The organism is Haloferax gibbonsii (assembly GCF_001190965.1).
Taxonomy (GTDB): domain Archaea; phylum Halobacteriota; class Halobacteria; order Halobacteriales; family Haloferacaceae; genus Haloferax; species Haloferax gibbonsii.
On sequence record NZ_CP011947.1, the window covers coordinates 1,528,859 to 1,584,115 of the forward strand.

General features: G+C 67.5%; 57 protein-coding genes and 2 tRNA genes (2 of these 59 only partly in view). 25 read left to right on the forward strand and 34 right to left on the reverse strand.

The genetic code is table 11. From position 1 onward, the window contains the following. Positions 1-2,405, reverse strand: the 5' portion of a protein-coding gene (gene ppk1, locus ABY42_RS08035; RefSeq protein WP_050459139.1) for a polyphosphate kinase 1. 160 nt of this gene lie to the left of the window's left edge; the window shows 2,405 of its 2,565 coding nt (coding positions 1-2,405); it begins with the start codon at positions 2,403-2,405; the stop codon falls past the left edge of the window. A 253-nt stretch (positions 2,406-2,658) separates the two neighbouring features. On the opposite strand from ppk1, the gene thiI reads away from it, so the two are divergent. The 3 genes from thiI to ABY42_RS08050 all read left to right on the forward strand — a co-directional run bounded on the left by thiI (position 2,659) and on the right by ABY42_RS08050 (position 4,784). Beyond that, the gene (gene thiI, locus ABY42_RS08040) at positions 2,659-3,834 is read left to right on the forward strand and encodes a tRNA uracil 4-sulfurtransferase ThiI (RefSeq protein WP_050459140.1); all 1,176 of its coding nucleotides are present in this window, start codon (positions 2,659-2,661) and stop codon (positions 3,832-3,834) included. Between the two features lie 200 nt (positions 3,835-4,034). Beyond that, the gene (locus tag ABY42_RS08045) at positions 4,035-4,289 is read left to right on the forward strand and encodes a hypothetical protein (protein WP_004976672.1); all 255 of its coding nucleotides are present in this window, start codon (positions 4,035-4,037) and stop codon (positions 4,287-4,289) included. 42 nt (positions 4,290-4,331) lie between these two features. After that, complete coding sequence (locus tag ABY42_RS08050; protein WP_004976670.1) at positions 4,332-4,784, forward strand: DUF5804 family protein; 453 nt, start codon at positions 4,332-4,334, stop codon at positions 4,782-4,784. Positions 4,785-4,805: 21 nt separating this feature from the next. Here the strand turns inward: ABY42_RS08050 and ABY42_RS08055 are convergent, their stop codons facing one another. After that, on the reverse strand, positions 4,806-5,726 hold the full coding sequence (locus ABY42_RS08055) for a PLP-dependent cysteine synthase family protein (protein WP_050459141.1): 921 nt from the start codon (positions 5,724-5,726) through the stop codon (positions 4,806-4,808). Positions 5,727-5,885: 159 nt separating this feature from the next. Between ABY42_RS08055 and ABY42_RS08060 the strand changes: the two genes are divergently transcribed. After that, positions 5,886-6,266: a thioredoxin family protein gene (locus ABY42_RS08060; protein ID WP_050459142.1), complete on the forward strand. Its 381-nt coding sequence runs from the start codon at positions 5,886-5,888 to the stop codon at positions 6,264-6,266. A gap of 106 nt (positions 6,267-6,372) precedes the next feature. Then, positions 6,373-7,143, forward strand: a complete 771-nt coding sequence (locus ABY42_RS08065) for a hypothetical protein (RefSeq protein WP_050459143.1) — start codon at positions 6,373-6,375, stop codon at positions 7,141-7,143. A 14-nt stretch (positions 7,144-7,157) separates the two neighbouring features. Here the strand turns inward: ABY42_RS08065 and ABY42_RS08070 are convergent, their stop codons facing one another. Next, positions 7,158-9,287, reverse strand: coding sequence for a thioredoxin domain-containing protein (locus tag ABY42_RS08070; RefSeq protein ID WP_050459144.1), 2,130 nt, complete (start codon positions 9,285-9,287; stop codon positions 7,158-7,160). A 177-nt stretch (positions 9,288-9,464) separates the two neighbouring features. On the opposite strand from ABY42_RS08070, the gene purD reads away from it, so the two are divergent. Both purD and ABY42_RS08080 read left to right on the forward strand, forming a co-directional pair. Then, on the forward strand, positions 9,465-10,751 hold the full coding sequence (gene purD, locus ABY42_RS08075) for a phosphoribosylamine--glycine ligase (protein WP_004976657.1): 1,287 nt from the start codon (positions 9,465-9,467) through the stop codon (positions 10,749-10,751). Between the two features lie 89 nt (positions 10,752-10,840). Next, positions 10,841-11,383: an acyltransferase gene (locus tag ABY42_RS08080; protein WP_004976655.1), complete on the forward strand. Its 543-nt coding sequence runs from the start codon at positions 10,841-10,843 to the stop codon at positions 11,381-11,383. A gap of 36 nt (positions 11,384-11,419) precedes the next feature. Here the strand turns inward: ABY42_RS08080 and ABY42_RS08085 are convergent, their stop codons facing one another. From ABY42_RS08085 to ABY42_RS08105, 5 genes are all read right to left on the reverse strand, one after another. Continuing rightward, positions 11,420-12,451, reverse strand: a complete 1,032-nt coding sequence (locus ABY42_RS08085) for a sensor histidine kinase (protein ID WP_050459145.1) — start codon at positions 12,449-12,451, stop codon at positions 11,420-11,422. A 119-nt stretch (positions 12,452-12,570) separates the two neighbouring features. Continuing rightward, positions 12,571-13,188, reverse strand: a complete 618-nt coding sequence (locus tag ABY42_RS08090) for a hypothetical protein (protein WP_050459146.1) — start codon at positions 13,186-13,188, stop codon at positions 12,571-12,573. A gap of 202 nt (positions 13,189-13,390) precedes the next feature. Then, on the reverse strand, positions 13,391-14,269 hold the full coding sequence (locus ABY42_RS08095; RefSeq protein ID WP_050459147.1) for a mechanosensitive ion channel family protein: 879 nt from the start codon (positions 14,267-14,269) through the stop codon (positions 13,391-13,393). Between the two features lies 1 nt (position 14,270). Beyond that, the gene (gene dacZ / locus ABY42_RS08100; RefSeq protein WP_004976646.1) at positions 14,271-15,080 is read right to left on the reverse strand and encodes a diadenylate cyclase; all 810 of its coding nucleotides are present in this window, start codon (positions 15,078-15,080) and stop codon (positions 14,271-14,273) included. Positions 15,081-15,196: 116 nt separating this feature from the next. After that, positions 15,197-15,559: a group I truncated hemoglobin gene (locus tag ABY42_RS08105; RefSeq protein WP_004976644.1), complete on the reverse strand. Its 363-nt coding sequence runs from the start codon at positions 15,557-15,559 to the stop codon at positions 15,197-15,199. A gap of 171 nt (positions 15,560-15,730) precedes the next feature. On the opposite strand from ABY42_RS08105, the gene ABY42_RS08110 reads away from it, so the two are divergent. Then, a complete protein-coding gene (locus ABY42_RS08110) occupies positions 15,731-16,186 on the forward strand; it encodes a hypothetical protein (RefSeq protein WP_082220647.1) in 456 nt (151 codons plus the stop codon). Positions 16,187-16,466: 280 nt separating this feature from the next. Here ABY42_RS08110 and ABY42_RS08115 read toward each other — a convergent pair. Next, positions 16,467-16,549: transfer RNA gene (locus ABY42_RS08115), tRNA-Leu, on the reverse strand. A 106-nt stretch (positions 16,550-16,655) separates the two neighbouring features. Between ABY42_RS08115 and ABY42_RS08120 the strand changes: the two genes are divergently transcribed. After that, positions 16,656-16,964, forward strand: a complete 309-nt coding sequence (locus tag ABY42_RS08120; RefSeq protein ID WP_004976640.1) for a cyclin family protein — start codon at positions 16,656-16,658, stop codon at positions 16,962-16,964. Positions 16,965-16,968: 4 nt separating this feature from the next. On the opposite strand, the gene ABY42_RS08125 is transcribed toward ABY42_RS08120, so the two are convergent. The 6 genes from ABY42_RS08125 to ABY42_RS08150 form a co-directional block, all read right to left on the reverse strand. Continuing rightward, positions 16,969-17,175 carry a hypothetical protein gene (locus ABY42_RS08125; RefSeq protein WP_004976638.1) on the reverse strand — a complete coding sequence of 69 codons (207 nt, stop codon included), beginning with the start codon at positions 17,173-17,175 and terminating at the stop codon, positions 16,969-16,971. Positions 17,176-17,204: 29 nt separating this feature from the next. Then, complete coding sequence (locus ABY42_RS08130) at positions 17,205-17,705, reverse strand: phosphopantetheine adenylyltransferase (protein ID WP_050459148.1); 501 nt, start codon at positions 17,703-17,705, stop codon at positions 17,205-17,207. Positions 17,706-17,827: 122 nt separating this feature from the next. After that, a complete protein-coding gene (locus tag ABY42_RS08135) occupies positions 17,828-18,292 on the reverse strand; it encodes a winged helix-turn-helix domain-containing protein (protein WP_004976627.1) in 465 nt (154 codons plus the stop codon). Positions 18,293-18,359: 67 nt separating this feature from the next. Then, positions 18,360-19,436: a glutamate--cysteine ligase gene (locus ABY42_RS08140; protein WP_050459149.1), complete on the reverse strand. Its 1,077-nt coding sequence runs from the start codon at positions 19,434-19,436 to the stop codon at positions 18,360-18,362. 157 nt (positions 19,437-19,593) lie between these two features. Next, a complete protein-coding gene (locus tag ABY42_RS08145) occupies positions 19,594-20,262 on the reverse strand; it encodes a fibrillarin-like rRNA/tRNA 2'-O-methyltransferase (protein WP_050459150.1) in 669 nt (222 codons plus the stop codon). Further along, a complete protein-coding gene (locus ABY42_RS08150) occupies positions 20,259-21,101 on the reverse strand; it encodes an NOP5/NOP56 family protein (RefSeq protein ID WP_004976622.1) in 843 nt (280 codons plus the stop codon). The genes ABY42_RS08145 and ABY42_RS08150 overlap by 4 nt, the downstream gene beginning before the upstream one ends. Before the next feature lie 112 nt (positions 21,102-21,213). On the opposite strand from ABY42_RS08150, the gene ABY42_RS20135 reads away from it, so the two are divergent. From ABY42_RS20135 to ABY42_RS08180, 8 genes are all read left to right on the forward strand, one after another. Next, a complete protein-coding gene (locus ABY42_RS20135) occupies positions 21,214-21,348 on the forward strand; it encodes a rubrerythrin-like domain-containing protein (protein ID WP_115804898.1) in 135 nt (44 codons plus the stop codon). Beyond that, positions 21,345-21,767, forward strand: coding sequence for a hypothetical protein (locus ABY42_RS08155; protein ID WP_050459151.1), 423 nt, complete (start codon positions 21,345-21,347; stop codon positions 21,765-21,767). Before ABY42_RS20135 ends, ABY42_RS08155 begins: the two co-directional genes overlap by 4 nt. 38 nt (positions 21,768-21,805) lie before the next feature. Continuing rightward, positions 21,806-22,177: a hypothetical protein gene (locus ABY42_RS08160; RefSeq protein ID WP_004976619.1), complete on the forward strand. Its 372-nt coding sequence runs from the start codon at positions 21,806-21,808 to the stop codon at positions 22,175-22,177. Between the two features lie 117 nt (positions 22,178-22,294). Then, the gene (locus ABY42_RS08165; protein WP_004976617.1) at positions 22,295-22,921 is read left to right on the forward strand and encodes a DUF6517 family protein; all 627 of its coding nucleotides are present in this window, start codon (positions 22,295-22,297) and stop codon (positions 22,919-22,921) included. Between the two features lie 47 nt (positions 22,922-22,968). Next, entirely contained in the window at positions 22,969-23,124 is a 156-nt protein-coding gene (locus ABY42_RS19790) for a hypothetical protein (protein ID WP_004976613.1), read from the forward strand. Continuing rightward, entirely contained in the window at positions 23,121-24,104 is a 984-nt protein-coding gene (gene corA, locus ABY42_RS08170) for a magnesium/cobalt transporter CorA (protein ID WP_050459152.1), read from the forward strand. The genes ABY42_RS19790 and corA overlap by 4 nt, the downstream gene beginning before the upstream one ends. Before the next feature lie 222 nt (positions 24,105-24,326). Then, complete coding sequence (locus tag ABY42_RS08175) at positions 24,327-25,325, forward strand: transcription initiation factor IIB (RefSeq protein WP_004976608.1); 999 nt, start codon at positions 24,327-24,329, stop codon at positions 25,323-25,325. Between the two features lie 89 nt (positions 25,326-25,414). Continuing rightward, a complete protein-coding gene (locus ABY42_RS08180; RefSeq protein WP_004976607.1) occupies positions 25,415-25,594 on the forward strand; it encodes a DUF7836 family putative zinc-binding protein in 180 nt (59 codons plus the stop codon). A 58-nt stretch (positions 25,595-25,652) separates the two neighbouring features. Here the strand turns inward: ABY42_RS08180 and ABY42_RS08185 are convergent, their stop codons facing one another. Next, positions 25,653-26,060: a translation initiation factor IF-2 subunit beta gene (locus tag ABY42_RS08185; RefSeq protein WP_050459153.1), complete on the reverse strand. Its 408-nt coding sequence runs from the start codon at positions 26,058-26,060 to the stop codon at positions 25,653-25,655. A gap of 267 nt (positions 26,061-26,327) precedes the next feature. On the opposite strand from ABY42_RS08185, the gene ABY42_RS08190 reads away from it, so the two are divergent. After that, the gene (locus ABY42_RS08190; protein ID WP_004041569.1) at positions 26,328-26,564 is read left to right on the forward strand and encodes a UPF0058 family protein; all 237 of its coding nucleotides are present in this window, start codon (positions 26,328-26,330) and stop codon (positions 26,562-26,564) included. 186 nt (positions 26,565-26,750) lie between these two features. Here the strand turns inward: ABY42_RS08190 and ABY42_RS08195 are convergent, their stop codons facing one another. The 4 genes from ABY42_RS08195 to malQ form a co-directional block, all read right to left on the reverse strand. Beyond that, a complete protein-coding gene (locus ABY42_RS08195) occupies positions 26,751-27,188 on the reverse strand; it encodes a DUF555 domain-containing protein (RefSeq protein WP_004976603.1) in 438 nt (145 codons plus the stop codon). 62 nt (positions 27,189-27,250) lie between these two features. Next, positions 27,251-28,165: a DNA-3-methyladenine glycosylase family protein gene (locus tag ABY42_RS08200; protein WP_004976600.1), complete on the reverse strand. Its 915-nt coding sequence runs from the start codon at positions 28,163-28,165 to the stop codon at positions 27,251-27,253. A gap of 79 nt (positions 28,166-28,244) precedes the next feature. Further along, positions 28,245-29,189: a mechanosensitive ion channel family protein gene (locus ABY42_RS08205; RefSeq protein ID WP_008093663.1), complete on the reverse strand. Its 945-nt coding sequence runs from the start codon at positions 29,187-29,189 to the stop codon at positions 28,245-28,247. A gap of 65 nt (positions 29,190-29,254) precedes the next feature. Further along, positions 29,255-30,745, reverse strand: coding sequence for a 4-alpha-glucanotransferase (gene malQ / locus ABY42_RS08210; RefSeq protein WP_050459155.1), 1,491 nt, complete (start codon positions 30,743-30,745; stop codon positions 29,255-29,257). A 206-nt stretch (positions 30,746-30,951) separates the two neighbouring features. On the opposite strand from malQ, the gene thrS reads away from it, so the two are divergent. Further along, positions 30,952-32,883, forward strand: coding sequence for a threonine--tRNA ligase (thrS, locus tag ABY42_RS08215; protein WP_050459156.1), 1,932 nt, complete (start codon positions 30,952-30,954; stop codon positions 32,881-32,883). Between the two features lie 14 nt (positions 32,884-32,897). On the opposite strand, the gene ABY42_RS08220 is transcribed toward thrS, so the two are convergent. The 3 genes from ABY42_RS08220 to ABY42_RS08230 form a co-directional block, all read right to left on the reverse strand. Then, positions 32,898-34,337 (reverse strand): alpha/beta hydrolase family protein, encoded by a 1,440-nt coding sequence (locus tag ABY42_RS08220; RefSeq protein WP_050459158.1) that lies wholly within the window; start codon positions 34,335-34,337, stop codon positions 32,898-32,900. A gap of 169 nt (positions 34,338-34,506) precedes the next feature. Next, the gene (locus tag ABY42_RS08225; RefSeq protein WP_050459160.1) at positions 34,507-35,004 is read right to left on the reverse strand and encodes a pyridoxamine 5'-phosphate oxidase family protein; all 498 of its coding nucleotides are present in this window, start codon (positions 35,002-35,004) and stop codon (positions 34,507-34,509) included. Between the two features lie 38 nt (positions 35,005-35,042). Next, positions 35,043-36,350, reverse strand: coding sequence for an MFS transporter (locus ABY42_RS08230; protein WP_004976586.1), 1,308 nt, complete (start codon positions 36,348-36,350; stop codon positions 35,043-35,045). A 118-nt stretch (positions 36,351-36,468) separates the two neighbouring features. On the opposite strand from ABY42_RS08230, the gene ABY42_RS08235 reads away from it, so the two are divergent. Then, on the forward strand, positions 36,469-36,720 hold the full coding sequence (locus tag ABY42_RS08235) for a hypothetical protein (protein ID WP_049905188.1): 252 nt from the start codon (positions 36,469-36,471) through the stop codon (positions 36,718-36,720). 1 nt (position 36,721) lies between these two features. On the opposite strand, the gene ABY42_RS08240 is transcribed toward ABY42_RS08235, so the two are convergent. Continuing rightward, entirely contained in the window at positions 36,722-36,952 is a 231-nt protein-coding gene (locus tag ABY42_RS08240; RefSeq protein WP_004976582.1) for a hypothetical protein, read from the reverse strand. 263 nt (positions 36,953-37,215) lie between these two features. Beyond that, positions 37,216-37,289 (reverse strand) — tRNA-Lys (locus tag ABY42_RS08245). Between the two features lie 132 nt (positions 37,290-37,421). Between ABY42_RS08245 and ABY42_RS08250 the strand changes: the two genes are divergently transcribed. After that, positions 37,422-38,879 (forward strand): DHH family phosphoesterase, encoded by a 1,458-nt coding sequence (locus ABY42_RS08250; RefSeq protein ID WP_004976579.1) that lies wholly within the window; start codon positions 37,422-37,424, stop codon positions 38,877-38,879. Between the two features lie 4 nt (positions 38,880-38,883). Here the strand turns inward: ABY42_RS08250 and ABY42_RS08255 are convergent, their stop codons facing one another. From ABY42_RS08255 to ABY42_RS08275, 5 genes are all read right to left on the reverse strand, one after another. Further along, the gene (locus ABY42_RS08255; RefSeq protein ID WP_007274456.1) at positions 38,884-39,177 is read right to left on the reverse strand and encodes a PRC-barrel domain-containing protein; all 294 of its coding nucleotides are present in this window, start codon (positions 39,175-39,177) and stop codon (positions 38,884-38,886) included. Positions 39,178-39,348: 171 nt separating this feature from the next. Further along, on the reverse strand, positions 39,349-41,550 hold the full coding sequence (locus ABY42_RS08260; protein WP_050459162.1) for an LUD domain-containing protein: 2,202 nt from the start codon (positions 41,548-41,550) through the stop codon (positions 39,349-39,351). Beyond that, positions 41,543-42,046: a LutC/YkgG family protein gene (locus ABY42_RS08265; protein ID WP_004976576.1), complete on the reverse strand. Its 504-nt coding sequence runs from the start codon at positions 42,044-42,046 to the stop codon at positions 41,543-41,545. The genes ABY42_RS08260 and ABY42_RS08265 overlap by 8 nt, the downstream gene beginning before the upstream one ends. A gap of 78 nt (positions 42,047-42,124) precedes the next feature. Continuing rightward, positions 42,125-43,960, reverse strand: a complete 1,836-nt coding sequence (locus ABY42_RS08270; protein ID WP_050459911.1) for an Nramp family divalent metal transporter — start codon at positions 43,958-43,960, stop codon at positions 42,125-42,127. Positions 43,961-44,082: 122 nt separating this feature from the next. Next, positions 44,083-44,724: an HTH domain-containing protein gene (locus tag ABY42_RS08275; RefSeq protein WP_050459163.1), complete on the reverse strand. Its 642-nt coding sequence runs from the start codon at positions 44,722-44,724 to the stop codon at positions 44,083-44,085. A gap of 372 nt (positions 44,725-45,096) precedes the next feature. Between ABY42_RS08275 and ABY42_RS08280 the strand changes: the two genes are divergently transcribed. From ABY42_RS08280 to ABY42_RS08290, 3 genes are all read left to right on the forward strand, one after another. Then, entirely contained in the window at positions 45,097-46,809 is a 1,713-nt protein-coding gene (locus tag ABY42_RS08280) for an L-lactate permease (protein WP_050459164.1), read from the forward strand. A gap of 179 nt (positions 46,810-46,988) precedes the next feature. Continuing rightward, the gene (locus tag ABY42_RS08285) at positions 46,989-50,069 is read left to right on the forward strand and encodes an FAD-binding and (Fe-S)-binding domain-containing protein (protein WP_050459165.1); all 3,081 of its coding nucleotides are present in this window, start codon (positions 46,989-46,991) and stop codon (positions 50,067-50,069) included. Positions 50,070-50,256: 187 nt separating this feature from the next. Beyond that, positions 50,257-51,045: a CBS domain-containing protein gene (locus ABY42_RS08290; protein ID WP_050459166.1), complete on the forward strand. Its 789-nt coding sequence runs from the start codon at positions 50,257-50,259 to the stop codon at positions 51,043-51,045. A 45-nt stretch (positions 51,046-51,090) separates the two neighbouring features. Here the strand turns inward: ABY42_RS08290 and ABY42_RS08295 are convergent, their stop codons facing one another. From ABY42_RS08295 to ABY42_RS08310, 4 genes are all read right to left on the reverse strand, one after another. Continuing rightward, complete coding sequence (locus ABY42_RS08295) at positions 51,091-52,215, reverse strand: pyridoxal phosphate-dependent aminotransferase (protein ID WP_004976570.1); 1,125 nt, start codon at positions 52,213-52,215, stop codon at positions 51,091-51,093. Between the two features lie 70 nt (positions 52,216-52,285). Then, positions 52,286-53,074, reverse strand: a complete 789-nt coding sequence (locus ABY42_RS08300; RefSeq protein WP_050459167.1) for a helix-turn-helix transcriptional regulator — start codon at positions 53,072-53,074, stop codon at positions 52,286-52,288. A gap of 234 nt (positions 53,075-53,308) precedes the next feature. Beyond that, complete coding sequence (locus ABY42_RS08305) at positions 53,309-53,854, reverse strand: GIY-YIG nuclease family protein (protein WP_050459168.1); 546 nt, start codon at positions 53,852-53,854, stop codon at positions 53,309-53,311. Positions 53,855-53,875: 21 nt separating this feature from the next. Continuing rightward, entirely contained in the window at positions 53,876-54,307 is a 432-nt protein-coding gene (locus tag ABY42_RS08310) for a DCC1-like thiol-disulfide oxidoreductase family protein (protein WP_004976567.1), read from the reverse strand. Positions 54,308-54,413: 106 nt separating this feature from the next. Here ABY42_RS08310 and ABY42_RS08315 point away from each other — a divergent pair, with 106 nt between their 5' ends. Then, positions 54,414-55,257 carry the 5' portion of a DEAD/DEAH box helicase gene (locus ABY42_RS08315; protein WP_050459169.1) on the forward strand. 1,508 nt of this gene lie beyond the right edge of the window, so 844 of the gene's 2,352 nt are visible here — the first part of the coding sequence; the start codon lies at positions 54,414-54,416; the stop codon falls past the right edge of the window.

Sequence of the window (55,257 nt, forward strand, 5' to 3'; positions counted from 1 at the left end):
CCGTTCTTCGGCGCGCCCGCGCCCGCCTCAACGGTGGGTTCGGTTGCGGATTCGGTGGCGGGGTCGGCGGCAGATTCGGTGGCGGCGCCGGCGACGGCTTCGATGTCGCTCTCGTCCCCGGCTTCGGCCTCAGCCTCATCCTCGCCCTCGTCCGCATCCGCAGTCGCCGCGCCGTCTCGGGGAGCCATCACGGACGGGTCGGACTCCACGAGGAGCGTCTCGGGCACGTCGGGGTGCGACGCCGAGATACCGCGGTGGACGCCGGGCGTGTTCGACGCCGCGAGGGTCTGTTCCATCAGGATTCGCTGCATGCTAATCTCGTGGTCGTCGCCCGGGTCGCGCTGGTCGTAGGTGCCGTCGGCGTTCATCTCCCACGCCTTCCGGTTGTCCGCGAAACCGAGTTCGAGGATGAACCGCAACTGTTCGCGGATGTCGGTGTCCTCGACGGGCGCGACGGCCTCGACGCGCTTGTCGAGGTTGCGGGTCATCCAGTCCGCGGAGCCGATGTAGTAGTCGGGGTCGCCCGCGTTCTCGAAGTAGAAGATGCGGGAGTGTTCGAGGAAGCGGTCGACGACGCTCCGGACCGTGACGGTCTCCGAGACGCCCTCCAGACCGGGGCGGAGCCGACAGATGTCGCGGACGAGCAGGTCGATGTCGACGCCGGCCATCGAGGCCTCGTACAGTTCCTCGACGATACCGGGGTCTTCGAGCGCGTTCATCTTGGCGACGATGCGGGCGTCGCGGCCGGCGCGGGCGTGGTCGGCCTCCCGGCGGATGCACTTCGTGAACTCGTTTCGCATCGTCACGGGCGCGATGAGGAGCTTCCGGAACTCCTCGTCCAGCGAGGGGCCGGTGAAGAAGTTGAACACCTTCACGAGGTCCTGCCCGATGTCGCGGTCGGCGGTGAGGACGCCGAGGTCGACGTAGCCCTTCGCGGTCCCGGAGTGGTAGTTCCCCGTGGCGACGTGGGAGTAGAGGCGGACGCCGTCTTCCTCCTCGCGGACGACGAGCGCGGTCTTCGTGTGCGTCTTCAGCCCGATAGTGCCGTAGGCGACGTGGATGCCTTCCTCTTCGAGGCGGCGGACCCATTCGAGGTTGTTCTGCTCGTCGAACCGCGCTTTGAGTTCGACCATCGCCGCGACCTGCTTGCCGTTGTCGGCGGCGTCGATGAGCGCCTCGATGATTTTCGAGTCCGACGCCGTCCGGTAGATGGCGGCCTTGATGGCCAGCACGTTGGGGTCGTTGGCGGCCTCGTCGAGGAACTCCTGGACGGTGTCGCCGAACGAGTGGTACGGGTGGTGCAACAGCACGTCCTTACGGCGAATCTCGTCGAAGATGGTGTCGCCGTCCTCGGCGGCTGTCTCGGGGGGAGACGCGCCCGAGCCGATGCCCGCGTCGGTCGCGTCGAGGTCCGAAAACCGCGGGTGCGGCTGCGGCGTCCACGACTCCAGCGAGAGGTCCGGCCGGTCGAGGTCCGTGAGGTCCATCAGCTCGCGGTAGTCGAGCGGTCCGCGGAGTTCGAACACCTCGCGGTCGGCGAGGTCCAACTGCTCGACGAGGAGGTCCCGCGCCGCCTCGGGCGCGTCGGCCTCGATTTCGAGGCGGACGACGGTGGCGAAGCGGCGCTGTTCGAGCACCTCCTCAATCATGTCGATGAGGTCCTCCGCGACCTCCTCGTTCCGGCGAACTTCGGCGTTCCGGGTCAGCTTGAACACCGCGGTGTCGACGACCTCGACGTTCGGGAACAGGAGGTCGAGGTTGGCGCGGATGACCTCCTCAAGGAGGACGTAGCGAACCTCGTCGCCGTCGGTCTCGACCTCGACGAGCCGCGGGCGGTTCTGCGGAATCTTCACGCGGGTGAACGTCTGGTCGCCGTCGTCGTCCCGCGTGATGACCGCGAGCGACAGCGAGAGGTTCGAGATGAACGGGAACGGGTGCGCCGGGTCGAACGACAGCGGCGTGAGCGTCGGCAGCACCGAGAGTTCGAAGTAGTCGCGCATCTCCGTCCGCTGGTCGGGCGTCAGCTCGTCGTAGTCGCAGATGCGGATTCCCGCGTCGGCGAGCGCCGGGCGGATCTCCTCGCGGTAGCACGCCGCCTGTCGCTCGAACATGGGGCGGGCCCTGTCGATGGCTTCCTCCCACTGCTCGCGGGGCGTCCGACCGTCGGTCGTCCGCTCCGTCACGCCGGCCTCAATCTGCTGTTTCAGCCCGCCGACGCGCTTCATGAAGAACTCGTCTAAGTTCTTCGTGAAGATGGACAGAAAGCGGACCCGTTCGAGAAGCGGGTTCCGGTCGTCGAGCGCTTCGTTGAGCACGCGGGACTGGAACTCCAGTTCGCTCAGCTCGCGGTTGAGATAGTACTGCGGGGCTGCGAGGTCGATATCGGCTGGCGACTCGTCGGTCATTGGCATCGAGTGGGCATCGAGGTGGCGGCAGTTGTTCGTCGAGAGCGGCCGCGGGGCGGTCGGCGGTTGTACGAGAGGGAAACGGGGTGAAATCTATTAAGTGGTTTATATTGTTTCGCCGTCTGTCTACAGTTCAGTAAATTGTACTATTTACAGATATATAACACTAATAGCGACGGGGGAATCGCGTCGAGTCGGGCGCGGACGCCCCGCGAAACGAGACGCTGAAGGGTTCCCGCGGAGAACGTCGACCGTGAATCAGACGGCGCACGTCGTCCTCGTCGGCTACGGCGAGGTGGGCACGAAGAGTTCGAGCGTCCGGGCGAAGATGGAGGCCAGACTGCGGACGAACCTCCAGGCGGTCCTCGACGACCGCTCGCTTCCGGGCCGCGTCGAGCGGGAGTGGTCCCGCCTGCTCGTCCGCGAGGCGGCCGACGCCGACGCCGTCGCGGCCGCCTGCGCCGAGGTGCCGGGCGTCGTCTGGGCGCGCCCCTGCGTCGCCTGCGACCCCGTCCTCGACGACATCGTCGCGACCTGCCGAACCCTCGCGTCCGACCACCCCGACGGGGCGAGTTTCGCCGTCGACGCCGACCGCGTCGGCGACGCCGACCAACACGGGTTCACCAGTTCCGACCTCGAACGCGAGGCCGGGAGCGCCGTCGTCGACGCGACCGGCGCGCCCGTCGACCTCGACGACCCCGACCGAACCTACCGAATCGAGTGCCGCGAGGAGACGGCCTATCTCTCCGTGCGGCGGTTCGACGGGCCCGGCGGACTCCCGCTCGGGACGCAGGGCCGAGCCGTCTCGCTCGTCTCCGGCGGCATCGACTCGCCGGTGGCGACGTGGGAGCTGATGCGCCGGGGCTGCGAAATCGTCCCCGTCTACGTCGACCTGGGCGACTACGGCGGTGCGGACCACCGCGCGCGAGCCATCGAGACCGTGCGGACCATCGCCCGCCGCGCCCCGAACGCGGACATGCGGGTCCACGTCGTCCCCGCCGGCGACGTGGTCGAGCGACTGATGGAGAGCGTCGAGGACACCCGGATGCTCTCGCTTCGGCGCGCGATGCTCGCCATCGCCGCCGAGGTCGCCACCGACGAGCACGCCCACTCCGTCGTGACCGGGGAGTCGCTCGGCCAGAAGTCGAGTCAGACCGGCGAGAACCTCGCCGTCACCGAGGCCGCGGTCGACTACCCCGTCCACCGCCCGCTCTTGACCCGCGACAAGACCGATATCGTCGCGGCCGCCCGCGACCTCGGCACCTACGACGACTCGACGCTCCCGGTCGGTTGCGAGCGCGTCGCACCGAGTTTCCCCGAGACGAACGCCTCGCTGTCGGCCGTCGAGGCCGCGGAACCCGACGACCTGTTCGACCTCGCGGTCGAGGCCGCCCGCGAACGCGTCGTCGTGTCCCCCGACGGCGACTGAGCGCGGGAGCGCGAGGTGGAAGCCGCCGGCGAGAGGCCCGAAGCGCGGCCCGTCGTCAGCCCCACCGAGGTGCGGTACCGACGCGCATACGAACCGTGCAAACGACCAACATAGTAACGATTCTTCAAACGTTTAGATTCGTTTCGAATGAACAATTGCACAAAAATGGCTTTATTTACCGTGAGCGCTAGGGTTCTCTCATGTCGAAAACATCGCATCCCGGTCACGGCCGCCCCGGCCCCGAGTGGCGCGTCAGCCACCGGGCGTCGCGGACCGACTGGAGCGACACCGTCGAGCGGTGCGCGGCCTGCCGCGCCCGCGTCGACATGAGCGAAGCCCACTACCAGGTCCTCCTCGAGCGGGACATCGATAAGCCCGGTAAGATAACCCTCGAACGCGAGCGCGTCGTCTTCTGCGACGAGTCCTGCGCCGCCGAGTGGGAATCGACCGCCTGAGTACCGGAACCGCTTTACCGAGTCCGGACCCTCCCTCTCGACGTGACGCAGGTCTGTATCGTCGGCGCGGAGGACGTCCACCTCCAGTACGAACTGCTGTCGCGCGACACCGCCCGCGCGGCGCTTTCGACCTACGACATCGCAGAACCGTTCGACAACTCGCTTTCGGTCGACACGGTGAGCCTCGGCGCGGCCGTCTCGCTTCTCAACGACCTCAACTGGTATCTCGTCCGTTTCGCCGACTTCTCGCTGGTCCGCGAGCCCTCCGTCTCGCCCGACGAGTGGCTCTCTCGCGACCTCGCCCGACAGATTCGAGACGGGGCGGTCCAGCCGGAAGACACCGGCGACCACCTCGCCATCTACGGCGTCGAAGACGGCCGCCTCGTCGAGCCGATGTACGTGACGCGCGTCGACGGTTCGGTCCCCGACTACGACCTCAGAGACGTGGAGCGAACGCTCGTCGTCAGAGTCGCGGAAGACGAGTTCGGTCGGTGAGAGCCGGCCGTCGAGAGACCGCTATTCCTCGGCGTCGAACATCCCGGTGGACATGTAGCGCTCGCCGGAGTCCCAGAAGACCGTCACGACGAGCGGTCGGTCTTCCTCGTCCGCGTCGGGGTCGGCGAGTCGCTCGGCGACGCGCTTGGCCGCGAGGAGCGACGCGCCCGACGATTGCCCGACGAGGATGCCTTCCTCGCGGGCGAGGCGACGACACTCGGCCTCGGCGTCCGCAAGTTCGACGATTTCCACGTCGTCGATGAGGTCGGTGTCGAGGTTGGGGCTGACGAAGCCCGGCCCCATCCCCTGGAAGTCGTTGTTGCCGACCTCGTGGCCCGAGAGGACGGCGCTCTCGGCGGGTTCGACGCCGACGACGCGCATCGAGGGGAACTCCTCGACGAGGCGGCGGCCGTTGCCCGAAATCGTGCCGCCGGTGCCGATACCGGCGACGAGGGCGTCGATACGACGGTCGCCCACCTGTTCGAGAATCTCCTCGGCGGTCGTCTGGTAGTGCGCCTCCGGGTTCGCGGGGTTCTCGAACTGCCGGAGTTGGTACATGCCCTCGGCTTCGAGTTCGTCGGCGCGCTCTTTCGCGGCGGAGATGTCGCCCTCGACGAGTTCGATGGTCGCCCCGTAGGCGCGCATGATTTCGCGGCGCTCGGGCGACATCGAGTCCGGCATGACGATAGTCAGGTCGTAGCCCTTCGCCGCCGCGACGACGGCGAGTCCGATACCGGTGTTCCCGGACGTGGGTTCGACGAGGTGGTCGCCCGGCGAGATGTCGCCCGCCTCCTCGGCCGCCTCGACCATCGCCAGCGCGGGGCGGTCCTTCGCCGACCCGCCCGGGTTCTTCGACTCTATCTTCGCCGCGATTGTCGACCCCTCGGGGGAGTCGACGCGGACCAGCGGCGACCCGATAGCGTCGAGGATACTGTCGTCCATCGACCCTCCGTTGACGGTGCGACACTAAACGACTGGCGGAGGCGGACGATACGGCCACCGTCTCGGGGCGGACGGCGAGAGTGCGGGCGGCGACGAGCGCGGACGGCGAGCCCCGCCGCGAGCGTACCCGTTAAATCCGCGCGGCCGGTACGCCCTCCCATGGCCGAAGCCGAGACGCTCGAAACGATGCAACCGAACCCCGCGTGGGACGCGGCGTCCTACCCCGACGTGGTCGACGCCCTCGCGGCCGAAGACTACACGTTCAAGGTCTGGGGCGGCGACTGGTGCGGCGACTGCCGCGGACAGCTTCCCGACTTCGCGGCGGCCCTCGACGCCGCCGGCGTCCCCGCCGAGCGAATCGACCACTACCCCGTCGAGAAGGCCGACGACGGCTCGAAGGTCGGCCCGCTCGTCGAGGCGTACGACATCGAACTCATCCCGACGGTCGTCGTCGAACTCGACGGCGAAGAGGTCGCCCGCTTCGTGGAGGAAGAAGACGTTCCGATTGCGGTCTACCTCGCAGAGCGGCTCTCGAACTGAGCGTCGGTTCGAATTTTCTGTTCTCTTGACCCGCCGAAACCGTGATACGACACCCGTGGGTACGGCGATGCGATGCGACGAGCGCAGCTGTCGCGGGAGTCAGTCGATGTCTGAGAAGCGCAGCGGAGACCGCGGTGAGCGCCCGGACAACGGGGACGACCCGCGGCACTATCTCCTCGACAGCGACGACTACCGCCGCGACCTCGTTCCGGTGTTCTCCGAAGCCGTCCCCGTCGCAAGCGCGGTTCGGGTGGAACTCGACGAGAGCTGTCTCGACGGAGCGTACGGAGAAGACGACATCGAGCGATGTGTCGAGGCGCTCACAACCGTCGAAGCACTCGACCCCGAGCGCCCGGACGACGGGACCCGCGTCTTCTCTCTCGACCGCGACGGCGAGGACGCGCTGTTCGCGCTTCTCGACGCCGCGACGACGATGGTCGGGGAGAACTTCGTGTTTCGTCTCACGCTCCTCGACGAGCGTGGCGACGACCTGCTCACGACGATTCCCCACGAGTCGATGCTCTGGGGTGAGTCGCCGCCCCTCCCCGAGAGAGTTGTGGCGTCGATTCAAGACCTGCTCGCGGACCGGGTCGGGATGTTTGTGGCCTCGACGGTCCACGAGCGCTGGGAGGCCGACGACCACGCCTACCGCTTCGACACCACGGCTATCGTGCAATCGACGCTGGACCGGAAGACGAGTCTGACGTACTGTTCCGCGCTCTCGGCGCGGGGTCTCGACGTCGTCGACGGAACGACGCTCGTCTTCGACACGCCGACGGGTGAGAAAGTCGTCCCGTGCGTGGCCCGCGAGCGCGCCGAACGAGTCGCAAACACGGTGCGGTCGTTGCGGTGGCGGTACGACGGGACGCGGCTCTGAGTCGGCGGACCTGCTTAGTTGTCGTTGCCCGCGCCTGCGGGTTCACCCGCAGTAAACCACGCCAGCGCCTCGTCGAGGTCGTGGGTCGGCGCGGAGCAGGTGAAGTTCTCGCAGGCGTAGACGGTCGGTTCGCCGTCGGCCGCCTCGCGGCCGGCCCAGATTGGCGGGGCCTCGTCCAGTCCGAGCTCGTCAAGCCACGCGTCGAGTTCCTCGTCGGTGCCGGGGCGACGGGAGACGACGAGGCCGGGGAGGTACCGCGAGGCGAGCGTCTCGCGCCACTCGTCGGGGACCTCGTCGGCCGCGATGGTGAGTTCGGGGACGCCGCTGGCGGCCTTCTCGGCGGCGAGCGCGAGCGAGACGTGTTCGAGCGGGCTGCCGCGGACGCGGTTGGCGAACGACCCGAGGACCGCGTCCGCGACGTCGCCGAAGTCGGCGTCCGGCGCGAACTGTTCGAGGTCCAAGAACAGCGACGTGGCGACGCCGAGGCTCGACGGCGTGGACTGGTCGGTCGGCTCCTGCGGCCGGGTGACGAGCGACTCGCCGCTCTCGGGGGTGAAGTAGAGCGTGCCCGCGTCGGCGTCGTAGAACTCGCGGCGGGTCGCCCGCGCGAGGTCGAGCGCGAACGAGAGCGGGGCGAGGTCGCCGGTCGCCTGATAGAGGTCGAACGCGCCGCGCGCGAGGAAGGCGTAGTCTTCGAGGTAGCCGTCGCCTTTCACCTCGCCGTTCATCACGCGCCGCGAGAGCGTCTCGGTCTCGTCGTCCCAGAGGCGCTCGTGCACGAAGTCGAGGGCCCGGCGGGCGTCGGAAGCGAGCGAGTCGTCTTCGAGGACGACAGACCCCTGCGCGAACGCCGAAATCATCAGGCCGTTCCAGCCGGCGAGCACCTTCTCGTCGCGGGCGGGGCGCTCGCGCCCCTCGCGGGCGGCGAACAGGGCTTTCCGGGCCTTTTCGAGGCGGTCTTCCACCTCGGATTCGTCGAGCTCGTACTCCTCCGCGAGTTCGGCGGTCGTCGCCGAGACGTTCAGGACGGTCGTCTTGCGCTCGAAGTTGCCGCCGGGCGTGACGCCGTAGCGGTCGCAAAAGAGGTCGGCGTCGAGTTCGGGAAGGAGGTCGCGCACGTCGTCGGGCGTCCAGACGTAGAAGGTGCCCTCCTCGCCGCCGGACTGGGCGTCGAGGGTGGCGAAGAAGCCGCCGTCGTCGTGGGTGAGTTCCCGTCGGACGAACTCGAACGTCTCGGCGGCGACGGTCGCATAGGACTCGTTGCCGGTGAGTCGGGCGGCGTCGAGGTACCGCGAGGCGAGGCCGGCCTGGTCGTACAGCATCTTCTCGAAGTGCGGGACGGTCCACTCGCGGTCGACGCAGTAGCGGTGGAAGCCGCCGCCGAGGTGGTCGCGGAGGCCGCCGTTGGCCATCGCGTCGAGACTTTGCCGCGCCACGTCGAGCGCCTCGCGGCGACCGGAGACCGCGTAGCCGCGGAGCAGAGCGTCGATGCGACCGGGTTGGGGGAACTTCGGCCCGTCGCCGCCGAAGCCGCCGTGGTCGCGGTCCGCACCGCGGAGAGCCGCCTGCACAGTGCTGTCGAGGACGTCCGAACCGGGGGCTTCGCCGGGTACGTCGGGCGTCTCCTCCAGTCGGTCGGTGATGGCGCTCGTCCACTGCTCGGCGCGGTTTTCTATCTCGTCGCGGTCGGTCCGCCACGACTCGGCGAAGCTCTCGACGAGGTCGCGGAATCCGGGCGCGCCGCGGCGGGGTTCCGGCGGGAAGTAGGTGCCGACGAAGAAGGGCTTGCCCTCGGGCGTGAGCCAGACGGAGAGCGGCCAGCCGCCGCCGCCGGTGACGAGCTGACAGATGGTCTGGTAGATGCGGTCGAGGTCGGGGCGCTCCTCGCGGTCGACTTTCACGGGGACGAAGTGCTCGTTGAGCACCTCGGCGATGTCTGGGTCCGAGAAGCTCTCGTCGGCCATGACGTGACACCAGTGGCACGCCGAGTAGCCGACCGAGAGGAAGATGGGCTTGTCCGCCTCGCGGGCGGCGTCGAGCGCCGTCTCGTCCCACGGTTGCCAGTTGACCGGGTTGTCGGCGTGCTGGCGGAGGTACGGGCTCTGCTCCTCGTCGAGTCGGTTGCGTCCCACCGGGTCGGACATGCGTCGCAGTCGGCGCTCCGGGAACTAAAGCGGCGTGGAGACGGCCGACGCGGCCGACTCGGGGAGCGGGTCGGACGGCGAGTCCCGTTCGTTCGCGACCGTGCATAACCACAATCGTGCCCATTTCGTCGCCGATAAAGAGCAATCTTTACACTCCCGTGCGCAGGGTATGCGACCATGAGCGAGACCGTCCTTCTCGTCGGCGGCGGCGGCCGCGAGCACGCGATTGCCCGCGCGCTGGCCCCCGACTGCGACCTGTACGCCTGCGCCAGCAACCGAAACCCCGGCATCGCCGCCCTCGCCGAGGACTTCGAGACGATTTCGGAGACCGCCGCCGAGGACATCGTCGCCTACGCCGAGTCGGTCGGCGCGACGCTCGCGGTCGTCGGCCCCGAGTCCGGCCTCGCGGCGGGCGTCTCCGACGCCCTCGACGACGCCGGCGTCTACACCTTCGGCCCGCAGGCGGCCGAGGCGCGCATCGAGACGGACAAGGCGTTCCAGCGGCAGTTCATGCGCGACGAGGAGATTCCGGGCAACCCCGACTTCGCCACCTTCGACGACATGGAGGCCGCCTGCGACTACATCGACGACTACGACGGCGACCTCGCGGTCAAGCCCGCGGGCCTCACCGGCGGCAAGGGCGTGAAGGTCATCGGCGACCAGGTGACGCCCGAGGAGGCGAAGGCGTACCTCCGCGACTCGGACTACGAGCGCGTGGTCCTCGAAGAGCGCCTCGTCGGCGAGGAGTTCACGATTCAGGCGTTCGTCGCCAACGGCGAGTTCCGCGTCAGCCCCGCCGTGCAGGACCACAAGCGCGCCTACGAGGGCGACGAGGGACCGAACACCGGCGGCATGGGAAGCTACACCGACGTGACGCCCTCCCTGCCGTTCATGGCCGACGGCGACTACGAGGCCGCGGTCGAGGTCATCGAGGCCGTCGTGGAGGCGCTCCCCGACTACAAGGGCATCCTCTACGGCCAGTTCATGCTCACGACCGAGGGCCCGAAGGTCATCGAGTTCAACGCCCGCTTCGGCGACCCCGAGGCGATGAACACCCTGCCGGTCCTCGAAACGCCCTTCATCGACGTGCTCACGGCCGCCCGCGAGGGCGAGTCGCTGCCCGAACTCGACTTCGCCGAAGCCGCCACGGTCTGTAAGTACGCCGTCCCCGAGGGCTACCCGACGGACCCCGAAGCCGGCGCGGAAATCACGGTCGAGGTGGACGAGGACGCCGGCGCGCTGCTGTTCTACGCGAGCGTCGACGACCGCGAGGACGGCCTCTACACGACGACCTCCCGTTCGTTCGCCGTGGTCGGCGTCGCCGACAGCATCGCCGAGGCGGAGGAACTCGCGGAGGACGCGCTCGCCGACGCCGGCGAGGGCTTCCACATCCGCCACGACATCGGCACGGCGGCGCTCGTCCAGCGTCGCATCGACCACATGGCCGAACTCCGCGGCGAGTAAGCGGCAACCGACCACCGAGACCGATTTTCTGATTCTCTCGTCGCCGCCGCGGCGAGGGCGCTTTTACCCTCGCGGCCCAATCGACGGACGTGACCGACGACGATGCCGCACCGGCGGACGGCGACGCCCGCCGACACGACCGAATCCAGCACCACCCGACGCCCGGCCCGCGGAACTCGCTGCAGTACTGGACCGACGCCAAGCCCGTCTGGCGCGTGATGCTCAACTACGTGTTCGTCCTCGTCGCCCGCATCGCGCCGTCGCTCCGGGTCAGAAACTGGGCGCTCCGGCGCATCGGCGTCACCGTCGGGGCGGGCGTCTCGTGGGGCCTCGAAGCGACCCCCGACGTGTTCTGGCCGGAACTCGTCACCATCGAAGACGACGCCATCATCGGCTACGACTCGGTCATCCTCTGTCACGAGTTCCTGCAGGACGAGTACCGGACCGGCGAGGTCGTCGTCGGCGAGCGGGCCATGATAGGCGCGAAAGCGACCGTCCTGCCGGGCGTCCGCATCGGCGAGGGCGCGCAGGTCGCGGCGAACTCGCTCGTCACGCGCGACGTGCCCGCGGGTGAGACGGTCGCCGGGGTTCCCGCGAGACCGATGTCCGGGGACGAGACTGGCGGAGAGTAATCGGTCGTCGTCGCGACCCGCGGGCTGCGGTCTGCGTCAGTCGTCGACCGTGGACTGTTCCTGGAGACGGACGCAGAAGACCGCGCCATCGCCGTCTTCCCGGTCTTCGACCCAGATGGTGCCGTTGTACGACGAGATGACGTTGTCGGCGAAAAAGAGGCTGATACCCGTGCCGTGGTGCAGTTGGTCGTACTCCTCGCGGCCGAAGATGAGGTCGCGGTGCTCCTCGGGGACGCCCGGGCCGTTGTCGGCGACGCGGACGATGACGAAGCCGCCGTCGCGGTCGGCCGAGACCTCGACCCGCGGGGTCTCCTTGTCGTTGTGCATGACCGCGTTTTCCAGCAGACACTCGATTGCCTCGCCGAGGAGGTCGTCGCCGACGACCTCGACCTCGGGGAACGACCCGAACTCGAACTCGGCGTCCGGGAACTCTATCATGGCGTCGACGATTTTGTTGTTCAACACCACGTCGAGACGGACCGGGTGGTTGGACACGTCGTGGGAGCGTTCGAGATGCTCGCGGAGGTCGCGGGCGCGCTCGGACTTGTGGACGATTTCGAGGACCTTCTCCTGGACGAGGTCGAGTTCCTCCAGCGCCTGCTCGTCGTCGATTCGGCTGGCCACCTGCTGGGTGTAACCGTAGACGACGTTGAGTTCGTTCCGCAGGTCGTGCCGGAGGAGGCGGTTGAGCACCTCCGAGGCGTTCTCGTAGCGGCGCTGTTTGGTCGTGTCGACGAAGAAGGCGAGAAACCCCTCAACGTCGCCGTCGACGACCATCGGGCTGGCGAACCCCTGCCCGTAGACGACCTGCTGGTCCTTCCGCCGCGCCATGAACTCCCCGGACCACGTCTCGCCGGCGATCATCTGCTCGACGATTTCGTAGTATACCTCCTCGTCGGCGGCGATGAGTCCGACCGACTCGCCGACGATGTCGTCGTAGTCGTAGCCGAGGAACTCCAATCCGGCGTCGTTAATGTCACGAAAAGCGAAATTCGTATCCGCAATCAACATGGGGATATCCGCACTTCGGAAAGCCTCGCGATACAGTTCCGGGTCGGTATCCTCCATGTTCGGTCTGCAGAGATAATTCTACCACCAATACTTATTTTCGGCGGTCGTTTCACCACCGAAAATGTATCATCTATATATCACAAACGGCGTTCGTTTATGCCTGGTTTATGACCCCTTTATGACTCGTCTCTGAGGTCGAACAGCCGTTGGTAATAGTGTGCGACGATGTCGATTGCGGAAGAAACATCGCGCTCGGGGCTCTCTCGGACCCACTCGTCGTGACGGGTGACGCCGACGACGAAATACTGTGCGAGGTTATCGATGGTTTTTCCGTCTGCCGAGGGGGCCATCCGTGCGACTTTGATGCGGTGGGCCCGCCGAGCGACGGTCTCCCAGCCGTCGACTTCCTGTCCGTGGAGTCGCCAAAAGCGGGTGTGGAGCGTCGCGTATTCCGGATTTATGTCGAGTTCGTCACAGACGGTGCCGAGGAGTTCTCGAACGTCCCGCCACCGCGGGTCGTCGTTTATCGTGTCCGACTCGGAGTCGTCGGGAACGGACGAGACGAACGCTCCGGGCGGGACGTCGTGTTCGAAGCAGGCGTCGAAGGCGTCTCGGTTTTCGATTTCGTCCTGGAGGAAGAGCGCGCGCATGAACAGTTCGCCGGCGTGCTCGGCGCGCTCGGCGGGAACGTCGGGAAACTCGGCGACGAACGCCTCGGACATATGATGTACCGCACGCTCCGCGGCGGTCATCGCGGCGTCGAAGTCGCAGCTGAGAAGATGTGTCTCCCGCATATCCTGAAAGTGAAACCCTCGGAGTAGCGTCTCTGCAACCTCAAGCGCTCGGGTTGAGGGGGCAGTAACGTCGAGGGTGGGGAGGTTCTCCGTCATCGTCTTCAGGGGGAGCCGATATGAGACAATCTTCGGACCACTTCTAAACTGTTATGGTAACGGTATGACAAAATTTCCGGAAACATCAGTCGTCGGTATTGTTTACCTATCGAACACGACCCACGCCCTTGTCGAGGACGCGGGCGTTCGGGATGACGAACTCGGTGTCCTCGGATTCGACGTGGGTGACGAACATATCGAGTTCCTGAACGACGCCGCTGACCTCGCCGACGACGATCTCGTCGCCGATGCTGTACGGTTGGGTGAAAAGGAGGTACGTCCCCGCCGCGCCCGAGCGGAGCAGGTCGCGGAACGCGACGGCGCTGAGCACGATGAGCCCCAGCATGTACGACGCGAGGAGGACGATGAGTGCGAGCGTGGCGACGCCGACCTGCGAGAGCGCGACCAGCGTGGCGAGAAAGAAGACGGTGTATTTGGCGAGCGACGGGAGGACGTTCACCTGCGGGAGTTTGACCGCGCGGAACCGCTCGGCGACGAGGAGTTCGACCTTGTCGCCGACGACGACGCCGATGATGAGGACCAAGATGGCGATGAACAGTTGCGGCAGGATGGCGATGACGAGCCCCCAGAAGCGGTCGGCGTAGTTGACCCCGGCGAACGAGAGGGCGGCGAAGACGCTGATGCCGAGGACGAAATACCGCGTCAGCCACGACAGGATTTCGACCGTCGATGTCTCGAAGTCGCGGGCGGTCCGCTCGAAGGCGGTCCCCTCGATGGCCTCCGGGACGCCGACGCTGACGAGGAGTCGCCGGACGAGCGTCCCCGCGACGTACGCGAGCACCAACCCGAGAAGCAGGATGGCGAGCACGCCGAGAAACCGGAGTCCGACTATCCGGACGATGTCGTCGACGGCGCCGCCGACTGTCTGGAGCGGGACGACGGAGGCGGAGGCGGATGCGGCTGTGGACGCTGGCGCGGGACCGACCGACGAGTGGACGAGGGACGCCGAAACGGGCCCCGGCATCTCAGTACGCCTCCGGGTCGATTTCGAGAATCATCTTGCCGCCTTTGAACGCCCGGACGAGTCCGTCGGACTCCGAGAGGACGATGGCGGTGGCGTTGGTGTCGCGGGTGATGGCGCCGCCGGCCATGTGGCGCGCGCCCAGCCCCTTCGGGATGTCGACGCCCTCCGCGGAGGGTTCGAGGTAGCGGTACGCCGAGACGATTTTCCCCGAGTCGGAGATGACGAACGCGCCGTCGAGCCGCGAGAACTCCTTGAGCATCACGTTGACGATGGGGTCGCCGACGTAGACGTGGGACTTCTCGAAGGGATTGTACGAAAGCGGCCGCGACTTGTTCATCACCTTCCCCGCGTCGCCGACGATGAACAGCGCGCCGACGGGTTCGCCCTTCTGCCCCTTCTTGCCCAGTTCGATGGCCACCTCGAACACGTCGCGGATGACGCCGGGGTCCGCCCGGGAGTTCGCAAAGAGGTCGTAGATGCCCGACCGCATGTTCTCGTCGACGCGAACCCGGACGAGCGAGTCGAGGTCGCCGCCGAAGACCCCGACGTTGCAGGCGATGGTATCTCCCGCCTCGACGATACTCTGTTCCATCGCGCCCTCGACGCCGAACCGGATGCGGTCCTTGACGTTCTGGAACTGGAGGGGTAGTTCCACGAACGTCTCGGCTTCGACCGTGTTCTCCGGCGCGATGACCACCGTCGGAACGTCCGTCTCAGCGAACTGCTCGTAGTGGGAGTGACTCGGCGTGAACAGAAACAGCCCATCGACGTCCGCCACGAGGTCGCCCAATAACTCGGATAACGCCGCCATTGGTGGAGAGACACACCGGGTGAGAAAAAGGGTTGTGTCGCGTCTGACGCGTGGCGTGCGCGATTCGGCCGGTCGAAACCGGCGACTGATTCTCCCCGAAGGGGGCCGAACGGAGCTTACTGCCCCAGAATCGGGGCTCTGAGCGCGGCGACTTCGTCGAGAATCGCATCGGCGTCTTCCGGGGCGACGCCGTTTTCGTCGAGCGCCGCCGCGAGGTGTTCGGCGATGGCGTCGAAGTCCTCACCGGAGAGGTCGAGGTGGTCGTGGGCCGCCCGCATGTCGGCCCCGTCGTACTCGACGGGACCGCCCGCGACGGCGCTGATGAACTTGACCTGATGGGCGCGCTGTTCGACCATGTCGATGTCGTCGAAGTAGTGGGCGACCGAGTCGTCGGCGAGGACGCGGTCGTAGAAGTCCGAGACGACTGCTTCGACGGCCTCGCGGCCGCCGATGCGAGCGTAGAGTGACTGCGCAGACATCCGTCGGGGAGTTGGACGGCTCGATGGTAAGATTTCCTCCGAACGTATTCGGGGTGTTTAAGCGTGGAGTGCGGGGCACGACGGGGGTGAGAGGTCGTTCTGTTTGAACCCCCCGCAGTTGGGGGCCCACAAGAGGTTTGACAGCCTGTTGTGACGTTGGTGATTAGAGAGATGCGTAATTCGGTCCCTGTCGTTCTGACGGCTCTTCTGATTATTCTCGCGGGGTGCTCGGGAATCGGAGCCCGCGACACGACGACAGCCGAAACGACCCCTCCGTCCGCGGCGACCACACAGTCTCCGGCTGAGTCGACCTCGGCACGCGAGCGGACGGGAGCGCTCACCGACCGGACACCCGAGACCCGACTGTCGCTCTATCCAGAAACCGGGTTCACAGGGCGCGTCGCTGTCGCAGTAGGCGGTGAAGAGGTCTTCAACGAGACGTTCTCCGACTACGGTGGTGACGACGGGTTCGACCTGACCGACCAGTTCGCGCCGGCCCGCCAGACGGTCTCCGTCGCGGTGAACGGAACGGTACAGTGGGAACGGCCGGTCGGTACCACGGAGTCATTCGAACTCACCGTCCTCGAAAACGGGAGCATCGAGGTCCGCGAGCACACGATTCGATGACGAACGCTTGGGGCCTGTAGTGTCACTTTCTACCCACCGGGTGCGGCCGCGGCCGCGACACGTTGCTCGCCGTCGATAGAAGGCGCGCGGGACAGGGTTCGAACCGGGCCGAGACTCGCGGTGCTCGTCTCGTAGGGTTCGAACCTGTCTGCTCCCTCGCTTAGCTCGTTTGGTCAGTGCGCGGGACAGGGTTCGAACCGCGGTCGCAACGCGTCGCGTTGCTCCCTGATTCGAACCCTTCTGTCGCGCAGACACGTCTCTCACGGTGTTCGAGACGGTATGCGCGGGACAGGGTTCGAACCTGCGAAGGTCTACACCACAGCGTCCTAAGCGCTGCGCCTTTGGCCACTTGGCTACCCGCGCGCAATCGGGCGACGCTCGCCCTTCGGCCTGACATTTCCCGCAACGGTATATAAACGTCACGAGGGCTCGCCGCGGGGATTATGCTCCCGCGGCCGCAACGACGACCATGTACAGCGCCCGAGACCAGCGAGACAATCAGGAGTGGCTGGCCCGCATCGACGCCGCCGCCGACGGCCTCGAACTCGGTAGCGAGGCCCGCTCGTACGCCTCGGACATGTTTCTCACGCAGTTGCCCGACGAGGACCGCTCGAAGAAGGCCGTCGCCGCCGCCAGCCTCTACGCCGGCGCGCTCATCGCCGGCGAGGAGCGCTCGCAGACCGCCGTCGCCGAGGCGATGGACGTGTCGCGGCTCAGCATCCAACAGCGCTGGAAGGACCTCCTGCGGGAGGCCGGCTTCCGACCCCCGAGTTGGTAGCCGGTCACTCCGAGGAGCGCGTCGGTGCCATCCGCCGGGTCAAGACCGCGTAGGTCACCGCGACGGCGAGAACGCCGGCGACGAGGCCCGCCGGGATACCGACGAAAAGCGAGAAGAAAATCCACCGAGCGGCCAGCTCGGTGACGGCGATACCGACGAGGACCGCGGCGACGACGCCGACGGCGAAGCTGGCGAAAAGCGGGTGTCGCATGGGCGGCGATACGACCGTGAGCGTGAAAACTATTCGTCGCTCGGGGGCGTCCGGCCGCGACCCTCGCGGTCGGGCGTGAGGTTGCCGTGGCGGTCTATCTCCCCGGAGACGATTCGGGTCGAGGAGATTCGCTCGCCGTCTTCTGCGGGAACGTGCTCGACGACCTCGATACGGAGGGGTTTGAGGCCTTTCTCCTCTCGAATCTCGTTGACGCGCTCGCCGCCGCCCCGCGTCTCGGGCGAGACGATGAGGACGTCGAAGCCCTCCTCGGTCGCGATGCCGGTCGGTTTGTCGAGTTCGCGGACCTCGAACTCGCGGTCGTACTCTCCGGCGAGCGGTCGGAGTTCGGCTTCGAGGTCGGCCTTGCGGTCGTCGAAGGGCCGGACGTAGCGGTCGACGTGTCGCGTCTTCGGCGCGAGTTCGTCGCTCGTGAGTCCGACCGTGACATCACCCAATTCGAACGCTCGCTCGAACAGCGCGAGGTGTCCATCGTGGACAGGGTCGAACGTCCCGCCCAGCGCGACGTGCATACTCTCGCGGTGGATGCGGCGCGACTTAAGCGGGTCGGGTTAGCCTAACGGACCAGCACCCGCGGCGAGCGAAGGGCTCCCGAAATCGGGCGAGGCACCGCAGCAGCCGGCAGACCGCGGAGCTACTCCTCGCGGACCGTAATCGTGACCGGTTCGGTCTCGTCGGTGCGGTCGGTTCCGAGGTGCCGGTCGAGGTTGAACACGGCGTTCAACTGCTCTTGCACCTGTCCGGAGACGCCCTTCACGAGGTCGCTCGGCGCGATTGCGACGTACTCGTAGGGGTTGTTGCCCGCGCCGGAACTCTTCCGCTTGCGGCGCTCGACCGTCTCGTCGTCGGTGAGTTCGGCCAGCGCCTCCCGAACCGTACTGGGGTAGAGGCCGGTCCCCTCGGCGACTTCCTCGCTCGTCGAGTGGGGGTGCTGTCGGAGGTAGACGTAGATTCGCGCGCGGGTCTCCGTGTCGAGAATCCACGCGAGCAGGTCCACCAACCCGTCGTCGAACTCGGAGACGGCGCAGTCGGCCGCGCCGCCCGAGTGTTCTTCGTCCGTCGACTCCGCGCTCCCCTCTGTGCTCTGGTCCGCAGACATTTGTGCTACGGCAAAGGTCAAAACTGGGGCGCTAAAAAATGTTTCCTGTCGGTCGTCGGCGTGCGACTCAGTCCAGCGTCAAGTGTTCGCACAGGGCGTCGAGCCCGGACTCCTCGTGAATCCGTCGCTGGACGGCGGTGCCGGATTCGGCGTCGAGAAGCGACCGGAGGCCGTCGACGCCGAGACGGTCGGACTCGCTTTCGACGAACGATTCGAGGCTCACGACGCCCTCGGAATCCGGGGCGACGAAGTCGGTGTCTCGCCCGTAGCGGGTCGCGCGCCACTTGTTCTCGTCGAGGAGTTCCCGGCGGACCGTCGTTCCCGACTCGCCGGACTCGTAGCGGTCGGCGAGGTCCAAGACGAGCGCGTGGACGTACTCGACGAAGTCGGCGACGCGCTCGGGGTCGGTCTGGGCGTCGGGGGTTCGGATTTCGACCGTCCCGTGGCCCGTGTGTGGGCGCACGTCGTACCAGAGTTCCCCTCGGTCGTCTATCGAGCCGTACTCGACCATCCGGCGCTCGAAGCGCTGGAAGTCCTCGAAGTCGTCGAAGGCGGTCGGCATGCCGGTGTTCGGGAGGTTCTCGAACACCTTGGCGCGGGCGGAGGCGAGACCGGTGTCGAAGCCGTTCCAGAACGGGGAGTTCGCGGAGAGCGCGAGCAGGGGCGCGAGATACCAGCGGAGTTCGTTGGCGACCCAGACGGCCTTGTCGGCGTCGTCGACGCCGACGTGGACGTGCAGGCCGGCGGTCGTGTTCCGGTGTTGCGGGTACTGGATTCGGTCGAGTTGCGCCTGATACCGGGGCTTCGTCGCGTGGTCGAGTTCGCGCCACTTGGCGGCGGGGTGGAGCCCGGCCGCGGCGATGCGGTAGCCGTGGTTCGCGGCGTGGTCGACGAGCGCCTCGCGGACCGTCTCGACGGCCGCGCCGGCCTCGTCGGGGGCCTCGATGAGCGGCGTCTGCGTCTCGATAGTGAACTTGAACAGCTCGTGGTCGAGCCGTCCGGCGAGCGGTTCCGGAGGCTCCGGTCCGTAGACTAAGTCGTCGATGCCCGAGGTGGGGCGGCCGTCGGCATCGACGATGTAGAATTCCTCTTCGACGCCGAGCGTCCCCATTCGGTCGAAGGCGTCCGCCGACCCTAGTTCCATCGCAACGGCGTAAGTTGCGCCGAATTAAAAACACCGTGGGAGCCGGCGAACGCGTCGCACGACCGCGGGCAAGCGAATCGGACGATAGTGACGGTCGAAAATCAGGTCTCTCGGAACGGTCGTCAGACGGAGCGATGACGGTGACGCCGCCGCCCGTCTACTTCGGGCGGGCGACGATGCCGAGGTGGTCGGCGTGGAAGCGGTCGAGACGGGCTGTGTCGAGGATTTCGTACGCGGATTCCAGTTCGGCGACCACGTCGTCGAACACGTCGTCCGGCTCGGCGGTCACGTCCTCGCTCCGCGCCTTGACGGCCATCAGGAGCCGACCGTCGTCCGCGAGGAACTGTCGGTTGCGGACGGCGACGGTCGCCTGCCCGCGGGTCGCCACGTCCATGACGAGGCAATCGATGCCGGATTCGACCACGTGCGCGTATGATTCGGGGTCGCGCGCGTCCTTCAGGAGCGGGAAGAGATTGGTGCGGTCCTCGGCGACGCCGACGAGGTCGCGGACGGGTCGCGGCGCGAACTCCACGGCGTAGGTCGGCCCGGCGAAGTCGGCGACGTGCGAGACGGTCGTTCCCGAGGCGGCCCCGAGATAGAGGACCGACTCGTCGCCGACGAGACCCGTGTCCATCCCGAGTTCGAGCATCGCGCCGAGCTTCGAGCGCCCGGCGTCCCACGCGCGCCAGCCCTCGGCGTCCACGGGTTCGCCGTAGACCTGCGCGCCCCGGGTCGAGAGGCGCTCGCGGCCGCCGAACGTCCGGCGCTCGACGCCTTCGGGGAGGTCGGCCTCGGCCCCGGTGTCGGCGGCGGAATCGTCGCTCATTCGTCGGCCTCCTCGTCGGCGCGGGCGCGAATCGTCGCCATCCGGTCGGCGAGTTCGTCGTGTAGGTCCGGCCGGTAGTCGCCCGAGTAGTGGTCGATGCGCGCGGCGATAGAGAGCTTCCCGGCGAGCGCGCGGGCGGCCGACCCGCGGTCCTGCGGGCGCGTCCCGCGGACGTACTCGTGAGTGAAGATGACGCCGTGTTTGGGCGACGTGGCGCGACCCTTCAGGTGCGCGAAGAGGGCGTCTTCGGCCCCGAGCACCTGGACCGTTCCGCTCGGTTTCTTGGCGAGGCTTTCGAGGCCGCCCGCAAGCGCGATGAGCCGCGCCGCGAGGACGGGTCCGGCCATCTCGGCGAGGTTCGGCGCGGTCGTGGGCGCGCGCTCCTCGATGAACGCCCGGAGGTCGTCGCGCTCGTCGAGCAGGTCCACCGCGCGGGTGGCGTAGGAGACGACGCGCTCTTCGGCGGCGGTCTTCGGGTCGCGGGCGGCGATGTCGCGGACGCCGTCGAGGCCGCGCGGGACGTCCTCGTAGAGCGTACCGGCCCACTCGACGACCCGCTCGGCGAGTTCGTTCGCGGTCCGTTCGGCGTCGTCCATCGCGCGCACGGCGTGGGCGAGTTGCACGTCGTCGGCGCGCTCGCGCTCCGCGACGGCCTCGCTGGCGGCGGCGAGCGTCGCCGAGCGAAGCTTGGCGTAGTAGTCGGTGTCGTCGGCGGCGAACCCGGCGTCGACGGCCTCGGCCGGCCAATCGGCGGGGGCGGAGGCGCGGCCCGTTCGGACTCGCGTCGCCCCGGATTCGGGGTCGTCGGGGTCCGCGCCGGCGAACCATGCGTCTGTCATACTGGCGGATTGCGCCCCGTTCGGGTAAAAGGACACGGACCCGCGGGCGCGGTTCGGCGCTCGCGGCACACTGTGGTAAGTTTTAACACACCATGTCTCGTACGAATGCTCGATGGAACGCGCTTCGTACGTCTGTCGTGAGTGTCAAACGACCGTGAGCGCCGCGTCGTACCGTTCGACCTGCCCCGAGTGCAGCGGTGAGCTTCGGCCCACGTCGGTGACGAGCCGCCGACGCGCCGGAGATTGAACGACGCGCGCGGGTCGTCCGACCCGAGCGCCGTCCGCTCGCTCGCAGTCACGACCGACGACCTCGTGACCGCCCTCGAGGCGAACCGCCGGGGCGACGACCCAGTCGTCCTCCGCGTCACCCCGCCGTTCTACGGGCGGATGCGGGCGCGAATTCACCGCACCGGCGGCGAGGCCTCGGACTACGCCGACCCCGAGCCGATACACCTCGACCCGCGGGTCTTCGTCGCCGACGACGCCCCCGCGTACCCCGAACCCGACGAGACGCGCCCCGAGCCGTACGAGGTCGAAACGCACCACGAGCGCCACACCGAGGCGGTCCGAGCGTGGCGCTCCGCCGTCCGCGACCACCTCCGCGAGGCCGTCGCGCTCCCGACGGACGACGGTCCCCACGAGGTCGACGTCAAGTACCTCGGCTGAGCGAACCACTTTTTCCCCGCGGGGCACACCGTAGCGACATGAGCACCGACGAGTACCGCCGCGGGACGGCGGTCGAGCGCGAGCGTCAGCAGAAACAGCGCCCGGCGCGCGGCCGCTACCGCGGGGTGTTGCCGGTCATCTACGCCATCGGGTTCGTCATGTTCACCGGCGTCTCGCTGTACATCGGGCCGGAGCCGGCGTTCGCAGTCTACCTCGTCACCCACGTCTTCTACGCGGGCCTCATCCGCGCGGACATCAAGTCGCTCCGCGGGCAGGGCATCGGCTGGGGCGCGTCGCGGCACCTCTGGTTCGGCGCGGCGTTCGCGCTCCCGTTCGTCGCGCCCGCCTACTACCTCTACAGCGGCCGCGTGATTCGCCGCGAAAACGAGTCGCGGAACCTCGACGACTGAGGCGAAAACTCGCGGACCGCTCGGAGAGGTCGCGTCGAGGGTGCGGCGGCCCGGCCACCGAACTTATGCCCGGCGAGGGGAAATGGCGGGGCAATGACTTCCAGACGCGTAGTCGCGGTGCTCGCGCTCGCCGCGCTCGTGCTCACGAGCGGCTGTATCGGCTTTCTGACGGGCGAGGAGACGCTGACGTTCGAATCCGAACCGGCCACGACGGACGCGACCGTCGCCGAGAACGCCGGCTACGAGACGAACGGGACCGAGACGTTCGCAGTGAACCGCACGCTCTCGTTCGGCGGACAGGAGCGTAAAATCGCCGCCAGCAACCACATCACGACGTACGAAAAGACGCTGGACCTCGGCTTCTTCGGCGAGGCCAAACTCGGCTCGTTCAGCGTCATCTCGACGCCCGCGGTCGAGGTCGCCGGCCAGCCCCGGAACCCCATCGGCGACTACTCGAACGACGACCTCATCCGCCTCGTGGACAACCGGTATCAGGGCCTCAGCGACGTCCAGCAGGTCAGTTCGCGGAACGTCCAGATGCTCGGGCAGACGACTAACGTCACGAAGTACAGCGCCACCGCGCGGTTCGGCGGCCAGGAAGTCGACGTGTACGTCCACGTGACGAAAGTCCAGCACAACGAGGACTTCGTCATCGCAATCGGGCTGTACCCCCAACAGCTCGACGGCGAGGAGGAGAACGTCCTCGAACTGATTCGGTCGGTCGAACACCCGTCTGAAGCGTAAGCCGCCTCGGGCGAGCCTTTTTCTCGTCGCCGCGGGTCGGTGGTTTCATGACTCGCGTACGGACCGCAGGTATCGCGGTGACGGCGCTCGGCGTCGTCGGCTACGGCGTCGGGTCGCTCGTTGCCTACCCGGGCCGGGCGTTCTCGGTGACGGCCGTCATGGTCGGCATCACGCTCTGGGCCATCGGGGGTGACGTGCGGTGATTTCGGCGCTCGTCTACGGCGACGACGGCGTGTCGGCCTACGAGGAGACCGCGTTGGACGCGGCGCGCGACGCCGACGGGACCACGTGGGTTCGCGCGACCGCCGCGGAGGAGTTCGAGCGCGTCGCCGAGGCGTTCGGCGTCCACCCGCTTTCGGTCGAGGACGTTCGGAACGACGCCCGCCCGAAGGCCGAGGAGTACGACGACTACACGTTCGTCGTCGTCCGGGTGGCGACGCTCCGCGCCGGCGAACAGGTGTTCGAAGAGGAGGTCCAGACCAGACCCGTGGGGCTCTGCTTCGGCGACGACTGGCTCGTGACGCTGACGCGCCGGGAGTTAGAGCCGATAAACTACGTGTGGAACGCCATCGAGCGGGAGGAACCGCGGATGCTCCGGTTCGGACCGGACTTCGTGGCCTACCGCGTCATCGACCGCATCGTCGACGAGTACTTCGGCCTGTTGGACGAGGTCGGCGAGGAGATAGAACTCATCGAGGACAGCATCTTCGAGGGACCCGACCCGGAGGTGCTCGAAGGGCTGAACGCGGTCCGACGCGACCTGCTGTCGTTCCGAAAGACCGTGTGGCCGACGCGGGAGGCCGTCGGCGTGCTCTCCCGCGGCGACCCCGACTACGTCCGCGAGTCGACGGAGAAGTACTACCGCGACGTGTACGACCACCTCGTCGAGTTGGTCGACCTCACGGAGACGTACCGCGACCTCGCGCGCGGCGCGCGGGACATCTACCTCAACACGCTCTCGCAGTCGACGAACGAGGTGATGAAGACGCTCACCGTCGTCGCGACCATCATCCTCCCGCTCACGCTCGTCGTCGGCATCTACGGGATGAACTTCGACCCCGGCGCGTCGGCGTTCAACATGCCCGAACTCGGCTGGGCCTACGGCTATCCGGCGACGATGCTCGGCATGGCGCTCGTCTCGGTCGTCCTGCTCGTCTACTTCCGACGGGAGAGCTGGCTCTGAGCGACGAAAGAGATATACTACCCGATTGCTCACGTCTGGCGCTCGGTTCGCGTCGGCGAGGTGACGACAGAGCGGCTACATCGTGCGATTGACCCGCATGACTTCGGCGAAAGGTTTATATTCTTTTCGGACTTACTGATGGTAAGGCCAGTCCAAGCCGGATTATTCTTTCGTCTTCTGTGGTCTTCCCGGCCGAGACGTATCCGCGCCTTCCACCCCACCATGAGCGACACCATAACCACCCGAACCTACAGTACCGACGCAAAGGCCAGGGACGTCCGTCCCCGCGAGTCCGAGCGAGACGAAAAACAGCAGGACGAAGCGCAGGTCTGCCCCGAGTGTAGCGGCCACCTCGTCACCGACGAGGAACACGGCGAGACGATTTGCGAGGACTGCGGCCTCGTCGTCGAGGACACCGTGGTCGACCGCGGCCCGGAGTGGCGCGCGTTCGACTCCGCAGAGCGCGACAGCAAGTCCCGCGTCGGCGCGCCGACGACGAAGATGATGCACGACAAGGGGCTGTCGACCAACATCGGCTGGCAGAACAAGGACGCCTACGGCAAGTCCCTCTCGCCGCGCCAGCGCGAGCAGATGCAGCGGCTCCGCACGTGGAACGAGCGGTTCCGCACCCGCGACTCCAAGGAGCGCAACCTCAAGCAGGCGCTCGGCGAAATCGACCGCATGGCCTCGGCCCTCGGTCTCCCGGAGAACGTCCGCGAGACCGCCTCGGTCATCTACCGCCGCGCGCTCAACGACGACCTGCTCCCCGGCCGCTCCATCGAGGGCGTCGCCACCGCGGCGCTGTACGCGTCGGCCCGGATGGCGGGCACTCCCCGCTCGCTCGACGAACTGGAGAAGGTCTCGCGCGTCGATAAGATGGAACTTACCCGGACGTACCGCTACGTCGTCCGCGAGCTGAAGCTCGAAATCAAGCCCGCAGACCCCGAGCAGTACGTCCCGCGGTTCGCCAGCGAACTCGGCCTCTCCGACGAGGCCGAGCGGCAGGCCCGCAAGCTCCTCCGCGACGCGAAGGAGACGGGTATCCACTCCGGCAAGTCGCCGGTCGGCCTCGCCGCCGCCGCCGTCTACGCCGCCGCCCTCCTCACCAACGAGAAGGTGACCCAAAGCGAGGTCTCGACGGTCGCGGACATCTCCGAGGTCACCATCCGCAACCGCTACAAGGAGCTGCTCGAAGTCCAAGACGGTACCCTGTTCGCGTAAACGCTCGGTGGGCTCGGTGGCCCGCACTTTTTCTCGGTCGTGCCAAACCGTAACAACATTTATCCGCACCCCCGAAGCATATACGGGGTATGGTTGAAGCGTTCGTCCGACTCTTGTGCCCCGAATGTGGAAAGGACTGGGAGACGAATCCGACCGACCTCCCCGCTCACCGCGACAACTACTCGTGTCAGGGATGCGGCGCGACGCGGCGCACGGCCGAGTTCATGCGGACGGAGCGCGACCTCCAGACGCTCAAACAGTTCGAGTAGCGAGGAGCGAGAGAGGGGTCGCCGCACGACCGGGGCGTCCCCGGCTGGCGTTCGTTTTTTAGATGTCGGGAATCGCCGAGAGCGCGCCGCACGCGTCGCACTTCAACACCTCGGCACCCTGTTCGGTGACGAGTTTCGTGTCCGGCGACCCGCACTCGCTACACAGCACGAACGACTCGACGTACTCGTCGAGCGCGTCGGCGATGCGGCGCTGGCGGAACTCGCCGGTGAAGCGCGCGCGACCCCTGTCGTCGATTTGGGCGCTCGTGCCCAGTTCCGTCTGGAAGAACTTCAGGACGTGCGTCGCCTCGCGCGCGAGGCGGTCGTGGGTCGCCGCGAAGTTCTCGTAGACCGTGACGTTCCCCTCCTGGCGGACCGTCGGCTCCGGAACGCTGAAGCGGTCGCCGCCTTCCGCGACGTCCGGCGACTCCGAGAGCGCGCGGTCCAGTTGGTCGTCGTAGTCCATGCGCGACAGTACGCGCACGCCGGGGTAAAATTCTCACGACCCCCGGCGCGCGCGACCGGCGCTCGGCGCGCGCCCTACATAGCTATATAAACCACTCGTGAGATTCCGCCGACGCTCGCTATCGAGGGGGCGAAACAACAAACGAATTGAAAACGTTCGAACACGAAATTTCCGCTGAGACCCCCATAATCGGCGGTTTAAGGGAGTCGGATGCTAACGTGACTCAAGATAATACTATATCCCTCCGGTCTCAAGCCGTGGTTGCTCATGAAGAAGCAGGAACTCATCCACCTGCACGGTCTGCTCGCAGAAGTCCACACCCAGATTGAGGCCTGGGAGGACGAGGAAATCAGTCTCGTCGAGTACAACGAACTCGGCGTACGACCGACATCCATCCACAAGTCCAAAACGGACCACAAAGCAGCCGTGTTTAAACTGGCGAAAGGAATCACCGGAGCGATGCGCGAGGCAGAACCAGAGCCGCTCGCACCGCAAGCCGACTGAACCGAGAAAAGAAACGCGTTCTCCTCTACGACCCTACACATCCGAGAGCGACCGCGCCGTTCTCTCGCGCGACGACGCTCCCGAGCGACCGCCGTGCCGAGCTAATTGGATGAGTTCCACGCGCGGGTAGAATCAGCAGTCGGGCGGGGCCGGGACGACGACGCGACGACGCGGGACGCGACGGCCTCAGCGGTCGTCGACGAGGTCGTCGAAGTCGACGAGCGCGTCGTCGTCCGAAGCGCCGGTCTCGGCGCGGGTGTCGCCCTCGCCGTCCGTCTCGACCGAATCGTCGTCGACTCGTTCGACCGACAGCACCTTCAGCGGGATATTTTCGAGGCGTTGGCCGATCTCCTTGCGGGCGATGCGCGAGGCGTGTTCCTCCTGTTCGACGTTGAAGACGGTCATCTCCAGTTCGAGGGCGACGAGCGCCTCGTCCGCGGCGATGAACGCGGGGGGGAGTTCCTCGCCGCCGGGCGAGGTCCGAGAGCCCATGTTAATCTCGACGTACTTCAGGTCGGGATTGAGCATCTCGCCGGTCTTCGAGATGGCGATGCGAATCGCCTCGTCGACGGTTTCCACGTCGTACACCGGGACCGCGGCCTCGACGACGACTCTGCAGTCCATGGTTACGATGAGGTTGTGTGCCGAAGGGTATCAACCTTCTTGCCACTCCGTCTCGCGCCCGCTCACTCCCCGCCGGAGCGGAGGTGGTGGAAGACGTACGTCTGGGTGTAGCCGGCGTAGCGACCGCCGAGGCGCTCGCGGATGGCCCGCGAGGTGTCGGCGTAGTTCCCCCGGTCGCAGTCGGGGTAGTGCTCCTCGATGGCCGACCGAATCCACGTGTCCAGCGGGACGGCTTCGAGGTAGTCGAGCGAAAACAGCAGGACGCAGTCCGCGACCTTGTCGCCGACGCCGACGAACGTCGTCAGGAAGTCGCGGGCGTCCTCGTAGTCGCGGCCGCGGGCCTCGGCGGGCGTCGCCTCGCCCGTGGCGACCATCTCGGCCGTCCGCCGGACGTAGGGCGCGCGGTAGCCGAGGCTGAGGTCGCGGAGTTCGTCTTCGGTGGCCTCGGCCAGTCGCTCGGGCGTCGGGTACGCGAAGTACGTCTCGCCGTCGAACTCCACGCGCTCGCCGTAGGTCTCTCTGAGCCGCGACTGCATCCCGAAGATGCGCGAGACGCGCATCTGCGCCGAGCAGATGAACGAGACGAGACAGCCGAACGGCGGGTCGCGGACGAGTCGCATGCCCGGGTACGCCTCGTAGGCCCGCCGGACCAGCGGTTCGTCTGGCATCTCCGAGACGATGGCGTCGAGGTCGTCGTCGAGGCGGAGCAGGTGGGTGAGAAGCGGGACGGCGTCGAGGTTCGACTCCCACTCCAGCGCGCCGTCAGTCTGGCGGACCCTGACGACGGCCGACTCGTCGGCGACGCCGTCGAGCGGCGGGACGACCGTCTGGTACCACGCGTCGCCGCCGTGGGCCGCGTCGCGCTCGTACATCCGGCCGTCGGGGCGGTCCCAGAGGTACGACTGGCCGCTCTCCAGCGTCGATTGGAGGTCGAACGCTCCGTCGAGGCTCGCGAGGTCGATGACACCCGTTTCCATCGCTTCGACGTTGGGCGCGGGGGATTTGCGGGTTTCGATGCCGGCGCGCCGCGTCGCGCCACGTCGAGCCGCGTCGCGCTCAGCGGTTGCGGCTCACCGGGAAACTGACGCGGTCGGGGTGGTCGCCCAGCCGGTCGAGGATGCGCTCGTAGAGCCGGTTTTTGACGCGCTGGGCGCGGGTCGGCGGGACGAGCACGCGGAGTCGGAAGACGACCCACGACTCCTCCTGTGCGACGTTGACGGTCGGGCCGCCGGCCACGTCGAGGTCCAGCGGCGACTCGGCGAGCCTGGCCCGGTAGCGTTTCATCGCGGCGTCCATGTCGTCGCCGAGTTCCTCGTCGGCCACGTCCAAGAGGAGTTGGCGGACGAACGGGAGGTCCGTCTCGTAGGACACCTGCACGGGTACCTCGGTCCAGACCCGGTCGAACAGCGCGCCGTAGTTGACGACCTCGGACGAGAGGACGAGTGAGTTCGGGACGGTGACGGTCCGGCCGGACGGCTGGTTCGACGCGAGGGTGCCGCCGGTCTCCCAGAGCGTCGTGACGAGGAAGTCGACCTCGGCCACGTCGCCGGAGACCGAGCCGATGTTGACGCGGTCGCCGACCGCGTACGGTCGCTTCGCGAGGATGTAGAACCAGCCGATGAAGGAGAGAATCGGCTGTTGGAGCGCGAAGGTGACGGCGAAGCCGATGACGCCGAACGAGACCAACAGGCCGAGCCACTGCTCCGTGAACGCCCCGAGGACGCCGACGAGCGCGACCCCGCCGAGCGTGAGTCGGAGGACGTTCCGAACGTCGTGGGCCCGGCGGCGGTCGGCGATGCGCCCGACGAAGAACGCGGCGAGAAACCGGTAGACGCCGTAGGCGACGAGCGCGACCGCGGCGGCGGACAGCCCCTTCGAGAGGAGCAGGTCGGCGTTGGGCACGTCGAAGTCCGAAAGGGGGGTCGTCGCGCGGACGAGCGCCGAGAGAACCGCGGCGATGAGCCCGGCGGCGAACGCGCCGAGGCCGAGGCGGCGAGACATACCGTTGCCGTCGGGTGGGCGACTGAAAAAGGTGTAGTCGAACCGAGCCGAGGTCGGCGGCGGCCTCAGTTGCGGATGTGGAGGTCCGTGAGGTTCGCGAGGCGGTCGGCGACGCCGTCGTCGAGGCCCTCGCGGGTGACGCGCCACTCCCAGTTTCCGGTCTGCGTGCCGGGCGTGTTGAACCGGGCGTCGGAGCCGAGTCCGAGGAGGTCCTGCGTCGTCGTGAACGCGAGGACGGACGCGGAGTTCCAGACGGCGTCGATGATGGACCAGTGAATCTCCGAGCCGTCCGCGCCGATGTTGTAGTGGAGACAGTCGCGGGTGCGGTCGTCGAGGTCGCGGTAGTAGCCGACGAACGTGTCGGTGTCGTGGGTCGAGGTGTAGGCGACGGAGTTCTCCGGGTAGTGCATCGGCTGGTACATGTCGCCCTCGCTGCACCAGTCGGCGTACTGCGGGACGCGCATGCCGGGGAAGGCGAACCGGTCGCGGAGGTCCACGAGCGAGGCGTCGAGGAAGCCGAGGTCCTCGACGATGAAGGGGAGGTCGCCCAGTTCGCGCTCGACCGTCTCGAAGAAGTCGTGGCCGGGGGCGTCGCGCCACTCGCCGTTTCCGGGGTCGTCGGAGTCGGCGTCGATGGCCCAGAACTCGTCGAAGCCTTTGAAGTGGTCGATGCGGGTCACGTCCACGAGGTCGAACAGGCGGCGGAGGCGGTCGAGCCACCAGCCGTAGCCGTCCTCGCGGAGCGTCTCCCAGTCGTACAGCGGGTTCCCCCAGCGCTGGCCGGAGTCGTTCGGGTTCGGCGGGACGCCGGCGACCACGGCCGGCTCGTTCGACTCGGTGAGGTCGAACGCCTCGGGCGCGGCCCACACGTCTGCGCTGTCGAGCGCGACGTAGATGGGGAGGTCGCCGACGAGGGTGACGCCCTTCTCGTCGGCGTAGTCGGCGAGGGCGCGCCACTGCTCGTCGAAGCAGAACTGGACGAACTCGCGGTAGCGAATCTCGTCGGCGTACTCCTCGCGGGCGTCGGCGAGCGCGTCGGGGTCGCGGGTCTTCAACTCGGTCGGCCAGTCTATCCACGCCCGCCGGAACTCGTCTTTGAGGGCGGCGAACAGCGCGTAGTCTTCGAGCCACCCGGCCTCGCGTTCGCGGAAGGCGTCGAGGGCGGCGCGGTCGTCCTCGGCGGCCTCGGCCTCGAAGCGGTCGAAGGCGGTGCGGAGCCGCGAGCGCTTGTACTCGCCGACGCGCTCGTAGTCGACCGCGTGGGGGTCGAAGTCGGGAACGGGTTCGAGGTCGTCCTCGGTGAGCCACCCGCGCTCTACGAGGTCCGTGAGGTCGATGAGAAGCGGATTGCCGGCGAACGAGGAGGTCGATTGATACGGCGAGTTCGCCATGGCCGGCTCCGTCGGCCCGAGGGGGCAGAACTGCCACATCGACTGTTCGGCGTCGGAGAGGAAGTCAACGAAGGCGCGGGCGCCGTCGCCGAGGTCGCCGATGCCGTGGGGCCCCGGGACCGAGGTGACGTGCATGAACACCCCGCTCTGTCGAGAAAGTCGCATACCCACAGGGTCCGCGTGCGACCCAATTGGTACTTTGGGTCGAAACAGCGGACCGAAGGCGAGGCGGCGAGCGCGTCGACGGGGCCACGTCGGACCGCCGACTCACTCTCTGTCGTGCTAGCAAACCGCACGAAATCGGTCGCGAGCGGGCGTCGCTCGCGCTCGTCTCAACAACACTTATTCTCCCCCGTCCGTTCCGTGCGCGTATGAGTGATATCGCTGTCATCCTCCCCGACGGGACGGAACTCTCCGTCGAGGAGGGTGCGACGGTGCGAGACGCCGCGTTCGCAATCGGCCCCGGCCTCGGCAAGGACACCGTCGCCGGCGTCGTCGATGGCGAACTCGTGGACAAGGAGACGCCGCTCCACGACGGCGCGGACCTCGTCATCGTCACCGACCAGTCCGACGAGTATCTCGACGTGCTCCGCCACTCGGCGGCCCACGTCTTCGCGCAGGCCCTCCAGCGGCTCCACCCCGAGGCCAAACTGACCATCGGCCCGTGGACGGACGACGGCTTCTACTACGACGTGACGAGCGTCGACCTCGAACAGGAGGACCTCGAAGCCATCGAAGACGAGATGCGCGACATCATCGAGGAGGACCTCGACATCGAGCGCGTCCTCGTCGACCGCGAGGAGGCCCTCGAAAAGTACGCCGACAACCCCTACAAGCGCGACATCCTCGAGGACGAGGCCGCCGGCGACGACGAGCTGTCGTTCTACCAGCAGGGCGAGTTCGAGGACCTCTGTAAGGGCCCGCACGTCGAATCGACGGGCGAAATCGGCGCGGTCAAACTGCTGAACATCTCCGCGGCCTACTGGCGCGGCGACGAGGAAAACGACACGCTGACGCGAGTGTACGGGACGGCGTTCGAGTCCGAGTCCGACCTCGAAGCGTTCCTCGACATGCGCGAGGAGGCCAAGGAGCGCGACCACCGGAAGCTCGGACAGGAACTGAACCTGTTCGCCATCGACGAGACGACCGGACCGGGCCTGCCGCTGTACCAGCCGAACGGCAAGCGCATCCTCGACGAGCTCGCGGACTACGCGAAGCAACTCAACCTCGACGCGGGCTACGACCCCGTGGAAACGCCCCACCTGTTCCGGACGGAGCTGTGGAAGAAGTCGGGCCACTACGAGAACTACGTCGACGACATGTTCCTCCTCGACGTGAACGACGAGGAGTACGGTCTGAAGCCGATGAACTGCCCCGGCCACGCGACCATCTTCGACCAGCAGTCGTGGTCCTACCGCGACCTGCCGGTGCGCTACTTCGAGGACGGGAAGGTCTACCGGAAGGAACAGCGCGGCGAGCTGTCGGGCCTCTCGCGCGTCTGGTCCTTTACCATCGACGACGGCCACCTGTTCGTCCGCCCCGACCAGATAGAAGACGAGATCAACCTCATCATCGACAACATCCTGACGGTCTTCGACACGTTCGGGCTCGACGCCGAAGTCGCGCTCGCGACGCGGCCCGAGAAGTCCGTCGGGAGCGACGAAATCTGGGAGCAGGCGGAGACGCAGCTCCGCGCGGTTCTCGACGACAGCGGCATCGACTACGGCATCGAGGCCGGCGACGGCGCGTTCTACGGCCCGAAAATCGACTTCGCGTTCAAGGACGCCCTCGGTCGCAAGTGGGACGGCCCGACGGTCCAGCTCGACTTCAACATGCCCGACCGCTTCGACCTGACGTACACGGGCGAGGACAACGAGGACCACCAGCCGGTGATGATTCACCGCGCGCTCTACGGCAGCTACGAGCGCTTCTTCATGGTGCTCATCGAGCACTTCAACGGCAAGTTCCCGTTCTGGCTCGCGCCCGAGCAGGTCCGCATCCTGCCCATCTCGGACGACCAGATGGGCTACGCGAAGAAGCTCCAGTACGAACTCGGCGACTTCCGGGTCGACATCGAGGACCGCTCGTGGACGCTCGGCCGGAAGATTCGCGAGGCCCAGACCGACCGCGTCCCGTACATGGTCATCGTCGGCGGCGACGAGGAAGAAGACGGGACCATCTCCGTCCGCGACCGCAAGGAGCGCGAGGCCAAGGACGTGAGCGTCGAGGCGTTCCGCGACCACCTCCGGAGCGAGTACGACGAAAAGCGCCCCGAGCCCGACTTCCTCGCCGACGCGGAGTGAGGAACGCGGCCGACTCAGGCAGTAACTGATTTTCTGTTCCGGCGGTTCCGCGCCGCCGCGTCCAACTCTCGCCGGACCGTCGTCCGGAACGACTCGTCTCTGATGAGGTTCGCGAGCACGCCGAAGTGTCCGCAGTCCCACTCGCGGCGGTTCGGCCTCGGGACGCCCCACTCGTCGAGGAGCCCGCGGGCCGTGGACGCGGGAGCCATCTCGTCGCGGGTCCCGACGAACGGGAAGACGCGTTCGGGCGCGAGACACGGGTCTTTGGGCGGATTCAACAGCGGCGCGAACTCGTGGAGCGCCTCGCCGGTCCAGCCGGCCGCGTCGAGGGCGGCGTCGATGTCGAGCAGTTTCGTGAGGCCGCCAGCGAGGAGCGTCTGGTCGATTGCGCCGGGCATCCCCGCGGGAAACAGCAGGTCGGGGCGCATCGATTCGGGCCAGTCGCCGCACCGACCGCCGACGTGGAGCGCGACGGTTCCGCCGAGGCTGACGCCGCCGACGCCGACGGCCGGCGCGCCCTCGGTCCGCGCCCAGTCGGTGAGAACGGCGGTCTCCAGCGCGGCCGCCGAGTAGAGCGTGAACAGGCCGACGGGCGCGCGGGCGATGTAGGGCTCGCCGCTGTATCGACCGAGTAGCTCGCGCCGGCCGTGCCACGGCGCGTCGGGGAGGACGACCCGGTACCCCTCGGGGGCGAGCGCGCGGGCGACGTACTCCTCTTCGGGCCAGTAGGTGAGTTGGTCGTCGAACATCCCCCAGCCGGAGTGGAAGACGAGCGTCGGCAGGTCGTCGGCGGCGTCGACGGGTTCGTACACCCGCGCGGTCGCCCGGTCGCTGAGGTGCGGCGAGGGCGACCGGAAGCGAAGCAGATACTCGACGGTTCCCGGCCCGCGAACCGTCGCAGAGCGCTCGACGCGGGGGAACTCCTCGGCCGCGCTGGACTCGGCGAAGCCGTACAGTCGCTCGGGTTCGGCGAGTTCGTGGTGCCAGCGGGTCCGCGCGTCCTCGGGCGAGGGCGTCTCGAACTTCACCGGCGGCACGAGGTGTTCCTTCGGGAGGAAGCCGAAGATGTCGGTCGGCTTGGCCCGCCGTTCCGACACCTCGCGGCGCTCGCGCTCGACGGCGACGCGCTCGTCGGGCGTCGACTCGGCGTCGCCCCAGAAGACGCTGTCCCAACGTTCCATCGTTTCGTCGTACGCGCCGCGGAGGCGGGCGTACTGCGCGAGGGCGCGTTCGATTCGGTCGTGGAGGTGCGGTGCCGGCGGCGAGCCGACTTCGCGGAGGTACGCTTCCGGGCCCTCCGAGAGCGCGACGTCGGCCGCGGCGCGAGCGCGGACGACGCCGAACTCGCGGGGGAGCGAGCGAGTCTTGAACGCCTCGAACGGGCGCGAGGTCAACAATCGGCCGGCGGGCGAGGTGAGCAACCGGTGTACCGCCGGGGTTTCGAGGTGGTCCATGCAGTGTGATACGAGTGACACGATAATGACCCTAGGCCCGCATGTCAGGGAGTGAGAACGGCCGGAGTGGTACCGGGACCGGCCTCTCGAACTAATAAATCAAATAGCGCGATATGAAATCCGATTCGCGGGGAAACAGACGAATCGAAGCGGAACGAGACGACGGCGCTCAGGCCGAATCGAACCGCCACCGCGTCGCGTCGGCGGGAAAACCGGACCACGCCAGCACGCGCTCGGGTCGAATCCGAAACACCGGCGTCCCGTGGCGAATCCCGTACTTCGCCTCGTAGGCGTCGTCGACGCGGGTGAGCGTGGCGTCGTCGGCGGTCTCCTCGTCCAGTCGCTCGGCGACGCCTTCGAGGATGACTACGTCGGTCCCGCTTTCGGTGTGGACCGCGAGGCGCGGGTCGCGCGCGAGGTTCCTGACCCATCTGGTTCGCTCGCCGCCGCCGCAGTGGAACGCGCCGTTGACCCAGACGCCCCAGACCGGGCGGGCGTGCGGTCGGCCGTCGGGGCGGGTGGTCGTGACCCAGAACACCTCGTCGTCGGCGAACGCGGTCTCGACGACGCGCCACTCCAAGAGCCCCGCTTCCGATTCGGGGATGCCGTAACTCGGTTCGGTCACCGGGCGGTCGCGGGTCGTCGCGGGCGGCGCGTCGTCGGGCATGAGAGAAAGAGGGGCCGCAAGAGAGTAAGCGCTGAGCCCTACCACGTCGTGAGCGCGTCGGTCCCGTGGGACCACGTCAGAGCGGCGAGGAAGGCGAGGACGCCGGTGATGGCCGACGCGCCGCCGACGAAGAACACCCACTCCATGCCGACTTCGGCCATGAGGTAGCCGCCGAGGAGGGGCGCGACGACGCTGCCGGGCCGCCAGAGGAGTTCGCGGATACCGAAGCTACTGGCGACCCCCGCGCCGCCGGAACCCTCGTCGGCGAACAGCGCCATGCTGGCCGGTTCGCGGAGGCTGTCGGCGACGCCGAGCAAGCCGGCGAGACCGACGAGCGGGAGGAACGCGGGCGAAAGCGGACCGAGGAAGGGGAAGGCCGCAGGGAGCGCGAGCGCCTCGCCGACCGCGGGCGAGAAGGGGACGGCGAGCGCGATGAGGCCGTAGAGGCCGCCGCCGACGAAGACGAACCGCGCCCGGCCGTACGAATCGGAGATGCGCCCGGTGTACGGCTGACAGAGCATGTTGGTGAACTTCTCGGCGACGACGGTGGCGGCGACGGCGATGCCGCCGTATTCGAGGCCGCCGGAGGCCGCGGAAACGCCGGCGTAGATGGGGACCCACGTCCGGACGAGCGTGACCGCGACGGCGTACTGGACGCGGAACGTCGCCATCGTCAGGATGCGCTCGTTGAGCGCGAGGTCCGTGAACGGAAAGCCGTGGACGCGGGTCTCGTCCGGCGGGAGAAACACCCAGATGGCGACAACGGCGATGGTCAGGAGAATCGTGATGACGATGAAGATGGGCGTGAAGCCGAACAGGTCGTAGAGGATACCGGCGCTGATGCTCCCGAGGATGGAGGCCGCGAAGCGGGCGGCGTTCGCCTTCCCGATGTGGTTCGCGCGCGTTCCCTCGCGGGCGAGTTCGCCGACGAGCGCGAGCGACATCAGCCCCGCGCCGGTGACGGCGACGCCCTGTGCGGCTCGGACGAGAATAAACGAGAGACTGGAGTCGACGAGCGGGAACGCGGCGTAGACGACCGCACCGAGGCCGACCGTCCCCGCGAGCACGAGACGTTTGTCGTAGCGGTCGCCGGCCCACGACAAGGGCACGACGGCGACGGTCTGGGCGAGCGTGAAGCCGGTGGTGAACATCCCGATGACGAAGCCGCGAGAGAGGGAGAAGCCGCCGAGCGCGAGTCCGCCGAGCGCGAGTTCGGGGACGGCGACCGCACCCGGGTCGAGTTCGTTGATGTACTTCGGGAGGAGGGTGACGAGCGTAATAAAGCCGAAGCCGCCGGCGAACCGAGTGAGATACAGCGTCCAAAACCTGAGACGGGTGCGGTCCATGGGCTGTGTGCGGCTAACCGGCGAAAAGAAGTTCCGGAACCGGCCGTCGACGAAGCTGACCTAAAGCCCCCGGATAACGGTGGTGAGCTTTATCCTTCACGGCGAGAGACATGTTACCATGGAACTGGTGGATGGTGAAACGGTGGCGAGAGGTGTGGAGACGCGCCTCATCCGAGTGGAGCGGGAGATGAACGACCACGGGGCGATGACCGTCCGCGTGGCCGAAACCGGAGAGCTCCGCACCGTGGTGGCGTGTGCGACCTCCGACCTTCGGGCCCGACTGGCCTCGGCGACGGTGGGGTCGGAGTTCCCGTTACGGCTCGCGCCCTCGCCGGGCCGCGGGAACTCGTGGGTCGCGCTCGGGCGCTGAGTCAGGAATCGAACAGGAGTTTTGCGCCGACCGCGAGGCCGCCGAAGAGCGTCACGAGCACCGCGCCGGCGACGACGTCGGCCCCGAACAACACCCCGAAGTCCGGGGTGAGCGCGGCGACGAACCGGTCGGGGTCGAAGCGCTCCCCGACGCCCGTAGCCAGCCCGAAGACGACGGCGACGAGAAGCGTGATGAAGACGAGGACCAGTTCGGTCCTGTCGCTCTGGTTCATACTCGGTAGCGTTCGGAGCGGGACATAAAACACCCGAGGGTGGCGAGCGAGTCGGGGAGCCGACACGAACGGCCGAGCCGGAGCCCCGACTGCCGGAGTAAGTCTGGGATGAAGGAATGGGCCGGACGCGATTTGAACTCCACTCTCTCCGCTCACTTCGTTCGCTTCGCTCCCTACTCCCTAGTTCAAATCGCACAGTCCACGTGGGCACACACTGAAAGCCCAGCCGCTCTCTGGGGACTGTGATTCCATCGGAAAGGTAGTGGGCCGGACGCGATTTGAACACGCGACCGTCTGATTAAGAGTCAGACGCTCTGCCTAACTGAGCTACCGGCCCTTGCAATCTCTGGTAACTGCCGGTAGGTAAAATGACTTTCCTTTCTGTACGACGACGGCAGGGACGCACACGCACGAAACAACGGACAAACGGTGGGTGTTAAGTGGCGGCCGACCGGAGTAGCGGGCAACGATGAGCGCAGGGGTCAGCATTTCCTCGATGTCTACGTACGCGATACTCGGCTGTGGGAGCGTCGGGCACGCGGTCGCCGAGGAACTGACAGACGAGGGAAAAGACGTCCTCATCCTCGACAAGGACGAAAGCCGCGTCGAAGCCTTGCGCGACCAGGACTTGAACGCGCAGACGACGGACATCACCGACCCGGAACTGGCCGGCGCCGTCACCGGACGCGACGTGATTCTCATCCTCTCGTCGGACGTCGAGGCCAACAAAGCCGCCGTCTCGACCATCCGCGACCGCGGCGAAGACCAGTTCATCGTCGTCCGCGCGTCGGACCCCGTCTCCGAGGACGAACTGACGAAACTCGGTGCCGACGTGGTCATCAACCCCTCCGAGGTCATCGCCGACTCGGCGCTCCGGAGCGTCGAGTCCGGCGAACTCGAATACAAGGCCCGCCAACTGGCCGACCTCCTGCGCGACACCGACCACGGGATGGCCATCCTCACCCACGACAACCCCGACCCCGACTCGCTCGCGTCGGCGGTCGCCTTACAGGCCATCGCCCGCGAATACGACGTCGAGGCCGACATCCTCTATTCGGGCGACATGGGCCACCAGGAGAACCGGGCGTTCGTGAACATCCTCGGCATCGAACTCACCCCGCGGGCCGACTCGAAGCCGCTCGAAGAGTACGGCGCGGTCGCGCTCGTCGACCACATGAAGTCGGGAATGCCCGACCTCGGTGACGCCGATATCACGGTCTTCATCGACCACTTCGAGCCCGACGACGGCATCGACGCCCGCTTTACCGACGTGCGGCCGAACGTCTCTTCGACCTCGACGATTCTCACGAAGTACATCCAGGAGTTCGACCTCAGCCCGTCGCAGGCGGTGGCAACGGCACTCCTCTACGGCATCCGCGCCGAGACGCTCGACTTCAAGCGCGATACGACGCCCGCGGACCTGACCGCCGCGGCGTACCTCTACCCCTTCGCCGACCACGACACGCTGGAGAAGGTCGAGTCGCCGTCGATGTCGCCCGAGACGCTGGACGTGCTCGCCGAGGCCATCCAGAACCGCGACGTGCAGGGCTCGCACCTCGTCTCGAACGCGGGGTTCATCCGCGACCGCGACGCGCTGACGCAGGCGGCCCAACACCTCCTCAACCTGGAGGGCATCACCACGACCGCCGTCTTCGGCATCGCCGACGACACCATCTACCTCGCGGCGCGGTCGAAGGACATCCGGATGAACATCGGGAAGATTCTGAGCGACGCCTTCACCGGCATCGGCGAGGCCGGCGGCCACTCCACGCAGGGGTCCGTCGAGATTCCGCTCGGCATCTTCACGGGCATCGAATCCAACGACGACAACCGCGACACGCTCCTCCAACTCACCGAGGAAGCGGTAAAGCGCAAGCTCTTCCGTGCGATGGGCGTGGAGGGCGGCGAGAGCGGAAACGGAAGCTAGAACGTCAGACGACGAGCGACTCTTCGTCTTCTTCGGGATTCTTCAGGCGCTCGATGACGTCGTTGATGAGGATGACGTCGCCGACGGCGCGGACCCACCGATACGGGATGAGAACGCCCTTCCCGGGTTCGATTTGATTGCGGAACAGTTCGTCGTTCAGCGCCGTCAACGCGAGACCGGTGACCGTCTCGTGGTCCAGGTCGAGGCGGACGTCTTCGACTTCGCCGACGAACACACCGTTGTTCGAGTAGACCTCCCGGCCTACGAGCGTCGTAATCTCTTCGGGCGTCCCGTCCATATCCGCCAACATGGGATGCCGGGTCTTAATTGTTCGTAGCCCGCGGCTCGGGGCGCAGACACGCGGCAGACGGGCGTCCGACGCCGGCGGGAAATCGCCGGATGGAGTCGTGATATTCAGTTGAAAGAAGACGTTCGAGCCGTCGCGGGTGACGGCTCGCTCGCGGGGTCGTTACCGCCGCGGCGCGACCAGTTGAATCGGGTGTTGCGTCGGCCGGCTGAGGAGCGAATCGAGCTGTTCCAGACAGGAGGTGCCGCTGGCGACGACCGTGCGGTCTCTGTTCTCGTCGGTCTGGAACTGCCCCTGTAGCTCGGAGCCGACGTCGACGCTGAGTTCGTAGTACTCGGACTTGTAGCCGAAGGAGCCGGCCATGCCGCAGCACTCCACGTCGGAGGTGGCGACGTCGTAGCCGAGGTCCGAGAGGACGGCCTCGGTGTGGCCTTCGAGGCCGAGGGTGCGCTGTTGGCAGTGGCTGTGGTAGGCGACGCCCTCTCCCTCGCTCGTCGAGAGCGCGTCGGCGTCCGCGCCGTGTTCCAGCAGGCCGAAGACGTACTCCATGACCTCGTAGCTGACCTCCGAGATGCGCTCGAAGGACTTCTCGGGCAGGAACTTCTCGTACTCGCTTCGGAACATCGCGAGGTCAGACGGCTCGATGACGACGATGTCGCGGCCGTCGTCGATGTGCTCCGCGAGGCCGGCGTACACGTCGTGGGCGTGGTCTTCCGCGGTCGCAATCATGCCCTGCGAGAGCGGGGCGCGGCCCGACGAGCGAACGTCGGGGACGATTACGTCGACGCCGAGGGCTTCGAGCGTGCGGACCGCGGCCTTCCCGCGTTCGACCTGCACGTGGTTCGTGTACACGTCGGGGTAGAGCACGGCGGTCCGGACCGGGTCGTCGACCCGCGAGGTTCGGTTCTCGAACCAGTCTTTCAGCGTCTCGCGCTGGAAGGCGGGGAGTTCGCGGCGGGCGTCGATACCGAGGAACCGCTCCATGAGGTCGCGGGAGACGCCGAGTCCGGCCGCCCAGTTGGAGACGGGCGCGAAGAAGCTCCCGACCTTCGCGGCCGTCTCGAAGTTGCCGAAGAAGCGCTTCTGGAGGCTGACGCCGCCGGGTTCCTCGTCGGGGGTGAGCCCCTCGACGAGCCAGTCGAGTTCGGAGACCTCGCCGCGGTTGACCCGGTCGCGGACGACCGTGTTTATCCACGGGATGTCGATTTCGACCGGGCAGGCGGTGGTACACCGGCTACAGCCGGTACAGAGGTCGTTGAACTCCGCGGCGCTGTCGAGGCCCTCGACGCCGGCCTCCCAGCCGGTGCCGATGCCGCCGGAGTAGGTCTCGCCGCCGAAGGCGTGGCCGCCGACGTGCTGGAAGTTGGCGCAGACGTTGGAACACGCCGAACACCGGATGCAGTAGAGCGTCTCGCGCAGTTGGTCGTCCTCGCGCATGTCGAACCGCCCGTTGTCGATGAGGACGAGGTGGAAATCGCGGTCCGTCTCGGTCTCCGAAAGCGGCGTGTCGGGGGCATCGAAGTCGACGGTCGGCGACTCGACCGGCGGGGTCAGAAGCGAGATGTAGGAGGTGATGTCCTGTCCCGTTCCCGACTTGCCGATGAGTTCGACGAAGGGGCGGAGGTCCTCGACGGTCGGGATAACTTTCTCGACGCCGGCGACCGCGACGTGCGTGTCGGGCACGACGGCCGTCTTCCGGGCGTTACCCTCGGAGGTGACGAGCGCCATCGTCCCGGTGTCGGCGGTGATGAAGTTCGCGCCGGTCATCCCCACGTCCGCGCCCTCGATGAGTTCGCCGAGCTGTTCGCGGGCGAACATGGTGAGTTCCTCCGCGGTTTCGAGGGGTTCGTCGGGGTCGAACGTCTCGTTGAACAGGTCGGCGATGGCCTCCCGCGACTTGTGGATGGCGGGCGCGACGATGTGGGACGGCGACTCGTCTGCGACCTGCAGCACCCACTCGCCGAGATCGGTCTCGACCACGTCGATGTCGGCGGCTTCGAGGTCCTCGTTGACCTCTATCTCCTCGGAGGTCATCGACTTCGACTTGACGACGCGTTCGGCCTCCTTGTCCTCGCAGACCTCGCGGATGTACTGGTTCGCGTCGGCCGCGTCGTCGGCGATGTAGAGCGTGCCGCCGTTGGACTCGACCGTCTCGCGCAGTTGGTCGATGAGTTCGGGGAGGCGCTCGATGGCGTCTTCCTTGATGGCCCGCGCTTCGGACTTCAGCCCCTCGTAGTCGTCGAGCGTCCGGACCGACTGGTAGCGACCCTCGTTGAACCCGCGGGTGCTCGTGCCGACGGCGTCGCCCTCGGTCTCCATCAACTGTCGAATCTTCGCCGCCTTGGCCTCGCGCGCCTTACTCATCGAGAATCACCACGTGGACTTCCTTCGGACCGTGCGCTCCTTTCACCAGCGCGCCCATGTCGGCGGTGGCGCTGGGGCCGGTGGCGATGATGGCCGAGGAGTGTCCCGTGCGGAACTCCTCGCCCAGCCAGTCGAACGCCTCGGGCATGCCGGGGACGATGTCCGACCGCCGGAGGACGGCGACGTGGAGGTCGCCGAACAGACTCACCGGCTCGATGCCGTCGGGCGTGCCCTGCACGACGACGCTCCCGTAGTCCGCGATACCCAATCCCGCGGCCGTGATACCGGCGTTCGCCTCGCGGAGGTCCGCGGGGGTCGGGTCCGTGTTCACCCAGTCGGGGAGGTCGACGCCGTCGTACGGGAGTTCCACGCCGATGGTCGGGTCCGAACAGACGCCTTCGAGCACGTCCGCCAACTCGTCGGGTGACGCGTGCGTCCAGCCTACTTCGAGTCGTTCGAGCGAGTCCTCGAACGTCGCAACCGTGCCGGTTGACATACGTTGAGCTAGCGCGTTCTACATAATCGTTCTTCGGGTTCGAGCACCACGCTGTCGGTTAATTATGAAGGATTAGAGTCAGGAGAACCGGCCGACCGCCTCGTCCGCGTCGGCGACCGTTCCGGCCGCCTCGCGCTTGCCGGCGGCGGACTTCGTCACCGCGTACGTTTGCACGACGAAGTAGCCCGCCCAGAGGAGGTAGCCGCCGGTGCCGCTCCCGAGGACCGTCGGGACCGTCCGGAACGTCTCGAGACCGACGGTGGTCAGCCACGTCCCGATGAGGAGGACGCTGAAGTAGCCGTAGAAGCCCGTCGCCCACCACATACCGACGACGCGCGCCCAGCCGGGTTGGACGTGTTCGGGGAGCCGAGTCGTGTTCATCACGAGGACGAGCGCGGTGTAGGGCCACATCATCACGCCGGACATCGCGGCCCCGACGACGAGGAAGAAAAACGGCTCTTGGCCCTCGAACGGCGAGGAGAAAAGCAGGATGATGACGACGCCCCAGACGCAGAAGGCGGTGAGGAGCCGCCAGAACAGCTTCGGAAGGTCCCAGCCGGCCTCCCGGCCGTAGGACTCGTAGAGGGCGTCGGCGCTGTTGCGGACGAACGACTCGACGATGGCGTACTCGGTGGTAAAGAGCGCGACGAAGAGGACGGCGAAGACGAGAAAGGAGCCGACCGGGCCGAGCAACGGGACGACGTCGCCGAGCCACATCTGGATGGCGTTGGCGGTCGACCCCGACGCGTAGCGGATGGCGACGCTCATCAACGCGGGAGCGACGAGGAGCAGGCCGAGGACGAACGTGAGCAGGTGTTCGAGTTGGACGACGCGCCACCAGCCGCGCCAGCGGCGGAGGTTCGTCAGCGTCGGACGGAACGCGAACCCGTCGCGCTCGATGGGTTCGGGGTCGTCGCCGCGCAGCGGGTTCTTCACGCGCCCCTGATAGTTGCCCATGCCGTAGCCCTTCTCGCGCATCCAGAGGCTCTGCGAGAGGTTCAGGTAGCCGCCCGCGCCGGCGAAGGCGAGGCCGCCGAGGAAGACCGCGATATCGAGCCCCTCGGGGAGCGTCCCGACCGAGCCCGCGGCCGCGGGGAGGTCGGCGAACTCGACCCACGAGCCAGTGACGGCGACGAGCAGCAGGGCCGCGCCGATGGCGACGAACAGGAGGCCGATCTGGAACACCTCGACGGCGTTGTACATGACCGACGACACCTGATACGACAGCCAGATGACGCCCATCAGGACGGCGGCGACGAGTTTCCACGTCGCGAGCGACGCGCCGAAGAGCGCGACCGACCCGTCCAGTCCGAGCGCCGTCGTGGCGACCTGCGCCGCGCCGGCGGCCCACCCCGGCCAGCCGAGGCTGATGAGCCCGCCGACGAGGAACGCCCACGGCCAGTACGAGCCCACGCGTGCGAACGCGCGGAAGATGCTCTCGCCGGTGGCGAGCGTCCAGCGCTGAAGCTCCGTGTTGATGAGGAACTGCGTGAAGACGCCGACGACGAACGCCCAGAAGACCGCCCAGCCGTACTGCGCGGTCAACACGGGCCAAAAGAGCGTCTCGCCGCTCCCGAGCGACGCCCCGAGCATGATGGCCGAGGGGCCGACGACGTGCCCGACGCGAGGGACCCGCGGGAGGTCGGCGAGGCGGAACGACCCGCCGTCGCCCGAATCGGGGTAGTCGTCCGAGTCGTCCGACTCCTCCAGTTCCTCGTAGCGAAGCGGGAGATACCAGGTGCCGCGGTACTGCTTTCCCTCGACCTCGGAGGCGTAGACGTCGTCGCCGCCGGCGACGCTCGGTTCCGTCGAGGGGGCGGACTCCGGGGGTCCCGCGTTGGAGTCGTCCGAATCGTCGGGGACGTCCGACCGCGCGGACGCGTCCGCGTCTGAACCGGGGCGACCGTCGCTCACGAGCGGCCACACTCCGAGACGGAACTCTCAGACGACGAATCGCTTGACATCGATGCGTTTGCCGGAATTGTGGCCCGATACTGTATAAATTCGTAGGGTGAGAGTCACGTTCGAAAATCGGACTACCCGCCGAGGAAGTGCCAGATGTGGCCGCGCTCTTCCGGCGGGTCGACGCCGGGCAGTTGCTTGAGCGCCGGTTGAATGGCGTTCCACCAGCCCTCGGCGGACTCGAAGCCGGCGGGGTAGTCTCGGTACACGTCCCGCAGGAAGTCGGCCTTCTTCGCCTCCGGGTGGTCGGTGAGGTACTGGTACGCCGCCGACAGCGCCTCGCGGCGGGCGTCGAGCATCGGGCCGCTCCCCGGCAGGTCGGCGCGCTCGATGGCGGACGAGACGGCCGGCGGGTGGTCGAGGCCGTCGGGGTCGTCGGCCTCGCCCGGAACCGCGGTTTCGGGGGAAGAGCCCGGGTGGGTCGAACCCGCGGCCTGTCCCGCAGTCGAGTCCGCGTCGGCGGCCATCGGAATCCAGAACACGCGGCTCCGAGCGCCGACCTTCCGAGTGGCGAGGTCGCCGCGTTCTTCGAGTTCGTTCAGTTTGTTGTGCGCGGTGCGCCGCGAGCAGTCGAGCGCCTCCATCACGTCGGTGGCGGTCAGCGGACGGGCCGCGTCGTCGCGCGCCTCGAACACCTCCAAGACGGCGTCCAGCGAGATGCGTCCCACGTACTGTCCGTGCTCGTTTCGGGAGCGCGCGCGAGACTCATCTTCCATGATATGTCTTTTCCACACGACTGCATAAGCCTTTGCACACGAGTGAACTCCCGATTCAGTCGTGTGTTATGGCCGAGAAACACGTGTGAAGTGGTCGTTTCGGGGATCGATTTTTCCGATTCGGCTCCGGCCGCGAACCGACAGGATAGACCGTGTAGAATGCGAATTGGGCGTTTAACGCCGTATTTGGCTCGGTATCTTCGAGTGTACTGGGTTGTGTACTCCGGGTAAGACGACCGCCACAGAGATGTCAGGAATAGCGACGAACGATAGATATATATCACAAAAGTTGTGTATCGGATTCCACGATGCACCGCATCAGGCACGAATCTGGAACGGCACAGGCTGGAACGAACTGTGGGGGTGTGCGGCATGGTTAACGCGACCGACGCGCTCATCGCCCTGCTCCCGCTCATCACCATCGCCTATCTGATGGTCGGGCGGTACTGGCCCGCGACGCGGGCGATGCCCGTCGCGTGGGTCGTCGCAATCGGGGCCGGCGTCCTCGGCTGGGGCATGACGCCGCAGTGGGTTATCGCGTCGACCATCAACGGCTTCATCACCGCGTCGAACATCCTGTACATCGTCTTCGGGGCCATCTTGCTCCTGTACACGCTCAAGCAGACGGGCGCGTTCGACGCCATCAACAACGGCTTCGCCTCCATCAGCGAGGACCGCCGCGTGCAGGTCGTCCTGCTCGTGTTCCTCATGGGCTCGTTCATCGAGGCGGCCGCCGGCTTCGGCACGCCCGCGGCAATCGTCGGCCCGCTCCTCGTGGGCCTCGGCTTCCCGCCGCTCGCGGCCGTCGTGGTCGCACTGACGGGGAACCTCATGGCTATCACCTTCGGCGCGGTCGGCACGCCGCTCATCATCGGGATGATAGACATCTTCGACGACGTGCCGGTCATCACGAACGCGCTCGACGCGCAGGGCACGGGCGTCGAACAGTGGGTGTCCGAAATCGCCGTCTTCGCGGCGATGAACCACGTCGTCGTCGGCGTCGTGCTCCCCTTCATCGGCGTCGCCATGATGACGCGCTTCTTCGGCGAGGAGCGCTCCATCAAGCCGGCGCTCGAAGTCCTCCCCCTCACGCTGTTCGCGTGGGCGTCCTTTTCGGTGCCGTACTTCCTGACGGCCTACTTCCTCGGACCGGTGTTCCCCGGCCTCGTCGGCGCGATGGTCGGACTGCTGCTCACCGTCTCCGCGCTCAAGGCCGGCTTCTTCCACCCCGACGAGGAGTGGGACTTCGCGCCGCGGGCCGAGTGGCCCGACCACTGGGTCGGCGACATCCAGCCCGGCGAGACGAGCGAGCGCGGCGGTGCGGTCGCCGCCGACGGGGGCGTCGTCCAGCAGATGTCGCTCTGGAAGGCGTGGACGCCGTACGTCCTCGTCGCGGCCCTGCTCGTCGTCACCCGAGTGTTCGACCCGCTGACGAGTTTCCTCACGTCGAACCTCGTCTTCGAGTACGCGGACATCTGGGGCACGGGGCTGACCGGCGACTTCCAGTTGCTCTACCTGCCCGGCGCGGTGTTCCTCGCGGTCCATCTCGTCACCATCGGCCTCCACGACATGGACACGGCGGCGGTCAAAGCGACGTGGGCCGAGACCATCGAGAAAGTCACCCCGGCGGTCATCGCGCTGCTGTTCGCCGTGGCGACCGTCCAGATAATGCTCCAGTCGGGTAACGCGACGGGTACCGACAGCATGCTCATCGTCCTCTCGGAGGGGATGGCCGGCATCGCGGGCGGTGCCTACCCGTTCTTCGCCGCCTTCGTGGGCGCGTTCGGCGCGTTCCTCGCGGGGTCGAACACCGTCTCCGACATCCTGTTCGGCACCTTCCAGTACGGCGTCGCCGACCAGATCGGCACGTCGAAGACCGTCATGCTGGGCGCGCAGGCGGTCGGCGGGGCCATCGGCAACCTCATCGCCGTCCACAACGTCGTCGCCGCGCTCGCGGTCGTCGGCCTCGTCGGCGAGGAGGGTCGCGTCATCCGCCTCGAACTCATCCCGCTTCTGTACTACGGGACCGCGACCGGCGTCCTCACGCTCCTGTTCAGCTACGTGCTGTTCCCGGGCGTGTTCTGACCGGTCGGGACTCCCGACGGAACCGACCTGAATCGTCCCGGCCCGACTCGAACCGGACCGAACCGACTCGGTTCGGGTCGCGAATCGACGCGCAAACCAACCGCGCGCGACCCGGACCGACACCCGTCACCGGGTGTCTTTATCCGTTCACGCAAACCGACATACGACAGAGCTAATCAATGGCATCCAACACGCACGAACCGGCCACCGACCCCGCGCTCGCTGGCGATTACGACTACGTCAGCGACGACGTCGAGCGGCCGGGGCTGGTCGAAGACCTCGAATCCCTCGTCGAGGGCGACGTGCGCTTCGACTCCTACACGAGAACGCTGTACGCGACCGACGCGTCGGCGTACGAGCAAGTCCCCATCGGCGTCGTCATGCCGACCTCGACGGCCGACGTGGCGGCGGTGATGGAGTACTGCGCCGACCGCGAGATTCCCGTCCTCCCCCGCGGCGGCGGCACGAGCCTCGCCGGCCAGACCGTCAACGAGGCCGTCGTCCTCGACCTCGTCCGCCACATGGGCGGCGTCGAGGAAATCGACCCGGAGGCGCGGACGGCCACGGCCGAAGCGGGCGTCCGCCTCGGCGAACTCAACGAGGAACTCGCCCCCCACGGCCTGAAGTTCGCGCCCGACCCGGCGTGGGGGGACCGCTCCGCGCTCGGCGGCGCGATCGGCAACAACTCCACCGGCTCGCACTCGCTGAAGTACGGCAAGACCGACTACTACATCGAAGAGCTGGAACTCGTCCTCGCGGACGGCACGGTGACGACGTTCGGCGAGGTGAGCGTCGACGAACTCCGCGAGGCCGGCGACCCCGACGGCGACCTCGAAGCGCGCGTCCACGCGGAGGTCGCGCGGATACTCGACGAGGAGGCCGACGAGATTTCCGAGCGCTTCCCCGACCTGAAGCGCAACGTCTCGGGCTACAACCTCGACATGCTCGTCGACGAGATGCGCGGCGAGCGCCGCACGCCGGACGATACCGGTATCGACGAGGGCTGGGAGGCCGGCCGCGTCAATCTCGGCAGACTCGTCGCCGGGAGCGAGGGCACCCTCGGCATCGTGACGAAGGCGACCGTCTCGCTGGAGGAGATTCCGAACACCGCGTCGGTGGCGCTTCTCACCTACGACGACGTCATCGACGCGATGCACGACGTCGCGCCCATCCTCGAACACGAGCCCGCGGCCGTCGAGGTCATGGACGACGTGCTGCTCGACCTCGCGCGAGACACCGCCGAGTTCGCGGACGTGGTCGGCATGCTCCCCGAGGGCACTGACTCGACGCTCCTCGTGGAGTTCTACGCCGACTCCGACGAGGACGGCAAACAGAAGGTGGCGAACCTCATCGAAGACCGCGTCATCGACCCCGACGGCACCGAGTTCGACCCCGACGAGGGCTCGGCCTCGGTGACCGAAACGGAGCGCCGCGCGACCGACTTCATGGAGGCCCACGACGCCGACACCCGCGCGAAGTTCTGGAAGATGCGCAAGTCGGGGCTCCCGATTCTCCTCGGTCGGACGACCGACGAAAAGCACATCGCGTACATCGAGGACACCGCCATCCCGGCCGAGAACCTCCCGGCGTACGTCTCGGACTTCCAGGACATCCTCGACGAACACGACACCTTCGCCTCGTACTACGCCCACGCGGGGCCGGGCGTCCTGCACATCCGCCCGCTCGTCAACACGAAGACGGCCGAGGGCGTCGAGACGTTCGAGGCCATCGCCGACGAGGTGACGGACCTGGTCGTCAAGTACGGCGGCTCCGTCTCGGGCGAACACGGCGACGGCCGCGCGCGGACTCAGTGGAACCGCAAGCTGTACGGCGACCACCTCTGGAACGTCTTCCGCGACCTCAAGACCGCGTTCGACCCCGACTGGCTCCTGAACCCGGGGAACATCTGCGGCGACTACGACATGACCGAGAACCTCCGGTTTTCGCCCGACTACGAGTTCGACGCCGGCTTCGAACCGGCGCTGAACTGGGACAACGACAACGGGTTCGAGGGCATGGTCGAACTCTGCCACGGCTGTGCGGGCTGTCGCGGCCAGCAGTCCACGGTCGGCGGCGTCATGTGCCCGACGTTCCGCGCCGCCGAAGAGGAGATTCAGGCGACTCGCGGCCGCGCCAACATGCTCCGGCAGGCGATGAGCGGCGGGCTCCCGGAGGACGAGCTGTTCACCGACGAGTTCGTCGACGAGGTGCTCGACCTCTGTGTCGGCTGTAAGGGCTGTTCGAAGGACTGCCCGAGCGAGGTCGACATGGCGAAGATGAAAGCCGAGGTCGTCCACGAGTACCACCAGCGCAACGGCTCCAGCCTCCGCGACAAGCTCTTTGCCAACATCGACTCGCTGTCGAAGCTCGGGTCGGCGTTCGCCCCGCTCGCCAACGCGGCGACGAAGGTACCGGGCGCGCGGACGGTCATGGAGAAGACCGTCGGTATCGCCAAGGAGCGCTCACTCCCGAAATTCCACGCGACGAGTTTCGTGGAGTGGTTCGAAAGTCGAGGGTCGGCCGACATCCCCGAGGCGCAGGCCGACCGCAAGGTGCTGTTGTTCCCCGACACCTACACGAACTACAACCACCCCGAGGTCGGGAAGGCCGCCGTGAAGGCGCTGGAGGCCGCGAACGTCCACGTCCGGATTCCGGAGGGCGTCGCCGGCTCCGGTCGGCCGCCGCACTCGAAGGGCTTTCTCGACAAGGCCCGCGCCGACGCCGAGCAGAACGTCGAGGTCCTCGCGCCCTACGTCGAGGAGGGCTGGGACGTCGTCCTCTGTGAGCCCTCCGACGCGGTGATGTTCCAGTCGGACTACCTCGACTTGCTCTCCGGCGACGACGTGGAGACCGTCGCGGCCAACGCCTACGGCGTCATGGAGTACGTCGACGCGTTCCGGCTCGACGAGTCGCTGTCGTTCCTCCCGCAGGACGAGTACCTGACCTACCACGGCCACTGCCACCAGAAGTCCACGAAGAAGGACCACCACGCGGTGGGCGTCCTCCGCCGCGCCGGCTTCGAGGTGGACCCGCTGGACTCGACGTGCTGCGGGATGTCCGGGTCGTTCGGCTACGAGGCCGAACACTACTCCATGTCGAAAGCCATCGGGAACATCCTCGAAGGCCAAGTGGCCGAGAGCCCGGGAGACGTGGTCGTCGCCCCCGGCGCGTCCTGTCGGACCCAACTCGAAGACATGGACGGCGCGGACGACGACCCGCCGCACCCGGTCGAGGTGCTCGCGCGCGCCATCGACGCGTAAGCGACGCCGCGGCGCTTCGACGGCGCTTCGACGGCACTCCGACGGCGCTCCGATGGCGCGGCATCGCGGGCCCGACTCGGACGCGACGCCGGTCGTTCCCACCTCGTTTTTCGTCGCAGATACGTTTAGGGCGCTCCGCGGTCAACCGCGGGACGACCGAGATGCGAGTGAACCACCAATGACACCGATGGAACTCGACGACGTTCGCGTCGACGCGTACATGACGACCGACGTGGAGACTGTCGGGCCCGACGCGTGGGTCACCGACGTGGTCGACCGACTCAAGGCCGGTCCGCAGTACGGCGGCCTCCCGGTCGTCGACGCCGACAACCACCTCCTCGGGTTCGTCGGCGCGATAGACCTCTTGGAGGTCAACGGCGACGTGCGGGTCGAGTCGGTGATGAGCCGCGACCTCGTGGTCGTCCGCCCGGAGATGACGGTGAAGAACGCCGCGCGCGTCATCTTCCGCACCGGCCACCAGTTCCTCCCCGTCGTCGACGACGACCGGGTGCTGCTCGGCCTCTTTTCGAACGGCGACGCGGTCCGGAGCCAAATCGAGCGGACGACCCCCTCGAAGGTCCAGAGCACCCGCGAGATGCTCGAACGGACCCACGACGCGTCGATCAGTGTCGCCGAGCGCGAAGTCGAGGTGGACTCGCTGATTCCGACTCAGCGAGAGGTGTACGGCGACGAACTCGAAGGCCGGAAGTACGAACTCCAGAACGGCCTCGCGGAGCCGCTCATCGTCGTCTCCCACGGACCCGAGACGCTCCTCGTCGACGGCCACCACCGCGCAATGGCCGCGGAGCGGCTCGATATCGACCGGATGCTCGCGCACGTCCTCACGGTGTCGCCGGAGGAGGTCGGCGAGTTGGGCCTGCGCCGAATGGCCCGCCTCGGCGGCCTCCAATCGCTCGCGGACGTGGAGGTCAACGACTACCTCCAGCACCCGCTCATCGAGAAGACCGAGCAGTAGACCGGAAGCGCCGCCGGGAGGTGCGAGTCGGAGCGGCGGGCCGGGTTACTCGGCGAGGTCGTCGAGGGCGTCGCCGAAGGCGGCGAGTCCGGCTTCCATCGCCTCGGGGTCGCCGCCGAGGGAGATTCGGAACGACTCCGGCGCGTCGAAGAAGCGACCCGGGACGACGAGCACGCCGCGGTCCCACGCGGCGTCGGCGACGGCGTCGCCGTCGACGGAGGCGTGGTCGAGGAAGGCGAACGTCCCGCCGGCGTGGATGCGGCCGTCGAGTTCGTCGCGCTCGGCGACGAACGTCGCCAGAAGGTCGTGGTTCGCCGAGAGGTGTTCGCGAGCGGCGGCCTCTATCTCGTCGCCGTGGTGGAGCGCGCGCCGGGCGAGTTTGGTGCTCGGCTCGGCGACCGCGGGCAGGTACATCGACGCCGAGCGGGCGCGGGAGACGACTTCTTCGGGGCCGATAATCCAGCCGACGCGGAGCCCGCCGAGGCCGTAGAACTTCGTCAGCGACCCGGTTACGACGGTGTTTTCGAGGCCCGACGCCGTGATGCCGCCGAAGGGGCCGTCGGCGGCGGGGTCGACGAAGGGCGCGTACACCTCGTCGACGAGGAGGTAGCCGCCGGCGTCGGCCGCGGCCGACGCGACCTCGGCGAGTTCGGCGCGCGGCGTGAGTTTGCCGGACGGGTTGTGGCGGTTGGTGACGATGGCGTAGGCGAAGGCGTCGGTGGAGGCCCCGTCGAGGCGGTGGGGTTCGAGTTCGTAGTCGTACTCCGGCGGGCGGACGAAGCGGTCGACGCGCGCGCCGAGCGCCTCGGAAGTGGCCACGAGCGGCTGGTAGCCGGGTTTTTCGACGAGCACCTGCGGGCGCGAGGCGTCTTCGTCGCGGTCTTCGTCGTCGTCGGTGGCGAGGTCGAGGAGCGCGCAGGCGGCGAGGAAGTTCGCGTTCGTCGCGCCCGCGGTGACGAGGACCGAGGACTCGGAGACGCCGTAGCGCGCCGCGAGCTGGCCGGCGAGCGTCGCGTCCTCGGGGTCCGAGCGACCGGAGAGAACCGGCGGGACGAGGTCGTCGCCGCGCCGGGACGACCCGAGGTCGCTCGTCGCGAGGTCGTGGGCGGCCTCGTCCGCCCGGTCGACAATCCACTCCAGATAGGGGATTTCGGGGAACGTCGTCGTCATTGGGACTCCTTCGCGGTGGCTCCCGTAAGTCGTTGGGGTCTCGCGGACATCGGCCGCGGGCGCGGGGCCGTCAGCTCCCGTCGACCGGCGGTCGGGGGAGCGACGAGGCGTCCGCCCGACAGTCCTCGATGCGCTCTCTGGCCCACGCGACCGCCGCGGGCGAATCGTTGTAGACGACGCCCGCGAGGCCGCGTTCGGAGTACGCGACCAGGAACGCGACGGGGCCGTCCGGAAGGTCGGAGACGACGAGACTGTAGGGAAGCGATTCGACCGACCGGAGCGAAAAGGAGCTGACCGACCACGCCTCGGCGAGCTGCGGCCGGTAGGCGGTGACGAGCCGCTGGACCACGTCGTCGGTGGCGACGAGGTCGACCGGGGTGCCGTCTTCGACGACCGCCCGGTAGTAGGCGTCGACCTGCGAGGGAAGCGCCCCGCGGACGAGGCCGCGTATCGACGTCGAGCCCTCGACGAAGGACGTGAGCTTCGAGAGCACGGGTCCGAGGCCGTCATCGGCGGCGATAGCCTCACAGCCGTCGAGGAAGACCGGCGCCAGCGGCGCGCCAGCGTCGAGTGAATCGAGCACCGTACCGGCCGCGTCGATGTCGTCCAGACACTCGACGAAGTTCGAGTACGTGTCGAGCGCCATTCGCCCGGCGAGCGTCGGGCGGTGGACGCGGTCGCTCGTCTCGACGAAGCCCGCGCGCTCTAACTCCCGGAGGCCGCGGTCGACGGTCGAGCGCGACACCGGGAGCCCGTTCACGAGTTCCGCGGTGGTTCGAGGCTGGCGAACGACGGCCTCGAGCACGTCGGCCCGCGACGCGAGCACGTCGAACACCTCGTCAGCCTCGGACCGAACCATGTCGAGCTACATGAACGTCGTACTACTTAAAGAACAGGAGAATCGGCCACAAGTATATAAAGAAACAGCGTATTTATATACGTCGAGTCACGGTATGACTGAGTGATGCGATGGGTGAAGTAAAGCGTGTAGCAGCAGTATGAGGGTATGCCGGGGTGCCTCTGACAACCGGCTTTTCGTCCGAACCGGGGTGCCCGGTCCGGTTCGGGCGTCAGAGGGGGGAGACATCCCCCTTCACATTTTGCTTCGAAATGCTGCTTCGACGAGCGGTGTCGCCGTCTCGACCGAGTCACCGCGCGCGAGGTGCGCGTCGCACGAACAGTCCGACGAGCCGAAGCCATCGACGGCGGTCGCGCCGAGCGACGACGCCAGTTCGGTCGCGACCGCGCACTCCACGTCGCGGTCGGTAACGCAGACGACGCGCGCGAGTCCGACGGCCGGGTGGCCGCCGAGGTAGTCGACGTGCCAATGGCGAGCGTCGTGGTCGCCGGCCGCGACGCGCCGATGGCGGAGGACGCGTCGCAGTCCGCCCGTTCCGAACGCGCTCCCGACGTAGACGTAGGCACCGGCGGAAACGCGGTGCTCGCCCAACGCGCCGACGTCGATGGTCGCCGCGGGCGCGTCGAAGACCAGCGCGTACGTTCCGACCGGCGACCGAGAGCCGAGGGCGAGCGGGTCGTCGTCGGTGCCGAGGACCGCGGGGTCGAGCGAGTGGACTGTCGGATTCTCGTCGGGCGAGTTCCTCGGGTCGTCGTCGGGCGAGTTCCTCGAGTTGGTCATAGCCGGAGTGCGTCAGTCGGGTTACGAAAGCTCGGCGGGTCGCGGCTCGGCGTTGTCGAGGAGGGCCGAAAACAGCTCGGCCGCGTCGGCGTCGAGGTCGTAGACGCTGTGGACGTCGTCGGGGTCGCGGCCGCGACCGCTGGCGGCGCCGACGACCTTCGCGATTCTGTCGTAGTTGTCGCGGACGAGACTGCCGAGGAGGCCGGGCATCCCGGCCCGGTCGGTGAGTTCCTTCGCGGCGGCTCGGCCGGCGTAGACGCGGCTCTCCCGACGGTCGACGAGGACCATGGCGAACGGCACGTCCGCGAACTGGGCGTCGAGGAACGCCTGCGCCGCGTCGTCGTACCACGAAATCGCTTCCACGTCGTCGAGGCGCTTCAGCGCCGACGCGGCGACCGAGCAGTAGGCGCACTCGCCGTCGTAGATGAGGACGGCGTCCGCGGATTCGTTCATGCGCTTCCGTCGGGACGCGAAGAACAAAAACGGCGCGGCTACTGTGCCTCGTGCTACCACGTCAGAACTGCGACAGCGTTAGGGCGGCCACGTCCGCAGTAGGCGTGTGGACGACCTCATCGAGTGGCTCCGGACCAGACCGTACTACGAGGGGCAGATTCGGTCCCACCGCCGGTTCGAAGCGCGCGAGCCCGCCTTCGCCGACGTGGACCTCGAACCGCGACTGGCGTCGGCCCTCGAAGACCGCGGCATCGACCGACTCTACCGGCATCAGGCCGAGGCGGTCGAGGCGGTCCGCGACGGGAACAACGTCGTCTTGGCGACGCGGACCGCCAGCGGCAAGAGCCTCGCGTACACCGTGCCGGCGTTCGAGCGGGCGATGGACCACGGCGGCCGGACGCTCTATCTCGGCCCGCAGAACGCGCTCGTCGCCGACCAACTCGACACGCTGTCGGACCTCGCTCGCGGCCTCGGCTTCGGCAGCCGCGTCTCGGTCGACCAGTACACCGGCCGGCTGTCGAAGTCCGAAAAGCGCGAGGTCAGAAAGCGGATGCCGACGGTGCTGCTTTCGAACCCCGACATGGTTCACTACGCGCTGCTCCCGCACGCCCACCGGCTGTGGGAGTGGTTCTTCTCCTCGCTGGAGACGGTCGTCATCGACGAGGTCCACGGCTATCGCGGGGTGTTCGGAAGCCACGTCGCGCTGCTCCTCCGTCGGCTCAAGCGCGTCTGCGAGCGGTTCGGCTCCGACCCGCAGTTCGTCTGCTGTTCGGCCACTATCGGCAACCCCGTCGAACACGCCGCGCGCATCACGGGCGAGCGGGAGGACTCCTTCGCGCTCGTCGACGAGGACACGAGCGGGACCGGCGAGACCAACTGGCTCCTGTGGAACCCGCCGGAGTACGAGAACCCCGAGGCCGGCGGGTCGGGACGGCGGCGTTCGGGCCACG

Bases quoted from the DNA above. Each gene is read 5' to 3' on its own strand.
- ABY42_RS08045 (WP_004976672.1), top strand. From the start codon at position 4,035: ATGTCGAAAACATCGCATCCCGGTCACGGCCGCCCCGGCCCCGAGTGG.
- ABY42_RS08055 (WP_050459141.1), bottom strand. From the start codon at position 5,726: ATGGACGACAGTATCCTCGACGCTATCGGGTCGCCGCTGGTCCGCGTC.
- ABY42_RS08060 (WP_050459142.1), top strand. From the start codon at position 5,886: ATGGCCGAAGCCGAGACGCTCGAAACGATGCAACCGAACCCCGCGTGG.
- ABY42_RS08065 (WP_050459143.1), top strand. From the start codon at position 6,373: ATGTCTGAGAAGCGCAGCGGAGACCGCGGTGAGCGCCCGGACAACGGG.
- ABY42_RS08070 (WP_050459144.1), bottom strand. From the start codon at position 9,287: ATGTCCGACCCGGTGGGACGCAACCGACTCGACGAGGAGCAGAGCCCG.
- purD (WP_004976657.1), top strand. From the start codon at position 9,465: ATGAGCGAGACCGTCCTTCTCGTCGGCGGCGGCGGCCGCGAGCACGCG.
- ABY42_RS08085 (WP_050459145.1), bottom strand. From the start codon at position 12,451: ATGGAGGATACCGACCCGGAACTGTATCGCGAGGCTTTCCGAAGTGCG.
- ABY42_RS08090 (WP_050459146.1), bottom strand. From the start codon at position 13,188: ATGCGGGAGACACATCTTCTCAGCTGCGACTTCGACGCCGCGATGACC.
- ABY42_RS08095 (WP_050459147.1), bottom strand. From the start codon at position 14,269: ATGCCGGGGCCCGTTTCGGCGTCCCTCGTCCACTCGTCGGTCGGTCCC.
- dacZ (WP_004976646.1), bottom strand. From the start codon at position 15,080: ATGGCGGCGTTATCCGAGTTATTGGGCGACCTCGTGGCGGACGTCGAT.
- ABY42_RS08105 (WP_004976644.1), bottom strand. From the start codon at position 15,559: ATGTCTGCGCAGTCACTCTACGCTCGCATCGGCGGCCGCGAGGCCGTC.
- ABY42_RS08110 (WP_082220647.1), top strand. From the start codon at position 15,731: ATGCGTAATTCGGTCCCTGTCGTTCTGACGGCTCTTCTGATTATTCTC.
- ABY42_RS08120 (WP_004976640.1), top strand. From the start codon at position 16,656: ATGTACAGCGCCCGAGACCAGCGAGACAATCAGGAGTGGCTGGCCCGC.
- ABY42_RS08125 (WP_004976638.1), bottom strand. From the start codon at position 17,175: ATGCGACACCCGCTTTTCGCCAGCTTCGCCGTCGGCGTCGTCGCCGCG.
- ABY42_RS08130 (WP_050459148.1), bottom strand. From the start codon at position 17,705: ATGCACGTCGCGCTGGGCGGGACGTTCGACCCTGTCCACGATGGACAC.
- ABY42_RS08135 (WP_004976627.1), bottom strand. From the start codon at position 18,292: ATGTCTGCGGACCAGAGCACAGAGGGGAGCGCGGAGTCGACGGACGAA.
- ABY42_RS08140 (WP_050459149.1), bottom strand. From the start codon at position 19,436: ATGGAACTAGGGTCGGCGGACGCCTTCGACCGAATGGGGACGCTCGGC.
- ABY42_RS08145 (WP_050459150.1), bottom strand. From the start codon at position 20,262: ATGAGCGACGATTCCGCCGCCGACACCGGGGCCGAGGCCGACCTCCCC.
- ABY42_RS08150 (WP_004976622.1), bottom strand. From the start codon at position 21,101: ATGACAGACGCATGGTTCGCCGGCGCGGACCCCGACGACCCCGAATCC.
- ABY42_RS20135 (WP_115804898.1), top strand. From the start codon at position 21,214: ATGGAACGCGCTTCGTACGTCTGTCGTGAGTGTCAAACGACCGTGAGC.
- ABY42_RS08160 (WP_004976619.1), top strand. From the start codon at position 21,806: ATGAGCACCGACGAGTACCGCCGCGGGACGGCGGTCGAGCGCGAGCGT.
- ABY42_RS19790 (WP_004976613.1), top strand. From the start codon at position 22,969: ATGACTCGCGTACGGACCGCAGGTATCGCGGTGACGGCGCTCGGCGTC.
- ABY42_RS08175 (WP_004976608.1), top strand. From the start codon at position 24,327: ATGAGCGACACCATAACCACCCGAACCTACAGTACCGACGCAAAGGCC.
- ABY42_RS08180 (WP_004976607.1), top strand. From the start codon at position 25,415: ATGGTTGAAGCGTTCGTCCGACTCTTGTGCCCCGAATGTGGAAAGGAC.
- ABY42_RS08185 (WP_050459153.1), bottom strand. From the start codon at position 26,060: ATGGACTACGACGACCAACTGGACCGCGCGCTCTCGGAGTCGCCGGAC.
- ABY42_RS08190 (WP_004041569.1), top strand. From the start codon at position 26,328: ATGAAGAAGCAGGAACTCATCCACCTGCACGGTCTGCTCGCAGAAGTC.
- ABY42_RS08195 (WP_004976603.1), bottom strand. From the start codon at position 27,188: ATGGACTGCAGAGTCGTCGTCGAGGCCGCGGTCCCGGTGTACGACGTG.
- ABY42_RS08200 (WP_004976600.1), bottom strand. From the start codon at position 28,165: ATGGAAACGGGTGTCATCGACCTCGCGAGCCTCGACGGAGCGTTCGAC.
- ABY42_RS08205 (WP_008093663.1), bottom strand. From the start codon at position 29,189: ATGTCTCGCCGCCTCGGCCTCGGCGCGTTCGCCGCCGGGCTCATCGCC.
- malQ (WP_050459155.1), bottom strand. From the start codon at position 30,745: ATGCGACTTTCTCGACAGAGCGGGGTGTTCATGCACGTCACCTCGGTC.
- thrS (WP_050459156.1), top strand. From the start codon at position 30,952: ATGAGTGATATCGCTGTCATCCTCCCCGACGGGACGGAACTCTCCGTC.
- ABY42_RS08220 (WP_050459158.1), bottom strand. From the start codon at position 34,337: ATGGACCACCTCGAAACCCCGGCGGTACACCGGTTGCTCACCTCGCCC.
- ABY42_RS08225 (WP_050459160.1), bottom strand. From the start codon at position 35,004: ATGCCCGACGACGCGCCGCCCGCGACGACCCGCGACCGCCCGGTGACC.
- ABY42_RS08230 (WP_004976586.1), bottom strand. From the start codon at position 36,350: ATGGACCGCACCCGTCTCAGGTTTTGGACGCTGTATCTCACTCGGTTC.
- ABY42_RS08235 (WP_049905188.1), top strand. From the start codon at position 36,469: ATGGAACTGGTGGATGGTGAAACGGTGGCGAGAGGTGTGGAGACGCGC.
- ABY42_RS08240 (WP_004976582.1), bottom strand. From the start codon at position 36,952: ATGAACCAGAGCGACAGGACCGAACTGGTCCTCGTCTTCATCACGCTT.
- ABY42_RS08250 (WP_004976579.1), top strand. From the start codon at position 37,422: ATGAGCGCAGGGGTCAGCATTTCCTCGATGTCTACGTACGCGATACTC.
- ABY42_RS08255 (WP_007274456.1), bottom strand. From the start codon at position 39,177: ATGGACGGGACGCCCGAAGAGATTACGACGCTCGTAGGCCGGGAGGTC.
- ABY42_RS08260 (WP_050459162.1), bottom strand. From the start codon at position 41,550: ATGAGTAAGGCGCGCGAGGCCAAGGCGGCGAAGATTCGACAGTTGATG.
- ABY42_RS08265 (WP_004976576.1), bottom strand. From the start codon at position 42,046: ATGTCAACCGGCACGGTTGCGACGTTCGAGGACTCGCTCGAACGACTC.
- ABY42_RS08275 (WP_050459163.1), bottom strand. From the start codon at position 44,724: ATGGAAGATGAGTCTCGCGCGCGCTCCCGAAACGAGCACGGACAGTAC.
- ABY42_RS08280 (WP_050459164.1), top strand. From the start codon at position 45,097: ATGGTTAACGCGACCGACGCGCTCATCGCCCTGCTCCCGCTCATCACC.
- ABY42_RS08285 (WP_050459165.1), top strand. From the start codon at position 46,989: ATGGCATCCAACACGCACGAACCGGCCACCGACCCCGCGCTCGCTGGC.
- ABY42_RS08290 (WP_050459166.1), top strand. From the start codon at position 50,257: ATGGAACTCGACGACGTTCGCGTCGACGCGTACATGACGACCGACGTG.
- ABY42_RS08295 (WP_004976570.1), bottom strand. From the start codon at position 52,215: ATGACGACGACGTTCCCCGAAATCCCCTATCTGGAGTGGATTGTCGAC.
- ABY42_RS08300 (WP_050459167.1), bottom strand. From the start codon at position 53,074: ATGGTTCGGTCCGAGGCTGACGAGGTGTTCGACGTGCTCGCGTCGCGG.
- ABY42_RS08305 (WP_050459168.1), bottom strand. From the start codon at position 53,854: ATGACCAACTCGAGGAACTCGCCCGACGACGACCCGAGGAACTCGCCC.
- ABY42_RS08310 (WP_004976567.1), bottom strand. From the start codon at position 54,307: ATGAACGAATCCGCGGACGCCGTCCTCATCTACGACGGCGAGTGCGCC.